This is a genomic window from Gammaproteobacteria bacterium (assembly GCA_021647245.1).
In the GTDB taxonomy this organism is placed as follows: Bacteria; Pseudomonadota; Gammaproteobacteria; order RBG-16-57-12; family RBG-16-57-12; genus JAFLJP01.
Map to the genome: position 1 here is coordinate 1 of JAKIVC010000027.1, position 41,993 is coordinate 41,993.

Sequence of the window (41,993 nt, forward strand, 5' to 3'; positions counted from 1 at the left end):
AGAGTGAATTAAATCCAAGTTTATCCAGAAATTTGATGACAGGAATCAATCCAGCTTTACTGGTCATGTTTTTCCCTGTTTTCTGAAAATGAATTTTTGCTGGCTTTGTGCGTGCCTTGCTGGGGGGTTTTCTGGTATGCTTACTCATGAAAATGGTGACTCATCGGTTGTGGTTAAATGCAATTAACTGATTGATGAGTTTACCATTTTCTTTCATTGCTGTTATCTACTTGCAGGATTTAGGTTTGAGTCTATTCCTCACGCTTGCGGAGTGACCCGCTTCTAGTTGTGGGTGCAAAGCTCTTACAGTAAAAAATATTAGTTGTTCCTAGTGGTTTGGCGGTTGTCTTTTGTTTTGTTGTAAAATCAACAGCTTGTGCGGTTGGTTCGTTTCTATTTCGGGATTTAGGTTTCAAGCACAGCTTGAGTTATTTCGCGCCCCCCCGTAAAATCGCCCCCTTTGACTCTTTTTGCGGAGATCGACATGTTTCACGGTAGTATGGTGGCACTGGTAACCCCGATGCATGCGGATGGCAGCATCGATTTTGAGGGGTTGGCTCGATTGGTTGAGTTCCACATAGAGAACAAAACCGATGCCATTGTTTCGGTTGGCACAACGGGCGAGTCGGCAACACTCAGTGAAGAGGAGCACACCCGTGTCGTTCGTCACACGGTGGAGCTGGTGAAGGGGCGCATTCCGGTGATTGCCGGTAGTGGCTCAAACTGTACCCGCGAAGCGACTGCCTTGACTCAGGCGGCTATGGAGGCGGGTGCCGATGCTTGTCTGCTGGTGACACCTTATTATATTAAACCCACGCAAGAGGGGCTCTACCAGCACTATAAGTCGATAGCTGAGGCGGTCGCTATTCCACAAATTCTTTATAATGTACCGGGGAGAACGGCGGTGGATCTGTTGCCAGAGACGGTTGCCCGGCTTGCTGAAATTCCAAATATTGTCGGTATTAAAGAAGCGACGGGTGATTTGCAGCGCGCTAAAGATATTTTAGCGTTGTGTGGTGAAAAGCTGGATCTCTACAGTGGCGATGATCTTACCAGTCGTGAGTTTATTTTGCTGGGCGGTAAGGGCGCGATATCGGTAACGGCAAATGTTGCGCCTGGGTTGATGCATGATATGTGTGCGGCGGCCCTGGCGGGTGATCTGCCTGCGGCGGAAGAGCTGGATGGTTCGCTGGTGGGGCTGCATGAAAATCTGTTTCTAGAGGCGAACCCGATTCCCGTAAAGTGGGCTGTAGCACGTATTGGTTTGATTGAGTCGGCTATTCGCCTGCCACTGACGACGCTTTCTGAACAGCACCATAACAGCGTGGCAGGTGCGATGTGCCAAGCCGGAGTATGTATATGAGTCATCGTTATTTCTTGCTTGGCTTGGCGCTGCTGATCTCTGTAACGCTAAGCGGTTGCTCAAATTACTCAGCAAGCCATGAGTATTACAAGGCACGCCCTGAGGCCAAGTTGGAGATTCCTCCTGGTTTAGACCGCCCGATAGAGCGGTTGGATATGACCCTGCCTACGGTGGCTGACAGCACCACAACCTATTCCAGCTATAGTGGTGATTGCAAGCAAGATCCGTCGACGCTGAATATGGTCGCTCAGCAAGATCTTTCTGTGGTGCGTGAAGGTGATTTCATCTGGCTTCACGCCAACACCAACCCAGAGCAGTTATGGGGCCCAACACGCTCCTTTTTAAAGAAAAAAGGCTTTGGCATCGCCCGTGAGGACGATGAGTTGGGTATATTGGAGAGTGATTGGTTTGAGTATCAGGAGGATGGCCACTCTTTGCGTGACAAGTATCGGCTACGCTTTGAATTTGGAAAAACGGCGGGCAGTAGTGAAATTTATTTGAGCCTTCGCAGTGAGCGCTTGTCGGGAGGTGAGTGGCAGCCCCGTGAAACAGATGTAGAGCTTGAAATTGAGATGCTGAAGCGCTTGGCGCTCTATCTGGGCGATAGTGAGGTTGAATTTTCAGAAGTGCCAACGGCAGAAACTGAGGTGGCCCTTCATGACCGGGGTAAAAAAGGCGGTTTGAGTCTGGTTGTCAATCATGGTTTTGATGAGGCGTGGCGGCGCACTATTCGGGCGATTGAAAAAGGTGGCCATGCTGTAGAGGAGCGATTAATCAACCAACGCTTCCTGATCGCTCGTTTTGACGATAAAAGTGAAGCCGCGAAAGCACGCCAGAGTTCATGGATGGGCAGTGTGCTGACACCGTCTGATAAACATGCTGTGGGGCGTTACCGTATCGAGTTTTTCATTCGAGGTGAAAACAGCACTGAGGTTCAAATTCAGAATCTGCAAGGCAAAGTGACCTCAAGTGAGCGTGCGAAAAAAGTTATCGCTGAGTTGGAGCAGGCACTCAGTGAATAGTGGCTATTAATGCGATTTGCTTATCTGGGTAGCGGCAGTGGTGGAAATGGTTTTTTAGTCGAGCAGGGTAACACTTGCCTGCTGGTTGACTGTGGATTTTCGGCAAAAGAGTGTGAGCGTCGCTTGGCTATACTGGGGAAAACAGCCAGCCAGCTAGCCGGCATTCTGGTAACACACGAGCATGGTGATCATATCAACGGTGTGGGGCGCTTGGCACGCAAGCACAACCTGCATGTGTGGTTGAGTGCCGGTACGCTTCGAGCCGAACGTACGGGTGAGCTGCCTACCTTCTGTTTGATGAATACCCACCAAGTATTATCCATCGGCGATCTGGAGATAAACCCATTCCCGGTTCCCCATGATGCGCACGAGCCGTGTCAGTTTACCTTCTCAAATGGTGCGGAAAAGCTGGGTTTAGCCACTGACTTTGGTTGTGAAACCCCTCATGTTATTGAGCAGCTGAGTGGCTGTGATGCGCTGGTGCTGGAGTGTAATCATGATCTGGCGATGCTGTTGAATGGTGAGTATCCAGCCTATTTAAAGCGTCGGGTGAGTGGTGATCATGGCCATTTGAGTAATCAACAAGCGGCAAACTTGTTAGCACAGTTGGATAACTCGAGGCTCCAGCACATTGTTGCTGCGCACCTGAGTGAAAAGCACAATACACCACAGTTGGCTCGCAACGCTTTGAGCGACGTTTTGAACTGCCAGCCAGAGTGGATATCTGTTGCGGAGCAACAGCAAGGCCTGGCTTGGCGAGAGGTCGCTTGACTTCATCTATCTCGAAAATTGCACCCATAGAGCGACGGTTACTGCGCTCTCTGAAACAAGTCAGCACAACTCCCGCTCAGCCTAAATCTAACCAGACTTATTCAGCGCTTCTTTGAGGAATACCATGCAAAAAACCACCGAACTCTACGCCGGAAAAGCTAAGTCAGTTTATAATACTGATCACCCTGATTATCTGATTATGTCGTTCCGTAACGATACGTCTGCCTTTGATGGTGAAAAAATTGAACAGCTTGAGCGAAAAGGTGAGGTTAACAATAAGTTTAACCACTTTATTATGCAGAAGTTGGAAGCCGCAGGAGTTCCGACACAAGTGGAATCACTGCTTTCAGATACCGAATCGGTGGTGAAGCGTTTAGAGATGATCCCGGTTGAGTGTGTGGTGCGTAATATTTCGGCGGGTAGCCTCTGTCGTCGTCTGGGTGTAGAGGAGGGGTTGGATTTGCAGCCGCCTACCTTTGAGCTATTTCTCAAAAATGATGCGTTGCACGATCCCATGTTGAACGAGTCGCTGGCGATAACGTTTGGTTGGGCAACACAAGCGCAGTTGACAAAAATGAGAGAGCTGACCCTCACGGTAAATAAAGTGTTGAGCACGCTTTTTGATGATGCCGGTATGTTGCTGGTGGATTACAAGCTGGAGTTTGGCCTGTTTAAAGGGGAGATTACGTTGGGGGATGAGTTCTCCCCTGATGGTTGTCGTTTGTGGGACAAAGAGAGCCGCGAAAAGTTGGATAAAGATCGCTTTCGTCAAGGCTTGGGCGGCGTTGTTGAAGCCTATCTTGAGGTTGCCAGTCGCCTGGGTATTGATATGGGGCCTGTTGAGCGCTCAAGCTGAGAGATGATTTAAAATGAGTTGTTAACCCAGATGATTTGCTGAGTCTGGGGGTTGCCAGTATCAGGCGCGGAAGAAGTGCAGAATATCTCTAATTTCGCTGGCAGCTTGTTTAAGGGTATTAACGCTCTCTTCGGGTGTTAATTTCAAAGTTTTGAACGCGGATATCTCTCCCCAGTTTACTTTGCTACGTGGGCCACAGACGGTGACGGTGCTGTGCAGGTTAGCCACCGTAACCACATCAATCAGTTCAGGCGTGTTGGCCGACTCTCGGCCAAGGTTTTCATGTTCTGCTGCAGTTAAAATGAAGGCTTCCGGGAATTTCCAGATTTCAAGAATACGTTTGCCGATAATCGTATGCGTCTCTTTGAGCGCTTCATCCAGTGCATCGGGGTCGTTGATTATTTCGGGGAATTGCAGTGCGTGCTCCAAAATTGGGAGTACCCCAATATCATGAATAAGTCCTGCTAACATTGCCTCATCAGGCTTTAGGAAAGTGTGGTTGCGAGCCAGTACATAGCTGAGTGCAGCCACTTGTGTGTTGTGTTTCCAAAGGCGTGAGGTGCGTTGGCGTAGCAAGGGTGATTTGGGGCGGTGAGACTGCTCAACCAACATTACGGTGACTAAACTTCTCACTAGGGATTGGCCCATACGGATGATAGCGGTGTTCAGGTCTTCGATAGGATCCTGACCACGAAATATCGGGCTGTTGGCTACTTGAATGATGCGCGCCGAAATGGCGGCATCCATGCCCAGTGCCTTGGCGATGTCGGTAACGCTGGCTTGTGGGTTGTTAAGCAGCTTATGTACTTTCAGCGCAACATCAGGAAGGACAGGGAGTACCAGTGAGTTGGTTTCTAAGTCTTTTAGCAGGCTGTCAATAAATTCAACGGTGGTGCTCACGGTATTTCCTTTTTTGTCCATGATGGGTGGCGAAGGTGATTGTTTCTGTTGCTAGGCAGATTCATCGGACTCTTGGTAAGGAAGTTTACCTATTTTGATCGATACGCCATCGGGTGAGCCGAGTACCAGCCCGTCCATTTTGGCATCAGTGATGCGTAATACTGCCAGCAGCTCGTACCCCTGGTCTGCTGAGAGTTGGCACTCAACGACTTTTCCTGCAACTTCGCCACTCTGGCTATTAAAAATTTCATCACCCGGCTGGGGTGCTGTATCGCTGTCAATGTGGGCCAGGTACATCTGGCGTTTTAACTTCCCCAGGTATTGCGAGCGAGCAACAATTTCTTGGCCGGGGTAGCAACCTTTGGTGAAACTGAGAGCACCTATTTTGTGCATGTTTATCATCTGTGGCACAAAAGCTTCGCTGACGGCTTGTCCAATATTGGGGAGACCATTGAGAATGTCATGCAGCTGCCACTGGTAGCTGCCCACCGGTGCCGCCTGAACATTGAGGCGCTGCCAGGCCATTTTAATTGCTTCGAATTCGCCGATTAACTCAAAGCGGGTGGGTGTGCCAGGCAGGCGAATGATGGTTACTTCCTGCTGCTGGACGACATCATTGGCTTGTGTGGGCAGTTGTGATGAGACCATGCCAAGCTCCTGCTCAATGGTGGGGCCACAACAACCGATGCGTACAAAGCTATTACTGGCATCAAGGATGTCGACGTTAGACATCATCTTGTACATCTGTAACCGTTTCGATACCCCTTCAATCTGGTCCATGGGAAGTTGAAGGTAGTAGCTGTCACCGCGCATGAAGATGCGAAAGTTGGCAATAACACGCCCTTTAGCACTACAGATGGCACTGAGTTGACTGGTGTTGCTATCGACCTCTCGAATGTCATTACAAAACAGATTTTGCATGAAAGTGGTGGCATCTTCGCCATGAATGGCAATCAGTCCGAATTGACTGAGATCCATTATTGTATTGCCAGCAGTGGATACTCGGGATTCACGTTCGGGGTTGCCAAAATGTTCAACGGCAATATCGTTAAAAACCGCACCAGCATCGCGCTCAAGGTACTCTTTCCAGTTATCTTTCATATATGTTGTGCCTGTTGAGATAATTTAATGTGGACAAAATTCAGTGGTGTGATACTACTATATTTACTTGTCTGGACGGGTGTGGCAAGGCAATTCTAATAACAAGTCATTAAATTATGAATAAAAAAAATCAGCGGCCAGTTTTTCTGAACTTAACTAAGATCAGCTTGCCCGTCACAGGTGTTGTCTCAATTTTCCATCGCCTCTCCGGCCTCTTTCTAGCGCTCTCTATTCCGCTGCTGATCTACCTGTTTGATCTATCGTTACGAAATGCTCAGGGCTTTGCCGAGGCGCAGCAGCTGCTGCAATCGCCACTGTTGAAACTGCTGCTCACAGTAGGGGCCTGGGCGTTGGCCCACCATCTTGTGGCGGGTGTACGATTTTTATTGATCGACCTTGATATCGGGGTGCTGAAAATAGCCGCCCACAGGAGTGCATGGATAACCCATGGGCTAACGACATTAATTCTATTACTGGCAATCGTGGTGATCTGGTTATGAGATGGGGCTTAGGTGGTTTTAGACCGTGGCTTTTTCAGCGTGTAAGTGCGGTTTACATGTTGGGGTTTTTGCTGTTTTTTATGCTGGCAATTTTCGGTTGCCCCCCTTCCGATTATCAAGCGTGGCGTGCGTGGTTTGCTCATCCAGTCATGTGGATGGCGACAGCGATGTTCTTTGTCGGCCTCTTTCTCCATGTCTGGATTGGCCTGCGAGATGTCATTCTCGATTATCTCCACAGCGTGCCTGTTCGCCTGCTTGTTTTAGTTGGCTTGGGTATTTTTTTGATCAGCCTGATCCTGTGGGTCTTTAAGGCTCTCTTTACAGTGGTTTTATTATGAGTGTGGCAAGAAGAAAGTTCGATACGCTGGTGATTGGTTCAGGTGGCGGTGGTCTGCGTGCGGCATTGCAACTGGCAAAGGCAGACGCTAACGTGGCGGTGGTCTCCAAGGTGTTTCCAACGCGCTCACACACGGTAGCTGCACAAGGTGGTATTAACGCTGCACTGGCCAATGTAGTGCCGGATAACTGGCATTGGCATATGTATGACACCATCAAGGGGAGTGATTACCTGGGTGATCAGGATGCGATTGAGTATATGTGTCGAGCGGCATCTCATTTAGTGGTCGAGCTGGAGCATGCCGGTGTTCCCTTTTCGCGGCTGGATAATGGAAAAATTTATCAACGCCCTTTCGGCGGGCAGAGCCAGAACTTTGGCGGCGCCCAGGCGGCACGCACCTGTGCAGCGGCGGATCGAACCGGGCATGCTATGTTGCACACCCTTTATCAGCAAAATATCCAAGCTAAAACCCACTTTTTTGATGAATATTTTGCGATTGATCTGATTCGTGATGAAAAGGGCGCGGTGCTGGGTGCCGTTGTTCTGGAGATCGAAACGGGAGAGCCACTGATTATCGAGGCTAAAACAACTCTACTGGCCACCGGTGGAGCCGGGCAGATTTTTCGTACCAATACTAATGCGCGCATTAATACCGGCGATGGCCTTGGAATGGCCTTGCGGGCGGGCATTCCTCTGCAAGATATGGAGTTTTTCCAGTTCCACCCTACCGGCATTGCGGGAAAGGGAATGCTGATCACCGAAGGTGCGCGGGGTGAGGGGGGCTATCTGCTGAATAAAGAGGGCGAGCGCTTTATGGAGCGGTATGCGCCGCATGCCAAAGATCTGGCTTCGCGGGATGTGGTGAGTCGTGCTATTTACACCGAAGTTAAAGAGGGGCGTGGTTGTGGCCCTAAGGGTGACCATGTTTTATTGAAACTGGATCACTTGGGAGAAGAGGTGGTTCAAAAACGTCTTCCAGGCATTCGCCAAACGGTGAAAACATTCCTCCACATCGACCCCGCCTATGAGGCGATTCCTATCTATCCGACCGCTCACTACACCATGGGTGGCATTCCGACCAATCGACATGGCCAAGTGGTGGTGCCGATGGCCAATACTTCGGAAGAGCAGGTGACAGGGCTTTATGCGGCGGGTGAGTGCGCCTGTGTTTCGGTGCATGGGGCAAACCGTTTGGGTGGTAATTCGCTGTTGGATATCGTGGTTTTCGGGCGGGCTGCAGGCAATCACATCATTAAATACCTTAAAGAGAACCGCCAGCACCGCCCGTTGGATATGGCGAGTGTTGATCGGGCACTGGCGCGCCTTGCGCGTTGGAATCTAGAGGGTGAAGGTGAGTCGGTGCAAACACTGAAAGCGGAACTGCAAAAGACCATGGAGGAGTATTGCGGAGTCTTCAGGAATCAGGAGATTCTTGATCAAGGTATTGAGCGCGTTAAAGATATTCGCCAACGGCTGCAAAATGTACGTTTACAGGATCATAGCCAAATCTTTAATACGGCACGTATTGAGGCCCTTGAACTAGAGAATCTTGTTGAAGTTGCGTTGGCGACGGTGGTTTCGGCGGCCAATCGCAAGGAGAGCCGTGGAGCACACTCGCGCACTGATTATCCTGAACGTGATGATGTGCACTGGTTAAAGCATAGTCTCTGTTTTACCACTGACCTGCGGCTGGAGTATAAACCTGTGCGTATGAAGCCGCTCACCGTCGACTCTTTTCCACCTAAGCCACGGGTCTATTGATCTTCTGAGAATATGATGAGGTAATAATGCGCTTTCTGATTCAACGATTTAACCCGGAAACAGACAAAAAGCCCTATATGCAGGAGTATGAGATCGCGGTCACTGCCGATATGATGCTGCTTGATGCGTTTAAGCTGATTAAAGAGCAGGATGAGAGTCTTGCGGTTCGCTACTCTTGTGGTGAAGGTGTCTGTGGCTCTGATGCGGTTAATATTAATGGCGTTAACGGCCTCTCTTGTATCACCCCGTTAGCTGAATTGAAGGAGCCGGTGACCGTAAATCCGGTGCCGGGTATGCCCATTATTCGTGATTTAATTGTCGATATGAGTCAGTTTTACCACCAATATCGCGCCGTTAAACCCTACCTTGTTCGTCACGATCCTGAGCCAGAGATGGAGGTGTTACAGTCACCCGAAGAGCGAGACAAGTTGGATGGCTTATATGAGTGTATCTTGTGTGGCTGCTGCTCTACCGCTTGCCCATCTTTTTGGTGGAACCCCGACAAATTCAGAGGCCCGGCTGCGCTGTTACAGGCGTGGCGTTTTCTTGCCGATAGCCGAGACCAGGCCACGGCGATGCGCCTGGATGAGCTGGAAGGCCCCTATCGATTGTTTCGTTGTCACACCATTATGAACTGCATGAATGTTTGTCCAAAACAGCTTAATCCGACTGAGGCGATTGGCAATATTAAAAAACTGATGTTGAAACACTCCTTATGAGTGAAATATCTCGCCTTCAATGGCAGTGTCGGCGCAGTATGTTGGAGCTGGAGTTGCTGCTGCGTGGCTTTCTGGATAGCTGCTATGAGCAGGAGGACACAGCAGTACAGAGTGCTTTTGTTGCGTTGCTAGCACTTTCAGATCAGACGCTCCAGGAGCTGCTCTTTAACGAAGTAATATCAGAAGAGGCAGGGATTGCCGATGTCGTCGAACGTATCAAAAAGCAACCACTTTCAGCTTAAGGTAGAGAGTTCACGTTACCTTGCTGCCCTTCTGCTCCTGTTCTACCTTGGGGCGCTGTTTCTATTATGGATAATGCCGATCCCCATCTGGATCAAACTACCGCTCTCTTTGTTGTTGATCCTGGATTGCCGACGGCACTGGCGGTGTTATGTTTCGCGAGTTGAAGTGAAAGCAGTGCAGTGGTTGATATGGCACGGTGAGGGGGAGTGGAGTTTATGGCAGCAGGGCGGGGGGCATGTTGCCCATTTGCAGCTGGTGCAAAGTGTTAACCACCCCCTGCTGATTGTGTTGAATTTTTCCCGTAGACACCCGCTGGTGTTGTTGCCCGATAGCGCTGATACCGATCAGCTGCGGAAATTGCGGGTGCTGCTCCGGCACACTTTGAAAATCTTGGATTGAGTGGTGGTTACTCTGCCTGGCTTGGGTCAAAATTTGGCGGAGTCAGAATCGTTGGCTGAGGCTGAGCGTCATTGTTTTGAGTGGGGTAATCCTGTGTATAGTGCAGGCCACGGCTCTCTTTGCGATTGAGGGCGCACTGCACAATAAGGTCAGCAATGACCACCAGGTTACGCAGCTCGATTAGATCATTGCTCACACAGTGAAGGTGGTAGTGCTCTTCAATTTCGTTACGCAGCAAATTAATCCGCCGTTTAGCGTACTGTAAGCGCTTGTTGTTGCGCACAATACCCACGTAGTCCCACATACATCGACGCAGCTCATCCCAGTTGTGCGAAATGAGCACCGCTTCATTGGCGTGGGTCACCTGGCTATCATCCCAGTGGGGAAGTGAAATTTCCGGGCCTTGTTGGTCGACGAGTTGCTGGCAAATATCTTTGGCCGCCGCTGCGGCAAATACCAGGCACTCCAGTAGTGAGTTGCTGGCCATGCGGTTGGCTCCGTGCAGCCCTGTATAGGCCGCTTCACCTATGGTATAGAGTCCATCAATATCCGTTTGGCCTTGTTGGTTGGTCATCACACCGCCACAGGTGTAATGGGCGGCGGGTACCACCGGGATTCGCTCCCGTGTGATATCAATGCCGAATGTGAGGCAGCGCCGGTGAATATTTGGGAAGTGTTTGATGATGAATTTTGCAGGCTTATGGGTGATGTCAAGATAGACACAGTCACTGCCTAATCGCTTCATCTCTGCATCAATCGCCCGAGCAACAATATCTCGCGGTGCTAACTCGGCCCGCTCGTCGTAGCGTGGCATAAAGCGTTCACCACTCTCAAGCTGCAAGGTTGCTCCTTCACCTCGTAGTGCCTCGGTTATTAAAAACGATTTTGCCTGCGGGTGGTAGAGGCAGGTAGGATGAAATTGAATGAACTCCATGTTGGCCACACGGCAGCCTGCTCGCCAAGCCATGGCGATGCCATCACCTGTGGCAACATCAGGGTTGCTGGTGTAGAGATAAACCTTACTAGCACCCCCTGTGGCTAAAACAACGGTTTTGGCATGGAATGTTTTTATCCGCTGGCTGTGACGATCCAGCACATAAACGCCATGTACTCGGTTTCCGGGGATACCTATTTTTTGGCTGGTGATCAGGTCGATAGCGATGTGGTGTTCAAATATATCAATATTTTGGTGCTTGTGTACCTGGCTCTCAAGCGTACTCTCCATGGCGCGACCAGTCGCATCCTCTGCATGGGCGACACGGCGATGGCTATGCCCACCTTCCTGGGTTAGATGGTAGTGTTTCCCGCCACTCTCCCCAAGTGTTGTAAAAGGCATGCCCTGTTGTGCAAGCCAGTTAATCTGCTCGGCACCGTGGCTGACCGTATATTTAACGATGGCTTCATCACATAATCCGGCACCCGCATTTTGAGTGTCATTGATGTGGGACTGAATCGAGTCATGCTCATCGAGTACCGCAGATATTCCCCCCTGAGCGTAATAGGTCGCCCCCTCCAAAAGGTTGCTTTTTGCGAGTACGCAAACCTTGATGTTTTGCGCAAGGTGTAGCGCAAGGCTAAGGCCAGAAGCGCCACTGCCAATAATCAGTGCATCGTATTGAATGGGTGAGGTCATAGGGGTGATATCAGCTTGATATTATGTGTGTGAGTTCAGAGGAAATTATAATTGCTCAGAACTCTGCGTGGGTCGATTTGGGATCCATTTTAGTATAGTGTGCCTCTGTTGGGTCAATAAAAAACGAACTATATTTAATAACCCTAGTCAGATTGCTCATGTAAGTTAGATAGTGGGCAATTTTTACAACAATAAAAAAGGAGTTATCCCCGAATGGGTGAGAATTTCACTGATCGGGAGCTGGTAAAAAGAGTACAAAATGGTGATAAAACTGCTTTTGACCTGTTGGTGCTCAAGTACCAGCATAAGATTATCAAATTAGTATCCCGTTTTGTTCGCGAGCCAAGTGATGCTCTGGATGTCACCCAGGACTCCTTCATTAAAGCGTACCGGGCGCTGCCCAATTTTCGCGGTGAGAGTGCTTTTTATACCTGGCTTTACCGTATTGCCAGCAATACCGCAAAAAACTTCTTGGTCTCGCAGCGTCGTCGCTTGGGTGATGTGGGCATAGACAGTGAAGAGATGATGTCGCGAGAAGAGGAGTTTGGCCTGAACGATGTGGCCACTCCCGAGAATATTTTGGCAAAAGATGAAGTGCAGCATACTGTTTTCGAGACAATTGAAAATTTACCTGATGATTTGCGTACCGCACTCACTTTGCGCGAGTTTGATGGTCTTAGCTATGACGAGATAGCTGAAGTGATGGAGTGCCCGGTGGGTACCGTTCGTTCACGCATATTTCGCGCCCGTGAAACGGTTAGCGAAAAACTACGTGCATTATCAGGTGAATAAGCAAGAGGGTTTGGGTATGGAAAAGGGCGATAAAATAAAAAGCCAGGTCTCATCTTTTATGGATGGCGAAATAGCAGAGGGTGAAGTTTCAATGCTCTGTAAGCGCATCGTAAAGGATCAAGCGTTGCGCGAGCGCTGGCGTGACTACCATCTGATTAGTGATGCACTCAAACAGCAACTGCCTGCACAGGCAAATATCGACCTCTCCCAACGCATTCATGATGCCCTGGTGGATGAGCCTGCACTTTCCAAAGGCAATAAACCGGTTTCTAGTGCCAACAGGATAGTCAAGCGTTTTTCAGGCCTGGCAGTTGCCGCGTCGGTTGCTATTTTGGGGGTGGTTGTGGTGTTGAATACAGCGGTGCAACCGAGCGGTGGTGAACCGATGATTTTGGCCAAAAGTACACCTGACACGGTAGTGACTCAAACACAAGTGGCTGGGTTATCGAATGCTCCAAACTCTACGGAACGTACAATCGACCCGCGCCTTAATAAATATCTGGTTGACCATAGTGAGTATGCAGTGAGTGCCAGTGTTCACGGCATGTTGCCGTATGCGCGCATTGTTGGGCAGCAGACAGTGCGGAAGTAGTTTTTATGTTGAGGGTTTGCTCATTTCTGGTTCTCCTTATATGCGGAACAACAGCACTCTCTGCCCAGCCAGTGGATGCGCTGGGGTGGTTGCAAAAAATTGGAGATGCGCAAAAAGGACTTAACTATCACGGAACATTTGTCTACGCACATGATGATCAACTTGAGTCGATGATGGTGGTTCACTCAAGCAGTGCCGAGGGTGAGCGCGAGCGACTGGTTCACCTGAATGGCGCTGCCCGTGAAATTATTCGTAATAATGATTTGGTGACCAGCATCTTTCCTGAAGAGAAGGTGGTGCTGGTAGCTCACCGCAACAACCTTGCAACGTCACCCTTTATTCAGCCTGAAAGCTTAAAGTTATTTGAGAAATACTACCATCTCTCTCTGGGCAGGAAAGAGCGTATCGCAGGTGTTGTTACCCAGCGTATCGACTTTAAACCGAAAGATGTTTACCGTTACGGTTACCGCTTCTGGGTTTCACCTGAAGGGCTTCTACTGCGCTCTGACCTGTTGGATGGCGACGGCAAAGCGATCGAGCGCATTATGTTTACAGATATTCATCTGGTCGACCAAATTCCCCACGAACTCATATCTCCCAAGATCGATCTGACCGACTATAAATGGTATCGCCAGCCCCCCCCTGTCACACTGGAAGATGCAGGGGAAAGTCGCTGGCATATTACTGAGCTACCGGATGGGTTTTCGCTGAAGTCGCGGAATTTGCGTGAGGAGAGCGCATCTCCGGTTGAGCACCTGTTGATTTCTGATGGTCTCGCCTCCATCTCTATTTTCATTGAAAAAGAAGACAGCAGTGCAGAGCCTCGTGTCGGCGAGTTCCGTGTGGGAGCGCTGAATGGTTTTGGGCGCTTGCTGGGTGATTATGTGGTGGTTGTGGTGGGCGATGTGCCTCTGGAAACGGTCACGCTAATTGCTGAGTCTGTGGCTGAAAATGATTGAAGAGAGTGCCACGGTGGTTGCTGTTGATGATAACTTTGCATGGGTCGAGAGTGAGCGTGCTTCAAGTTGTAACAGCTGTGCGGCGAACAAAGGGTGTGGAACCGCTACTTTACAAAAAGTAATGGGACAAAAGAGAACACAACTGAAGGCGATCAACCAGGCCAAAGCACGGGTAGGTGAGCGGGTTGTGATTGGTTTGCAAGAGCAAGCACTCTTGAAAGGCTCGCTCTACGCCTATATTTTACCTCTTCTGCTGTTATTTGTTTTTGCTTTTGTTTTTGAGCAGCTGTTCTCAAGTGAAGGCATCACTATTTTGGCGGGTCTGGGTGGATTATTGTTGGGTTTTGTTCTCTTAAAGTATCTGAGTAAGCAACTGGCGGAAGATGAACGCTTTCAAGCCGTGATTTTGCGGCGTGAAAATGAAGCGGTGAAAATAGTAAAGTTTAATCATGAGTCCTAATCTACACGTCATATCGAGTTTCGATGTGTGGAGTAGGAGGGTTTGAATGAGTGACTGGGAGTTGAAATGTTAAAGATACGCTGTGTTGTGTATGCTAAATTTACAGTTTTGCTATTAATAGCGCTGCTTTGTTTACAGAGTGCTGCTCTGGCCGACAGTGGCCTGCCAAACTTTACAAAGCTGGTGGATAAATACAGCCCGGCCATTGTAAATATAAGCACTACTCAAAAAATACAGCATCCAAAATTGCGCAATCCCCACGGTCTACCCAGTATGCCCAATATGCCGGAAGGGCCGTTTGGCGATCTTTTTAGGCACTTTTTTGATGATAAAAATGGCAATAAGCGTGAGTTTGAAGAGTTTAAAAATGAGTCGCTTGGCTCGGGTTTTATCATCTCGAGTGACGGTTATGTGCTCACAAATCATCATGTTATTAAAGATGCCGATGAGATCATCGTTCGGCTCTCTGACCGGCGTGAGCTACTGGCTAAAGTCGTTGGTTCGGATAAAAAGAGTGATATTGCGCTGTTGAAAGTCGATGCCGATGACCTTCCTGTGGTCAAGCTGCAACGTCACAGTGATGTGAAAGTGGGTGAATGGGTACTGGCTATTGGCTCACCTTTTGGTTTTGAGGCAACAGTGACCGCCGGTATTGTCAGCGCCACAGGCCGCAGCTTGCCACGTGATAACTATGTTCCCTTTATCCAAACCGATGTTGCAATCAACCCAGGTAACTCGGGTGGCCCGCTGTTTGATGTGGAGGGTAATGTGATCGGGGTTAACTCGCAGATATTCAGTCGTACCGGTGGCTTTATGGGGCTCTCATTTGCGATCCCTATTGAGGTGGCAATGGGCGTGGTCGAGCAGATAAAGGATCAGGGTTTCGTCTCTCGCGGCTGGTTAGGTGTGCTGATTCAGGATGTGACCCGGGAGCTGGCTGAGTCAATGAACATGGCGCGTCCGGAAGGGGCTTTGGTCTCTCAGGTGATGCCCGATAGCCCTGCGCAAAAAGCGGGCTTGCGAGTGGGCGATGTTATTGTGGAGTTTAACGGCAAAACACTTGCACGTTCATCTAGTCTGCCGCCACTTGTGGGCATGACGGCGGTGGGCAGCGCCACCAAGGTGAAGGTTGTGCGCAATGGCAAAACAATCACCTTAAAGGTGGTGTTGGGCGAGCTGCCTGGTGAAGAGGTGGTGGCTGCGGTGGATAGTACACCGGCAATAACAGCCGGTGGTCGTTTGAACTTGCAAGTAGCCGATTTAAACAGCGAGCAGCGTCGCCGCTCGGGTGTCGAGTCGGGTGGAGTTCTGGTGCTTTCGGTTGATACGGGTGCGGCTAAAAAAGCGGGGATTCGGCGAGGAGATGTTATCTTGATGCTCAATAACGAAGAGATTACCAACGTGGCCCAATTCTCTGAGCTGGAAGAAGGCTTGCCAAGCGGTAAGAGCATTCGAGTATTGGTACAGCGAGGTAAGGCCCCGCTGTTCCTGGCGTTGAAACTGGATTGATACCGTGGATAGGGTGCAGCTCACCGTTTACGGTCATGACTATTGCTCGCTTTGTGGCGTGATGCTTGAGGCACTGCTCCCCTATCAAGCATCGCTGGGCTTTGATGTTTCTTGGGTTGATATTGAAGGCGATACCACTCTGGAGCAGCGTTTTGGTGAGTGGGTCCCGGTATTGATGGCGGGAGAAGCTAAGATATGTCATTACCACTTAGATGAGTTAGCACTACGACAACACTTCAATCAGAGTCGAAAAAGTACTTCCCCGGAGGTTTCATAAATTTGCGTAAAGATTATGCATAATTTATGGCCTATTCGGGCTATAATCCGCGCTTGGTATTGACAGCCTAGCGCATCATTTTCAAAAAAGGCGTCCTAGACGCCTTTTTTGTTTTGGTTTGGCCCCATTCTGAGTGAGAAAACCTTGTGTCCGAGATGAAGTACATCCGAAATTTTTCAATCATCGCCCATATTGATCATGGCAAGTCGACATTGGCAGATCGTTTTATTCAAGTGTGTGGCGGGCTCGCTGAGCGAGAAATGGAGGCACAGGTTTTGGACTCCATGGATATTGAGCGTGAGCGCGGTATCACTATCAAGGCGCAAAGCGTCACGCTAAATTATAAAGCGGCCGATGGTCACACATATCGGCTCAATTTTATTGATACACCGGGGCATGTTGATTTTTCGTATGAGGTCTCCCGCTCACTGGCCGCCTGTGAGGGCGCGCTGCTGGTGGTGGATGCGGCACAGGGGGTCGAGGCACAAAGCGTTGCCAACTGCTATACCGCCATCGAGCAGGGTCTCGAAGTGGTGCCGGTGCTTAATAAAATTGACCTGCCCTCCGCAGATCCCGACAAAGTAACCGCTGAAATTGAAGATATTATTGGCATTGATGCCATGGATGCGGTGCGCTGCAGTGCCAAAACCGGCGTGGGTGTCGAGGAGGTGTTGGAACGGCTGGTGAAAGAGATTCCACCACCTGAGGGTGACCCTGATGCCCCCTTGCAGGCACTGATTATCGACTCCTGGTTTGATAATTACCTTGGCGTGGTGTCACTGGTGCGGGTGAAGCACGGGGTGTTGCGCAAGGGGCAGAAGTTTAAAATTATGTCGAATGGTAATGTCCATATTGCAGACAAAGTGGGGATCTTTACACCCAAGCGTACCGAAACCACTGAGTTACGTCCCGGTGAGGTGGGTTTCCTGAATGGTAGTATTAAAGAGATTGATGGTGCGCCGGTAGGGGATACGATTACCGGTGCCAACAACCCGGCGCAAGATATTTTGCCCGGATTTCAAGAGATAAAGCCACGGGTATTTGCTGGGCTGTTTCCGGTGAATGCTGAAGATTATGAAGGGTTACGCGATGCGTTGAGCAAGCTGCGCATTAACGACTCGGCACTTTTTTATGAGCCAGAAAACTCAACCGCGTTGGGCTTTGGTTTTCGCTGTGGTTTTCTGGGTATGCTGCATATGGAGATCATCCAGGAGCGGCTGGAGCGAGAGCATGATATTGACTTGATCACCACCGCTCCCACCGTGGTGTACGAGGTTCTGGATACAAAAGGGAATATATTATCCATCGACAATCCAGCCAAGCTACCTGAAGTCAACCATATTGAAGAGATGCGTGAGCCAATTATTGATGCCAGTATCATGGTGCCACAGGAGTTTTTGGGCAATGTCATTACCCTCTGCGTTGAAAAACGCGGTGTACAAAAAAATATGCACTATAGCGGTAGCCAGGTCACACTGACATATGAGTTGCCAATGGCTGAAGTGGTGCTCAACTTTTTTGATCGCCTGAAATCGGTGTCCAAAGGTTACGCCTCCATGGAATATAGCTTTAATCGCTTTCAAGAGGCTAATATGGTGCGGCTGGATATTATGATCAATGGTGATAAAGTGGATGCGCTAGCGGTGATTGTTCATCGTGACCAGGCACAACACCGTGGACGTGACTTGGTGGATAAAATGAAAGAGATTATCTCCCGGCAAATGTTCGATGTGGCTATTCAGGCGGCGATTGGCACGCAAATTATCGCTCGCTCAACGGTGAAAGCACTCCGCAAAAATGTCACCGCGAAATGTTACGGCGGTGATATTTCTCGCAAGCGCAAGCTGCTTGAAAAGCAGAAGGCGGGTAAAAAACGTATGAAACAGATCGGCTCAGTAGAGATTCCTCAAGAAGCCTTCCTGGCGGTACTGGATGTAGGGAAAAAATAATAAAATGAATGTCGATTTTGAGCTGATAATGGTATGGGCACTGCTGGTGTGTGGCTTAATATGGCTGCTTGATGTGGTGTGGTGGAAGCCCGCTCGTACTGCGAAGGCGGAAGCTCTGAGGCCCGAATTAGGCGAGAGTGAGGTTAACCTGCAAGCACAGCTAAAGCGTGAGCCGGTGCTGATTGAGTATGCCCGTTCATTCTTCCCCGTTATATTAATTGTGCTGATCTTACGCTCATTCCTGATGGAGCCTTTTCGCATTCCATCGGGTTCAATGATGCCGACACTGTTGGTGGGCGATTTTATCATGGTGAATAAGTTCAGCTACGGTCTTCGCCTGCCGGTGACTCACCATAAAATATTAGAGCTGGGCGAACCGGAGCGCGCCGATGTGGTGGTTTTTCGCTTCCCCGAAGATCCTGATATTGATTATATAAAACGTGTTGTTGGCTTGCCGGGTGACACCGTTGGTTATATCAATAAGCAGATATATATTAATGGTGAAGCGGTTAAACAGGAGTTTCTCCACCCTTATGAAGGGGTGGGTGCCGGCTTCAATATGACCGGAAATCACTTGTTAAGTGAGCAGCTGGGTAGCGTTAAACACCAGATTTTGATTAACCCTGACCGAGCCTCGATGAGTGGCGAGTTGACGGTTCCTGAAGGGCACTATTTTGTCATGGGCGATAACCGTGACAATAGTAATGATAGTCGCGTCTGGGGCTTTGTACCTGAAGAGAATCTAGTGGGCAAAGCGGTATTGATCTGGATGAGCCTGGATGGTGGCGTTGGCTGGGGCCGTATCGGAACATTGATTGACTAAGGGGGCAGTATGCGCAACATGAGAAGAGAGGGCGGCATGTCAATGATGTCGCTGATGCTGGTTTTGGCTGTAGTGGTTATTTTTGCGTTGGTCGCCATTAAAGTAACACCTATTTATCTGGAAAATAGTCAGATTGTCTCTGCCATGAAACGCCTTGTTCAGCAATCCGAGCAGCAAGAGATGAACTTGAAGGAGGTTAGAAAAGGTCTGAGTAGTCGTTTCAGTATTGAAAATATTCGAGTAATTGATGACCGTGATGTAGATATTGAGATTGGGCCAGATGGTAGTGTCTCGCTCTATCTGTTTTATGAAGACCGAACTCGGCTGTTTGGGAATATTGATTTAATCATCTCATTCGAAGAGGAGATAGGTGCGAGTGACTATTAATGGCTGATATAGCAAAGCTATCGCGCACCCTTCAATACTCGTTTCAAAACAGTGCGCTGTTGCTTCAGGCGCTCACTCACCGCAGTGTGGGGTCAAATAACAATGAACGGCTGGAGTTTCTGGGGGACTCGATTCTCAACTTCGTTATTGCGGCGCAGCTGTTCCAGCAGTTTCCCCGCGAAAGTGAGGGGGTTCTCAGTCGCTTGCGATCCAGCTTGGTGAAAGGTGAAACATTAGCCCTGTTAGCCAAAGATCTCGAGCTGGGTGAGTATCTCTCCCTTGGTCAGGGGGAGATGAAAAGCGGTGGCTTTCGTCGGCAATCGATATTGGCAGATGCCTTTGAGGCTATTATCGGCGCGGTCTATCTGGATGGCGGGTTTGAAGAGGCGAAGGCGTTACTGCTGCGCTTGTTTGCTGAACGGCTAAAAACAATCTCACCCAATGTGACCATAAAAGACCCTAAAACCCGTCTTCAGGAGTATCTGCAGGGGCGAAAAAAACCGCTGCCTGTCTATGCATTAGTCTCACTTGAGGGTGAGGCGCATGAACAACAATTTATTATCTCCTGCCAGATCGAAGGGTTAGAGCAGGTGACCGAGGGGCGGGGTTCTAGCCGTCGTAAAGCGGAGCAAACAGCCGCACAAGTATTTTTGGAGATATTGGGACAATGAATGATTTAGCCAAAGGTTTTCGTTGTGGTTATGTGGCGATTATTGGGCGACCCAATGTCGGAAAATCAACGCTGTTGAACTATATTCTCGAACAAAAAATCAGTATCACTGCCCACAAGCCACAAACCACCCGTCATCGTATTCTTGGCATCAAAACAACCGCGCAAGCGCAAGTGATCTATATCGATACGCCCGGCATGCACATGCAGGGCAAGCGTGCGATGAATCGCTACCTCAACCGAGCAGCCAGTGCCTCGATTGATGATGTTAATGTGGTGGTCTTCATGGTCGAAGGTGATCGCTGGAATGGTGATGACCAGATGGTGCTGGAGCGCCTGCAAAAAGTAGATGTCCCGGTTATTCTCGCCGTCAATAAAACGGATAAAATTAAACAAAAAAGTGAGCTGTTACCGCTCATCGAAAGGTTATCGGCTAAGCGTGATTTTGTAGCCGTGGTGCCGGTCTCTGCACGTAATAGCGACAACCTGGATCGTCTGCAATCTGAAATCGAACAGCTATTGCCAGAATCAGACACCCTGGTGTTCCCTGAAGATCAGGTCACCGACCGCAGCATGCGCTTTCTGGCGGCGGAACTTATTCGGGAAAAATTGATACGGGCATTGGGCGAAGAGCTACCCTACGCTCTAACGGTCGAGATCGAAAAGTTTAAAGAGGAGAAAGGGCGTATTCATATCTGTGCGCGGATCTGGGTTGAGCGCTCAGGCCAAAAGGCTATCGTAATCGGCAAAGGTGGTCAGGTGCTGAAAAAAGTGGGTCAGGATGCGCGCAAGGATATGAACAAACTATTTGATGGTAGAGTGCATCTCGAGTTGTGGGTGAAGGTGAAAGAGGGGTGGTCAGATGATGAGCGCGCCCTGAGAAGCCTAGGCTACGATGACCAGTAACAGCCAGCGTATTTGCTTGCAGCCTGCTTACCTATTGCACCGTCGTCCATACCGAGAAACCAGCGCCATCCTCGAATTATTTACCCCGGAACATGGGCGCATCGCCCTGGTAGCCAAAGGGGTGCGACGAAAAAAGTCGCCCCTGACACCTCTTTTTCAGCTCTATCGACCGTTATTACTCTCCTGGCGTGGACGTGGCCCCTTATATTCGCTTGACCAGGTCGAAGAGAATGGCAGCATGCACTTGTTGAGTGGCCTCTCGATGATGAGTGGCTTTTATATCAACGAACTACTGGTGCGACTACTACAGCACGAAGAAGCTTATCCGGCGCTCTATGCTCTGTACGAGCTGCTGCTTAAACAGTTATCACAAGATGAAAAAGGTGCTGAATTAGAGTGGCTGTTACGGCAATTTGAATTAAGATTACTGAATGATTTAGGGTATGCTCTTAACCTTGAAACTGAGGTGGCGAGCGGTGAGGCACTGCAACCGGAGCAGCGTTACCACTATCAGCCGATGCGCGGTGCCTATCACTGGCGAGATGGCGAACAGAGTGGCCTGCCACTACACGGTGGCACACTGCTTGACCTTGCCAGCGGTGACTTAAGCCAACAGCGCAGCCGCCGCGAAGCAAAAAAGTTAATGCGTACAATGCTGGCTGTACTGCTGGGTGACAAACCCCTGAACAGTCGAGAATTGATTCAAAAAATGAAAGTAACTGATTGAGGAGTCCGCGTGATAGAGCAAGGTAACCTTCTACTGGGTGTCAATATTGACCATGTGGCGACACTGCGCCAGGCGCGTGGTACACGCTACCCTGACCCTATTCAGGCAGCGATCGAAGTCGAGCAGGCGGGAGCGGATGCGATCACACTGCACCTGCGCGAAGATCGCCGTCACATACAAGATCGGGATGTCGAAATGCTCAAGGATATCCTGCTGACTCGAATGAATCTTGAGATGGCAGTCACCGACGAGATGCTGAGCATTGCCGAAAAAATACAACCGGAAGAGTGCTGCCTGGTTCCCGAGCGTCGGGAAGAGTTGACCACCGAAGGTGGGCTGGAAATTGTAGCCCAGAAAACACGCATTAAAGAGGCGTGCGAACGACTCGCAGAGGCGGATGTTCGGGTTTCACTTTTTATCGATGCCGATTGTGCACAAATTGAAGCCGCCAAAGAGGTGGGCGCGCCGGTTATCGAAATTCATACCGGCCACTATGCCGATGCAAAAACAGCAAAAGCGCGGGAAATCGAATTTGTCCGCATTCAAAAGGCGGTAAGCTTTGGTGCCTCAATAGGCTTGCGAGTGAATGCCGGTCACGGACTTAACTATCAAAATGTAAAACCAATCGCCACACTGGCTGAGATAAAAGAGCTGAATATTGGTCATGCGATCATTGCGCGGGCACTCTTTACTGGCCTGCAAGCGGCGGTGATTGAGATGCGTAACCTAATGGCATCCGCTCGCGCATGATCGTGGGCATCGGCACCGATATCGTCGCCGTTGCAAGAATGGCGGCGGGAATAGAGCGTCACGGAGAGCGCTTTGCCCAGCGGATACTCTCAGACGATGAAATGACGACGTATCGCAAACAGATCCATCAAGCCAACCACCTGGCCAAGCGGTTTGCCGCAAAAGAGGCCGTGGTAAAATCCCTGGGCTGTGGTTTTCGTGATGGTATCAGTATGCGGCAGGTGGTGATCAGTAATGACTCTTTGGGTAAGCCAGAAGTGACCCTGAGTGATAAAGCGGCAGAGCGGGCAGAGCAGATGCAGGTAGGCGAGATATTTCTCTCACTATCGGATGAGCGCGACTTTGCCATTGCCTATGTCATTGCACAAAAAACAGGGTAACGACTCAACGCACTCATTTTTTGCCCCCCCCAATGTTTGGTTGTTTTCGTACTTAATCGGTCACATAAGCCCTAAATGTTTCCTCTGCGTGTGCGAAAACACCTCGATTTGAGGCGAAATATAAACACGTGGAATAGCTACAAAGTATTTTTAATTCAATAAGAAAGCAACGATTGATGAATAGCGCTTGCGTTCTAAATTTTTTTTGTTAGAATACGCCACAAGTTGATGCGGGGTGGAGCAGTCTGGTAGCTCGTCGGGCTCATAACCCGAAGGTCATAGGTTCAAATCCTGTCCCCGCTACCAAATTATAAGCGGCTTAGACAAAGTGTTGTCATCGACAGCAATTTTTCTAAGCCGTTTTTTTATGCCTGTATTATTCATAGGGTTCTCCTGTGAAGCTATCTCTAAAGTTACCGCCAAAGTGTAATGGAAAGGCTCTTATTCGAAAGGGTTTTGCAGAGAGATAGGAGGTGCGTAACACCTTCCTTTGTGACCCATTTGCACGGGGCGGACACCATATGCCTGATTAATTTCGTTGATCGTTTTCACACCTTTGAGCGCTTCAAATTCCACTTTTTACTTGAATTCAGCAGTGTATAGTTTGCGTTTTTTCTGCTCACTCATTTCCTGACCTTCAGGGTACAGCTTAAACTACTGTCTGGAATCTGGGGTCCACTTTAAGGGGGCTATGTGGTCTTTGTCCCGCGTGTTATTTGAGCGATGGCTTTGGCGGTGGTGTGGTGAAGTATGGCTACGAATTGAGTCTGTTTTTCGTTTGAGTGGGCCTGAATGGTGCCACCGTGTGCTTCGATAATTGATTTTACGATGGCCAGCCCTAGCCCCGTGCCCTCTCCATTGCGTTGGCGAGAGGGGTCAACACGATAGAAGCGGTCGAAGAGTTTGGAGAGGTGCTCTTCAGGTATGGGGGTGCCGGGGTTTTTTACCCGGACGATCGTTTGATTATCGTTATGCTCCAGTTGTACGGTTACTGTCTGTTCAGCCGGGGTGTGGCGTATGGCATTGGAGAGCAGGTTGCTTAATGCTCGCCGCAACATTAGCCGGTCACCTTGAATCTGGCAGCTCCCTTCTAGTCGTAGTGAAACGTGACACTCTTCTGCCCAGGCTTCGTAGTAGTCGAATAGGTTGAGCAGTTCGGCTTTTAAATTGATATTTTCTGTATTAAGCGGGCTTAGGTTGTTGTCAGCTTTGGCTAAAAAGAGCATGTCGCCGATCATTTGCGCCATGCGCTCATACTCTTCAATGTTGGAGTAGAGTATCTCTTGGTACTCTTCAGTGTTGCGCGCTTGTGAGAGGGCAACCTGGGTTTGGGTCATTAGGTTGGTCACCGGGGTGCGCAGCTCGTGAGCGATGTCGGCGGAAAAGTTGGAGAGGCGGTTGAAGGCCTCTTCCATGCGCTGGAGTAGTTCATTGAACGAGTGGGCTAGCTCGGTGAGTTCTGCGGGAACTACCTCAGGGTTGAGACGGGCGTTGAGTTGACTGGCACGGGTTTGGCTTATTTGTTGCACAATGTTGTGCAGTGGGCGGTGGCCTTGTCGTACCGCTACCCAGCTCAATACGCCCATGACGATGATGCCCAGTATCACCATGAGCCACAGGGTGTAGCGGAACTCTTTGATAAAGTGCAGGTGGAAGTCGATGGCGACGGCGATGGTGACGCTATACTGGCCGCCATTTTCAGCGGGGATCTGTTGGATGAGTACGCGGTAGCTGTGGTGTTCATCACGCCATAGCTGGATATTATTTTGGCTCTCTGTGATCGATAAGAGGTCGGGGCCGGGGCTGCGATAGAGTGTTTCGCCTGCTGGGGTTTTGATGTGGAGTAGTGGCCCGTGGTGGCCGATGAGAATGTCATCCAGGCGCTGTTTGATGCCGCTTGGGTTGGTATGCCGTGTGGTGAGTGCGCGCTCTACCGCTTGGGCGATCACTTTAAGCTCTTTGATATCTTCTTGGGCAAAGTGTTCGTTGATTGAGCGTTCGATGAGCCAGCCAAAGGTCAGAAAAACCACGGTGGCTGCGATGCTGAAGAAGAGTGTTAATCGGTAGGTGAGTGAGATGGGGCGTTTCATCTAACGGCCATCATCCGGGGTATCGATCATATAGCCCATGCCGCGTACGGTCTGAATCAGCTTGAGTGTAAAGTCATCATCGATTTTTCCACGCAGACGACGAATGGCAACATCGATGACATTGGTGTCACTGTCGAAATTCATATCCCAAACCTGTGAGGCAATCAGTGAGCGGGGTAGCACTTCACCTTGGCGGCGAACTAACAGTTCCAGCAGGGAGAACTCTTTGGCGGTAAGATGGATGCGTTTGCCGTTACGACTGGCGCGATGGCGGGCTAAATCCAGCTCCAGATCGGCGATTCTTAGGCTCATCTCGGTGGCGGGTGCGCTGCTGCGGCGTAGCAGGGTGCGCACTCGAGCAAGCAGTTCGGCGAAGGCGAAGGGTTTGACCAGGTAGTCATCAGCACCCAGCTCCAGCCCTTTTACTCTGTCATCGACACTATCCCGAGCGGTGAGAAACAGCACGGGAACCTCTTTGCCTGCTTCCCGCAGTGATTTCAAAATCCGCCAGCCGTCGACATCGGGCAGCATGATATCCAGCACCATTAAGTCATACTCGCCGGTCATTGCCAGGTGGTGGCCATCCAGTCCGTTATGTGCCAGATCGACAATAAAGCCTGCTTCACCTAGCCCCTGCTTGAGGTATTCGCCGGTTTTAATTTCATCTTCAACAATCAATATTTTCATTCTAACAGCTTAGTCCACAGCGTCTGTCATGAGTATGACAGCAACATTACAAAATTGTAATGCTATCGTCACCCAAGTGACAGCCGATATTCACTACTCTTAATCCAAAATATCCATGGGGTAGCTGATTTGTATTTTCGTTCTCAAAATTGTTGTTACTCGCTCACACGGCTGCTGTTGGCATTGGCGCTGATGTTGGGGTTACACACTGCGCAGGCGGCGGAATGGCTCTCTTTGGAGAGTGCGGTGGCCGAGAGTTTGAGCGCTAATCCTGGTTTGGCGGCGATTGATGCTAGAGCCCAGGCATTGGCGGAAATTCCTGATCAATCTGAAGCGTTACCCGACCCGGTGCTCTCTATTAATCTGGCCAATTTGCCACTGGATAGTTTCTCTTTTACTCAGGAGGGGATGACACAACTTCAGGTGGGTATTACCCAGGCACTGCCTTATCCCGGAAAACTGGCATTGCGTTCTGAGGCGGCTCTGCATGAGGCGGGCGCGGCAGTGGCTGACGTAGCAGAGAAGCGGCTGCAACTGGTACGTGATGTTAAAACGGTGTGGTGGAATATATTTTACCTGGATCGGGCGCTGGTGGTGATTGCACAAAATCAAATCTTATTGGCTCAGTTTGTGAATGTCGCTGAGGTGCGCTATACGGTTGGCCGAGGGTTGCAGCAGGATATTTTGTTGGCACATTTGGAGTTGTCCACATTGAGTGATCGTGCGCTGCGTGCCGAAAACATGCGCAAAAATGAGGTGATACGCCTGAATGTGTTGATGAATCGCCCGGCACAGCAAACGATTCAGCTACCCGCGCTGGTTGAAGAGGGACTGCCGATGTTGAGCAGTTCAGAGACGTTGCAGCAACAGGCTGAAGCTATTCGCCCGAAACTGAAAGCGCAAAATGAGCGGTTGAGTGCGGCGCGCAGCCGGGTTGATTTGGCGAAAAAAGAGTATGCGCCCAACTTTAAGGTGGGTGCGGTCTATGGGCTGCGCAGTGGCCGTGATCCGGATGGTGGCCGCCGTGCCGACCTCGGTTCTATTATGTTCAGCATGAATCTTCCCCTTTACACCGGCAGCAAACAGGATCGGAGCGTTGACCAGCGCAACGCTGAGCGCTTGCAACAGCAGTATCAGCTTCATGATCAACGTAATCAGGTGCTCTCACAAGTAGAGCAGGCAGCGGCGGATTACCACTACGCCCGTGAGCGAACCGTGCTTTTTCAGCGGGAGATTATTCCGCAAGCGCGTCAGACGGTTGATGCGATGTTGGCGGGCTATCAGGTAGGCAAGGTCGACTTTCTTGACCTGGTGCGCAGTCAAACCACACTTTATAACTATGAAACCCAATATTGGAAGGCATTAAGTGCCGCGAACCAGGCCAAGGCGCGCTTAGTTGCCGCCGTTGGTGAGGAGAATGTTTATGAGTAAGGCGCTTATTAGCGTAGCCGTGATTACCGCACTGGGTATCGGTTTTGGTGCGGGTTATCTTACATCAGGCTCACCTGTGACAGGGGGTGGTGTGGCGACAGGGGATTCATCCTCCGAGCGAAAGGTGCTGTTTTATCGCAACCCGATGAATCCGGCGATTACTTCACCCGTCTTTACGCAAGATGAGATGGGAATGGACTATATCGCGGTCTATGCAGATGAAGAGAAACCGAAGGAGAAGGCGGTACTTTTCTATCGTAACCCAATGAATCCAGCCATCACCTCGCCGGTCTTTATGCAGGATGATATGGGCATGGATTATATCGCTGTTTATGCCAATGATGGCGGTGCAGATGAACCCGTGGGTACGGTAACCATCGATCCGGTTACCGTGCAAAATATCGGGGTGCGGACGTTCTTAGCTGAAACACGCGAGCTATCACGGGTGTTGAATGGTTTGGGGCGCGTTGATTTTAACGAGGAGCGTCTCTCTCGTCTGCACCCAAAAACTTCCGGTTGGATTGAGAGGTTGAAGGTGGATCAGACCGGTAAAAAGGTGAGTAAAGATACCATTTTACTCGGTATTTACTCCCCCGAGTTGGTTGCCGCGCAACAAGAGTATCTGGTGGCGTTGAGTAACTGGGAGGCGCTGCAAAATAGCGGTGCTGAGCAGATGAAAAAGAGTGCTCGAACCCTTCTCACCAGTGCCCGTGATCGCTTGCAGCTATTTGATGTACCTGAACACCAAATTCGCGAGTTGGAGCAGAGCCGAAAAATCAAAAAAGAGCTCCACATTCACTCACCCTTTGAGGGGCGAGTGATGCACATTGGGGTGCGGGAGGGGCAATATGTGACCCCTAAAGATGAGCTTTACCTGATTGCTGATCTGAGTCGTATCTGGGTCAATGTGGATATTTTTGAGGATGAGCTGAGCTGGCTGGCCTTGGGTGATCGTGCTGAAATGCGCGTTCGAGCAGCACCGGGCCGAACTTACAACGGAAAAATAACCTTCATTCACCCCATACTGAATCGTAAGAGTCGCACCGTGCAGGTGCGCCTGGAATTTGATAATGCCGATCAGTCACTCAAGCCGGGCATGTTTGCCAATGTGGCGCTCTATGTTGATCCACAGCCCGATGCGATTGTGGTGCCCTCAGAGGCGATTGTCCGCTCGGGGAGTCGTGAGCAGCTGTTTGTGGTGCGTGAGCCGGGCAAGTTTGAACCCCGCGAAGTGACCTTGGGGGTGAGTGCTGAAGGGTTTACTCAGATTCTCTCCGGGATCGAGGAGGGTGAAGAGGTGGTCACCTCCAGCCAGTTCCTGATTGATTCCGAATCCAAGCTGCGCGAAGCCACTGCCAAAATGATGGCCGCGATGGAAGGTAGGGCAGAGCCCGATATGAGTGACATGGAGATGGATGAGATGGAGATGTCGGATATGGATATGGATGGTATGAGCATGGGGGAGTCTAAGTAATGGTCATTAGTATCATTGATGCCTCTCTGCGTAACCGCTTCCTGATTATTATCGCGGCGATTATTATTGTTGCGGCGGGTTGGTGGTCAATGAAAAACACCCCGCTGGATGCGATTCCTGACCTCTCCGATGTGCAGGTCATTGTTTTCACCGAATATCCTGGCCAAGCGCCGCAAGTGGTTGAAGATCAGGTGACCTATCCGCTCACCACGGCGATGCTGGCGGTGCCGAATGCCAAAGTGGTGCGTGGCTACTCCTTTTTTGGCTTCTCGTTTGTCTACATTATTTTTGATGATGGTACCGACATGTACTGGGCACGCTCGCGGGTGCTGGAGTATCTCAACTACGTTAGTGGTCGTCTGCCCAGTGGTTTAACCCCTTCGCTAGGGCCTGATGCGACGGGTGTGGGTTGGATTTATGAGTATGCGCTGGTGGATAGAACCGGTAATACCGACCTGGCTGAGCTGCGCTCAATCCAGGATTGGTATCTGCGTTATCCGTTGCAGACTGTTGAAGGGATTTCGGAAGTGGCCTCGGTGGGTGGTTACGTTAAGCAGTACCAGGTGGAGGTTGATCCCAATGCACTTCTAGCCTACAACATTCCTCTCTCAAAAATAAAACATGCCATTCAACGCTCCAATAATGATGTGGGCGGCAAGTTGATCGAGATGGCGGAAACCGAATATATGGTACGTAGTTCAGGCTATATCCAGTCGATTGATGACCTTAATGTTATTCCCGTGGGTGTGGATGAAAAGGGTACGCCGATTCGTTTGCAAGATGTCGCCCATATTCAGATCGGGCCAGAGTTGCGCCGTGGTGTTGCTGAGTTGAATGGTGAAGGCGAAGTGGCGGGTGGCGTGGTGATTATGCGTTACGGTGAAAATGCCATGGCGGTGATCGAGCGGGTGCGTGCCAAGCTGGAAGAGCTTAAACCCGGCCTGCCGGACGGGGTGGAGATCGTGCCGGTTTATGACCGTGGTGATCTGATTACCCGGGCGGTGGATAACCTGAAAACAAAATTGATCGAAGAGATCTTTGTGGTCAGCCTTATTTGTATCATCTTTTTGATGCACGCTCGCTCGGCGCTGGTGGCTATTCTCTCGCTACCTATTGGTATTTTGCTCGCTTTTGTTTTCATGAAATGGCAGGGGATTAATGCCAATATTATGTCGCTAGGGGGTATCGCTATTGCGATAGGAGCCATGGTGGATGGGGCGATTGTGATGATTGAAAACTGTCATAAACATCTGGAACAGATGGTGAAAGAGAAGGGGCGCGAGTTGCAGTCATCGGAGCGATGGCAGGCGGTGACTGAAGCTTCGCGGGAGGTCGGGCCGGCGCTGTTTTTTTCGCTGCTGATTATTACGGTTTCCTTTCTGCCAGTATTCACCCTGCAAGCACAAGAGGGGCGGCTGTTTGCGCCGCTGGCCTTTACTAAAACCTACGCTATGGCGGCGGCAGCTATTTTGGCAATCACCTTGGTGCCCGTTTTGATGGGCTATTTTATTCGGGGGAAAATCCCGGCGGAGTCAAAAAACCCGGTTAATCGATTCCTCCATTTTATTCATGTTCCCACCTTGAATCTGGCGATTCGCTGGCGTTGGCTGACGATGTTTCTGGCACTGATTCTATTGGCCGTTACTTTTTATCCACTCAGTAAATTGGGCAGCGAATTTATGCCGCCATTGAATGAAGGGGATATTCTCTATATGCCGACGACTTATCCCGGCATCTCCATCACCAAGGCGAAAGAGCTGCTGCAACAGACGGATAAGATTATTAAATCTTTCCCTGAAGTGCATCATGTCTTCGGCAAAGTAGGGCGTGCCGAGACCGCAACCGATCCGGCACCGCTGGCGATGCTGGAAACAACCATTCGACTTAAGCCCAAAGATGAGTGGCCTGACCCCAGTAAAACAGTCAAAGAGCTGATGGATGAGATGGATGCGGCGATCAAATTCCCCGGTCTCTCTAACGCCTGGACCATGCCGATCAAGACACGAATTGACATGCTCTCTACCGGCATAAAAACGCCGATTGGTATCAAAGTCAGTGGCCCTGATTTGAACGTATTGGAGGCGGTCGGTAATGAGATTGAACAGGCACTGAAACAACTGCCTGATACCCTGTCGGCTTTTGCGGATAAAGCGGCGGGTGGTTACTATCTTGATTTTGATATTGATCGGCAAGAGGCCTCACGCTACGGGCTGACTACCGGCGATGTGCAGGATGTGATACAGAGCGCCATTGGCGGTATGAATGTCACCTACACGGTTGAGGGGCTGGAGCGCTATCCGGTTAATGTACGCTACCCCCGTGAGTTGCGTGACAACCTGGAGAGCCTCAAACGGGTATTGATTCCAACCCCCACTGGGGCGCAGATTCCGTTATCACTGGTGGCCGACTTGCAACTGCGCCGTGGCCCCCCGAGTATCAAGAGTGAAAACTCCCGTCCCAACGCCTGGGTCTACGTGGATATTAAAACATCTGACATCGGTGGCTATGTGGCAAAAGCAAAAAAAGTAGTGGCTGAACAGGTCAGCATACCGCCGGGGTATGACCTGGTCTGGTCGGGGCAGTTTGAGTATATGGAGCGGGCGGCTGAAAGGTTGCGCATTGTGGTACCCGCGACGCTGTTGTTGATTTTTCTGTTGCTCTACTTCAACTTCCGCAATATTACCGCACCACTGGTGGTGATGCTCTCCATCCCCTTTGGTTTGATCGGCGGATTTTGGTTGATCTACCTGCTGGGCTTCAATATCTCGGTTGCCGTGGTGGTCGGTTTTATCGCCCTGGCGGGAGTAGCGGCAGAGATAGGCGTATTAGTGCTCACCTTTATTGATCAGGAGCTTGCCCGGCGGCGCAAAGCGAAGGGTGGGCGTTTAACAGGGGCTGAAATTATGGCGGCGGTACACCATGGCACCTCAGAGCGTGTACGCCCCATCGCTATGACCGCTACCGCCATCACCGCCGGACTGTTGCCTATTATGTGGGGCAGCGGCACCGGGTCTGAAGTGATGCAACGTATTGCCGCACCGATGGTGGGTGGCATGGTCACTGTCACACTGCTTTGTCTGTTGGTATTGCCGGTTATTTACGGGGTGATATTGCAGATGCAGGAAAAATATAAACAGCAAGCACCATAAAATAATGGGTATTTTTTAACACAGGAGTCAACAATGAAAAACTCAATAAAATCTTTGTCAATTATCACATTGACCGCTTTACTGGTCGCTGGTCCTTTGCAGGCGGCGGGTGAGCATGACGGGGGGCATGGCCATGATCATGGCTCTATGGATCACGGTGACCACAGTGGACAGGACGATCACGCAGACCATGGCGATCATGGCTCCGCAATGGGCGGCGGCATGTTTTTGGTTGAAAGAGAGATCGATGGTTACGATGTGACCTTCCACGTTATGAAGGCCAAACCAGGTAAAGAGATGGGCGGTAGCCATGACTTTATGATTAAAGTCGAAAAAGATGGCAAGGCACTCAGCGGCCTCACTATGAATACTAAAGTGGTGCACCCCAGTGGCGAATCAGAAACCAAAAAAGCGATGAAAATGGGCGACTGGATGATGGCTGGTTATGACCTGGGCCATGGCGGCAAGCATCAACTGATGATTCTATTTAAAACGGCCGATGGCGAAAAACATAAAGGTGGTGTTTACTATCCACAAAAATAGACAACATGGGTGAGCTAATCGGTGTCAGCAAATTTTCCAGTAGTAAAGGGAGTGCCCAGTACGCGTTATATTGCAATCGACGCAGCGCGTGGTGTGGCGATCGTCATGATGGTTGTTTTTCATTTTACCTATGACTTAAACCACTTCAATTACCTTGAAGTGGACTTTTACCGTGACCCATTTTGGCTCAACTTCCGCACCCTGATTGTGACTTTTTTTCTCTGTCTAGTGGGCATTAGCCTTCAATTGGCGGCAGGGAAGGGGCTTAACCTACGCCGCTATGGCACTCGATTGATGTTATTGGTGGGTGCAGCGGGGCTGGTTAGCTTTGGCAGCTACCTGGTGTTTCCAGACAAAGTGATTCTATTTGGTATTTTACACTTTATCGCTCTTGCAAGCGTTATTGGCTTGCTGTTTCGACGCTTTTACTGGATGAACCTACTGCTGGGGGTATTGTTGATAGCGACAGCAAACCTATTCCAGCATGAGTGGTTCAATGCCCCCGCCCTACACTGGTTTGGCTTGGTGACCCAAGGGCCGCGTACCGTGGATTATGTGCCGTTTCTTCCCTGGTTTGGTGTTGTTCTACTGGGCATGTTCCTAGGGCGTTTGATTGAAAAATACCCGTTGTTGAGTACCACCTCACAGCCGCGTAACGGCTTGGTTCGCTCTCTTGCGTTAGGTGGTCGTCACAGTCTGTTGATCTATCTTATCCACCAGCCTCTGCTATTCGCGGGATTCTATCTGGTGATGCTCCTTCATTCATTGTAACTACTCAACTCTTCATTGTTTATGTACGGCAGATTCAACCTCGAAGTGCATAACCACCTAAGCTGCAATCGCAGCCCTATGTACAGACCGACCCCTTCACCTTCACATACAGTGACTGTATGGGGTTAGGTTGACACATAGGGTCGCTGTCAGTGAAGTGTGGTTGAATCCAGAAAGTTAGGGTAAAAAAGGGCCTGGAATTAGAGGAGAATCAGCAGAGCGCTGGACAACTATCTTGACAAACATCGCAAGGAAGCAACCGCAGTTTGAGTCAAACCCTAGGAGGCTGTCGGACTCAGGGTGAATCTACTGCGGAAAAGCCATTCAGGCCCATTTCTCCGATCATTTTCGTTGAATATGCTCAATATTCGCCTCAAACGATCAAAAAAATGGACTCAAAATGGCTTTCCCTCGCTACGATCACCTAAGCCCGACAGCCTCCTAGCGAGTCTCCCCCAGCATAGCTGAGGGGATAGCCAGTTGAATTAAGAGTGCTATCCTTGAGTCTATAGCTCAAACTCGCCGACCATGTTGCGCCAATACTGGTCATCACTGTCGAATAGGCGGTTGACTTCGGCCGGGCCCCAGCTTCCGGCTGCGTAGGTGTGAATGAAGTCACGTTCCATTGACCAGACTTTGAGGATTGGGTCGACGATTTTCCAGGCCCAGTTCACTTCGTCGTAGCGAAGGAATAGGGTGCTGTCACCCTCGATTATATCGAGCAGCAGCGCTTCATAGGCATCCAGTTTGACATCACTGGCCCGGCAGTAGCTGGCATCCATCTGGGTGGTGCGAATTTTCATCTCAAGGCCAGGTTCTTTAACTTGAACCACAAAGCGCAGGCACTCATTAGGTTGTATGCCGAGTACTAACCAGTTGGGTTCAAAACGCTGAATTTGGGTCTCTTGAAAAAGCTGTTGGGGTGGTCGCTTAAAGCGAATGCTGATGACAGAGCTGTTTTGTGCCATCCGTTTGCCGGTGCGCAGGTAGAAGGGGACTCCTTTCCAGCGCCAGTTGTCCACATAGAGTTTTAGGGCAGCATAGGTTTCGGTGGAGCTGTTTTTGGGTACATTAGACTCCTCTAGGTAGCTGCTTACCTTTTCGCCATCCACTGTTCCGTGTGTGTATTGGGCGCGGAATGAGTGGGCGTGGGCGGCGTGTTGTGGTATTTGGCGTACTGATTTCAGTACTTTTACTTTTTCGTCGCGTACTGATTCTGCATCCAGTGTGGCGGGGGGTTCCATGGCTACCAGTGTCATTAACTGCATAAGGTGGCTCTGGATCATGTCACGCATGGCACCCGCGCCGTCGTAGTAGTCAGCACGGTTTTCGATGCCTTTCGATTCTGAGTGGGTAATCTGTACATGGTCGATGTAGTTGCGGTTCCACAGTGGCTCTAGCAGGATGTTGGCAAAGCGGAATGCTAATACATTTTGTACAGTGCCTTTTCCGAGGTAGTGATCGATTCGGTAAATCTGGCTTTCGCTAAAATCTTTATGCATGCGCTGGTCGAGCATCTGTGCGCTTTCTAGATCATAGCCAAACGGTTTTTCGACAACAATGCGCCGCCAGCCACTCTCTTCGCTATTGAGCCCCGCATCTGCCAGGTATTGGCTGACGGTGCCGAATTCAGAGGGGCGTATTGCCATGTAGAAGGCGATATTGTCGGGCAGGTCGCTATCCTCAGCGATGAGTTTTTTTAGCTTGTGGTAGGCATCCGGATTGGTCAGATCTCCTTGAAAATAGCACAGGCGTTGGCAAAAATTTGCGAATACCTTTTCGTTAATGCCGCCTCGTGCTTTGTTTTCGAGATAGCCTTTTACCTGTTTACGCCAGATAGTGTTATCCCACTCACGACGACCAATGGCGAGAATTTTCAGGCCATCGGGTAGTTTTCCGGCCTCTTCCAAGTGGTAGAGGGCGGGTAGTAATTTAATCTGCGAAAGGTTGCCGGTGGCACCAAAAATCACAAAAGTGCATGGTTCGATCATGATGATCTCCTGTTAATTGGCACTCTTCATGGCGTGGCCACCAAAGGCATTTCGCATCATGGATAACATCTTGTTGCCGTAGTCACCATTACCTTGGCTGGCAAAGCGTGCATGGATGGCGAGTGAGAGTACGGGTGCGTAGATACCTTGGTCGATCGCTTCAATGCAGGTCCAGCGTCCTTCGCCCGAGTCAGAAACGTAGGGGTCGATTGCGGTGAGTTTTTGATCCGCTTTGAGGAAGTCGGCAGTTAAGTCTAACAACCAACTGCGCACTACAGAGCCGTGACGCCATGACTCTGCAAGGGCTGCGAGATCGAGGTTGAACTCTTTCTTGCTCTCCATGATGGCAAAACCCTCTGCCATCGCCTGCATCATGCCGTATTCGATACCGTTGTGGATCATTTTGGTGTAGTGGCCTGAACCGCAAGGTCCGGCGTGAATCCAGCCATCTTTTTCGCTGGGCGCAAGTACTTTGATGATGGGCTCAATGGTGGCAAAATTTTCCTTAGAGCCTCCCACCATCATGCAGTAGCCATTATCCAGCCCCCATACGCCCCCTGAGGTGCCCGCATCCATGAAGCTAATGCCGTGCTCGGCCAGCATCTGGTGGCGGCGCTGGGTATCGTGAAAGTTAGAGTTACCCCCGTCAATAACAATGTCACCTTTATTGAGTTGCGGAATCAGCTGTTGAATCATCTGCTCAGTCGGTTCGCCACAAGGGAGCATGAGCCAGATAATACGTTGTCCCTCCAGTTTGCTGATTGCGTCGTTGACTGAGGTTGCGGGAATCATTCCCTCTTCGGATGCTAAGGTGTTCACAATTTCTGGTGAACGATTAAAACCGATCACATCGATGCCGCCGCGACGGAGACGGCGGGCCATATTGCCGCCCATTTTACCAAGGCCGATGAGTGCCATTTTCATGGGTATAAATCCTTATGGTGAGTGGTTAGGGTTGGATTGCCATTATATTCGTCATAGCGTCTTAATAGTTTAGTGATCTAGTCTCTTTTATAGCCTATTATTGTGGCGGGTAGGCATCTGAATTTTAAATGTTATATAACTAATGATAGGGGGAACAGCATGAAAATGCCGCAAGTACGTAAAATCGCCAAACAACGTGGTTTAACGGTGGGTAAGCTGAAAAAGTTTGAGCTGATCCGCATGATTCAGTCTCATGAGGGTAATCATCCCTGCTATGCCACCGATGCGGATGGTGTGTGTAGAGAGCGCTCCTGTCTGTGGATTGACGACTGTTCCGGCATGGCGAAAAAGAGGGTTGGTTGAGGAGCCTCTGAACAGGTCATGAATATTTTATGCTGGCTGAAATCATCTTCATTTATTTATCCTGGATAAGGGTATCAGCAAGGCTTAACGGTTACTGCGCACTGAGTGCCTGGTTTTCTAACGTAAAGCGGGCCGCACGATAGCTAATCGAGCGACTTCACCGCCTCAAACGGGGTGGTGAAGTGTTTTAGGTATCAGTGGGCCAGTGGGTTTTTAGGTAGAGGTTCTCTACTTTTTCTCTTGCCCAAGCTGTTTTGCGTAAAAACTTTAGGCTGGAGTTGATGCTGGGGTCTTTGCTGAAACATTTGATGTTAATGCGGTGTGCTAGTGCGTCCCAGCCGTACTTTTCAACCAGCTGGGTGACGACTTTTTTTAGCGTGATACCGTGCAGAGGATCTTGTTTGGGTGAGTCACCCATTGGATGTGCCTTCATCGGTCGGTTTTGGTTCTGCTTTTTTAACGCGGATTTTTTGGCCCTCAATATCTTTGTAGTTAAGCGCTTTCATGGCGGCTTTCCCTTCTCCTGGTTTTGGCATCTCAACAAAGCCGAAGCCTTTTGAGCGACCGCTCACTGTGTCCATTACCAAGGTGCAGGATTGAACGGTGCCGTGCACTTCGAATAGCGTGCGAAGGGTCTCTTCTGTGGTGGTGCGCGAGAGGTTGCGAATCAGTAGTTTCATGGGTTTTCCGTCTGTTTATTGAGAAAGGATTATAACTGAGCAGGCCACACTAACAACTATTCTGTTCTTAGTGCTTCCACCGGGTCGAGTCTGGCGGCGTGTCGTGCGGGCAGCACCCCGGCAATCAGGCCGATGAAGGCAGAGAGCAGTATTGAAGCGATCACATAGCTCCAGGCGATATTGACCGGCAGTGCCGGTAGTAGCCAACTAAGCAGGAGTGCCGAGCCAAGGCCAATGCCGAGCCCGAGGATGCCGCCAACAAGTGCTAATAGAATCGCTTCGCCCAAAAATAGAGTAAGAATTTGCCGTCGTCGTGCACCGAGGGCGCGTAACAGGCCAACCTCTGAGGTGCGTTCGTTGACCGCAATGGTCATGATGGTGAGCACGCCGATAGCGCCTACCAGTAGTGAAATTGAGCCGATCACCGCCACTGCAAAGGTGAGGGTGTTGAGTATTGAGCCAAGCACCTCCAGCATCTCTTGTTGGGTGATGATGGTGAAGTCTTCCCGGCGATGGCGCTGTTTCAGGGTTTTGCTGATTTCTGCAGTGAGCTCATCAATGTCGGCAGCTGGGTGGTAGAGGAGGTCGATCTCCATCAAGCTTTCACGGTTAAACATTGCCAGCGCTTTAGCGGCGGGAATGTAGACAGCATCATCCATGTCGAAACCCAATATCTGCCCTTTTGATGCCATTACGCCAATAACACGATAGCGTTCATTGGCTATTTTTACGCGCTCACCTACGGGGTTCTGGTTGGGGAATATTTCATTGGCGACCTTATGCCCGAGCACCACAAATGATCGTGCACTGCGTGAATCATCGGGGGGAAGGAACTGCCCAAGGCTGATCTCAAGGCTCCACACCTCCCGGGTGGCAGCACCCACACCCAAGATGGTGGTATCACGTGCCAGGGGGGCGGCCTCCACTTTTGCCGCACCTTGCACGACCGGTACTGAGGCGATGATATGGGGGATTCGCAGGAGTGCTTCGGCATCTTCGATGGTCAGGGGGCGGGTATTGGCAAATGTGCTGGTTGATCCGCCGTGGGTTTCACTCTTGCCGGGGGTAATGCCGATGATGTGTGTGCCAAACTGGGTGAATTCAGAGAGTACGAAGCGGTGAATGCCCTCGCCGATGGCTGTCAATAGCACCACCGAGGCGATACCGATGGCGATACCCAGTGTGGTCAGTATTGAACGGGTTCGGTAACTGAATACGGAACTGAGCGAGAGGCGGAGTAGGTCGGAGAGTTTCATGTTAACGCCTCGCCAATGCGGTGACCGGGTCCAGTTGTGCCGCATGTTTGGCGGGTAGTACACCAAATAGAATGCCACTGCCTAGGCAGATACCCAGGGCGGCGCCAATTACCCAGCCTGGCGGGGCGATGGGCAAGGTGGGGTAGAGCTGCGCCAATAGCTCCGAAACCCCGATGCCAAGTGCAATGCCAATTAAGCCACCCAGTAGTGACAGCAGCGCTGCTTCACTGATAAACAGCCACAGGATCTGCCTTGACGAGGCTCCCACTGCTTTGAGTAGACCAATTTCGGCACGACGCTGGCTAACGGAGATCAGCATCACGTTCATGATCAAGACCCCGGCCACCAGCAGGCTGACGCTGGCGATTCCGGCGACGCTCATGGTGAGTGCGCCCAAAATACGGTCGAAGGCATTCAATACGGCATCCTGTGTGATCACCGTAACATCCTCTTCGCCATCATGACGCTTGGTGATCAATGCCACTGTGTCGTCGCGTACCTGTTCAATGTTTTCACGATTACGTGTGTGAATTAGAATGCGAAATAGTGAAGGGGTGTTAAACAACTGCTGCGCCGATGCAACCGGAATAATGACGATTTCATCCCGATTGATACCCATTGCAGTGCCTGCTGAACGGGTCACGCCAATCACACGAAAGCGGTAATTTTCGATACGGATCCACTCGCCTAGCGCCGGTTGAGTGCCGAACAGCTCTTCACGTATTTTGGCACCGATAACCGCCACCGGGCTGGTTTTTCGCGGGTCGATATCGGGAAGGAATTCGCCCTCTGCCAGCTCGATGTCCTGGATGGCAGCCAGTGCATGGTTGCTACCAAAAATGGTGGTTTCCCGTTCACGCCGTCGCCAGTCGATGGGAGCACTACCCACATTGATAGGTGCAATATGGGTGATGCCGGGAATGCGTTTCAGCGCCATGGCATCTTCGATGGTAAGGTCGTTAGGTGCTTCGCCTACTACGGGTGGTAAGGCTCCTGTGGTCTCGGCTTTGCCCGGGAATACAATGATTAGATTGGTGCCCATGGAGCTGAATTCGTTGATAACATAGTTGCGGGCACCTTCACCCAGCGAGGTGAGGATAACGACAGAGGCGACACCAATGGCAGTGGCCAGCAGCATCAGGCTGAGGCGCAGCCGATGGGCACGAAAGGTGGTGAGAGTGTAGTTGAGGGTATCAGTAAGTGTCATGGCATCACCGGCGTAGATGTTCGGTGATCTGTCCATCGACAATACGAATCTGCTCGTGGGCGCGTGCGCCTAATTCAGGGTCGTGGGTGACCATGATCAGGGTGATGCCACCACTATTGAGCCGTTCAATGATTTCCATCACTTCGTGGCCATTTGCACGGTCCAGGTTACCGGTGGGTTCATCGGCAAGGATGATTTTGGGTTGCATGATGGTGGCGCGGGCAATGGCGACACGTTGGCGCTGCCCCCCTGAGAGTTGGTCGGGGCGATGCTCTGCACGGTCAGTAATACGGTAATCAGAGAGTAATTTGTTGGCACGTTGGTGGCGCTCGGTGGGCTCGATACCGGCTAGCAGCATCGGTAGCTCAATATTTTCCCGTGCAGTCAGGCGAGGTACCAGGTGGAAAAATTGAAACACAAAGCCGATCTGCTCTCGGCGTACCGTAGCTTGCTCATCATCACTGAGTGCGGTGGTTTCGCGGCCATTGAGTAGGTACTCTCCTGCGGTTGGTCGGTCGAGTAAGCCAATCATATTGAGCAGGGTAGATTTGCCAGATCCGGAAGGCCCCATTATCGCCATATACCCCCCTTGCTCAATGGTGAGGTCGATATGGTCAAGTGCTTTGACGCGTTGTTCACCCACCTGGAAGTGGCGCGCAATTCCGTTGAGTTGGATGATTGGCGACACGGTCAGTCTGCCTTGGCCATAGGTTGTACCGGCATCTCTTCTTTCAGTTCGATGTTGCCACTGGGTAGAATAATCTGCTCGCCTTCGCTAAGCCCGCTGATGACCTCGCTGGTTTGCCAGTTGCTGAGTCCGATCTCCAGTGGCCGCTTCTCCAGCTTACCCTCAACATAGAGCCATACATTGTCATCACGCAGCAGTGCCGTGTTAGGAATCCAAAGCGTGTCAGTGTGGCGCTTGAGAATAACTTCTACATCGGTTGAGTAGCCCGGCAGCATCTGCTGTTCAATTTTTGGATCACTAAATTCAACTTCGACCTCAACGGTGCGAGCCTGCTTTTCCAGGTCGAGAACATACGGGGCAATCCGGCGCACGGTGCCGCTAAAAGTCTCCCCCGGAAAGGCATCTAGAGTGATTTTGGCTTGCATACCTGCCTGTACCGCAGGGGCATCAATTTCATCAATGGGTGCTGAGATGTAGAGGCAGCCCTTCTCGATAATATCGATACTGCCACCCCTAACACCCTCTGTGGAGAGTGGCGCGAGCACCTCACCTAATTCGGCATGCACTTCGGCTATGACTCCATCAAAAGGTGCGTTGAGCGAGGTGCGTTGCAGCGCGGCCTCAGCTACCTGGCGCTGAGCCTTGGCCACCTCCACAGAGGCATTGGCGGCACGACAGGAGGCATCACGGGCGATGGCATTATTTTGTGCTTGGTCATAACTCTCCTCAGATGAAAGTCCTTTGCGCTGTAACGTTTTGATGCGCTCCGCATCACGCTGTGACAGCTCAGCGATAACACACACCTCATCAGCTTGCGCTTTGGCCGCATTAGCTTGGCTGTGGGTGAGCCTTAGCTGTGCCGCCAGATCATCACTCCACAGAGATAACAACGGTTGACCCGCTTTAACGTTATCACCCTTTTTGACCCGCAGCTGATCGACGCGGCCACTGATAATAGGGGCGATATGGCTGCGTCGACAAGCCATAATCGTACCGGTACGGGTGTTGGCAATAGTGGATTCAACGCTGCCAGAGGTGACGGTGTGGAGGTTAACCTCCACCGGGGGAGTGCGGTTTATCCACCAGAGTGCGACCGCGATTAAACCGATGATGCCAATGTATATTAAACGACGAGATAAACGCACACTACTCCCTCTTGATTATCCGAATAATTCATAATCGCTGACACGGAACCCTCTCGAAAATTTTCCTGAAAAATCTAAACACGCTGAATAGTGACAATAAATTAAGATACTCGAGCTCAGTTCTGAGGGTAAATTAATTGTATGCCTAAATCAGCTTTTCTGCTGACATAAAGCAGATGTATGTGTGCTGATATGTGTAGGCGATTATTTTGATGAAGTATGAGGCTTTTGATGCCGATACTGTTGTTGAATGTTCGACTAATTGGGGGTAGGTAAATGGCTACACAGGAGTTTGATTTTGCCACGGGTAAGGTGGTGGATGTGGCTTGTCGGCAGCTGATGGTTCTGAGTGGCTGTGAAGAGACCAGCGAGCGGGTTGAGACGTATGCAAGGGGGAACCGCTATAAGTTTTTGGGGAAATCAGCTGATTTACGCCAAGCGCTTGAGTTGGTGAGAAAATTTAAGCGAGGCCTGTTTTTTCTGGATGCGGATACCCAGGGGGTGGATGCACTCTCCTTAATCAAGGTTTTAACTGATAAAGCACCGTTGTTTAAGGTGATTTTGATGAGCCAATCACCGACGAAAGCGCTGTTAAGTGAGGGGCGTGAAGCGGGCGCGGCGGGTTTTTTGGCAAAGCCACTGAAGATTGATGTCATGGAGAAGACCATAAAGCAGATCACCTAGACTTTATGTATTAACTCGCCACCAGCTTAATTATCCATAATATGGATTGTTGGCGAGTAAATACATAAAGTCCGATGGTATTAGACAATCATTATTCCAGAAAAAAAGACTTCTGGAATAATGA

At 50.4% G+C, this 41,993-nt stretch carries 44 protein-coding genes and 1 tRNA gene; 32 read left to right on the plus strand and 13 right to left on the minus strand.

Annotation, left to right across the window (positions count from 1 at the left end):
* The first annotated feature begins 484 nt into the window (after nt 1–484).
* The 4 genes from dapA to L3J94_08940 all read left to right on the plus strand — a co-directional run bounded on the left by dapA (nt 485) and on the right by L3J94_08940 (nt 4,012).
* On the plus strand, nt 485–1,363 hold the full coding sequence (dapA, locus tag L3J94_08925; protein MCF6218860.1) for a 4-hydroxy-tetrahydrodipicolinate synthase: 879 nt from the start codon (nt 485–487) through the stop codon (nt 1,361–1,363).
* A complete protein-coding gene (bamC, locus tag L3J94_08930; protein ID MCF6218861.1) occupies nt 1,360–2,385 on the plus strand; it encodes an outer membrane protein assembly factor BamC in 1,026 nt (341 codons plus the stop codon). Before dapA ends, bamC begins: the two co-directional genes overlap by 4 nt.
* A 9-nt stretch (nt 2,386–2,394) precedes the next feature.
* Complete coding sequence (locus L3J94_08935) at nt 2,395–3,156, plus strand: MBL fold metallo-hydrolase (protein MCF6218862.1); 762 nt, start codon at nt 2,395–2,397, stop codon at nt 3,154–3,156.
* A 124-nt stretch (nt 3,157–3,280) separates the two neighbouring features.
* The gene (locus L3J94_08940) at nt 3,281–4,012 is read left to right on the plus strand and encodes a phosphoribosylaminoimidazolesuccinocarboxamide synthase (protein ID MCF6218863.1); all 732 of its coding nucleotides are present in this window, start codon (nt 3,281–3,283) and stop codon (nt 4,010–4,012) included.
* 60 nt (nt 4,013–4,072) lie between these two features.
* Here L3J94_08940 and L3J94_08945 read toward each other — a convergent pair whose 3' ends face one another.
* Entirely contained in the window at nt 4,073–4,912 is an 840-nt protein-coding gene (locus L3J94_08945; protein MCF6218864.1) for an HDOD domain-containing protein, read from the minus strand.
* Between the two features lie 51 nt (nt 4,913–4,963).
* On the minus strand, nt 4,964–6,013 hold the full coding sequence (locus L3J94_08950) for a folate-binding protein (GenBank protein MCF6218865.1): 1,050 nt from the start codon (nt 6,011–6,013) through the stop codon (nt 4,964–4,966).
* 116 nt (nt 6,014–6,129) lie between these two features.
* On the opposite strand from L3J94_08950, the gene sdhC reads away from it, so the two are divergent.
* From sdhC to L3J94_08980, 6 genes are read left to right on the plus strand one after another with little or no spacing between them, the layout of a single operon-like run.
* Entirely contained in the window at nt 6,130–6,513 is a 384-nt protein-coding gene (sdhC, locus tag L3J94_08955; protein MCF6218866.1) for a succinate dehydrogenase, cytochrome b556 subunit, read from the plus strand.
* Nucleotides 6,510–6,851: a succinate dehydrogenase, hydrophobic membrane anchor protein gene (gene sdhD, locus L3J94_08960; protein MCF6218867.1), complete on the plus strand. Its 342-nt coding sequence runs from the start codon at nt 6,510–6,512 to the stop codon at nt 6,849–6,851. Before sdhC ends, sdhD begins: the two co-directional genes overlap by 4 nt.
* Nucleotides 6,848–8,611, plus strand: a complete 1,764-nt coding sequence (sdhA, locus tag L3J94_08965) for a succinate dehydrogenase flavoprotein subunit (GenBank protein MCF6218868.1) — start codon at nt 6,848–6,850, stop codon at nt 8,609–8,611. Before sdhD ends, sdhA begins: the two co-directional genes overlap by 4 nt.
* A 26-nt stretch (nt 8,612–8,637) precedes the next feature.
* The gene (locus L3J94_08970; GenBank protein MCF6218869.1) at nt 8,638–9,330 is read left to right on the plus strand and encodes a succinate dehydrogenase iron-sulfur subunit; all 693 of its coding nucleotides are present in this window, start codon (nt 8,638–8,640) and stop codon (nt 9,328–9,330) included.
* Nucleotides 9,327–9,572, plus strand: coding sequence for a succinate dehydrogenase assembly factor 2 (locus tag L3J94_08975; protein MCF6218870.1), 246 nt, complete (start codon nt 9,327–9,329; stop codon nt 9,570–9,572). The genes L3J94_08970 and L3J94_08975 overlap by 4 nt, the downstream gene beginning before the upstream one ends.
* On the plus strand, nt 9,532–9,972 hold the full coding sequence (locus L3J94_08980; protein MCF6218871.1) for a hypothetical protein: 441 nt from the start codon (nt 9,532–9,534) through the stop codon (nt 9,970–9,972). Before L3J94_08975 ends, L3J94_08980 begins: the two co-directional genes overlap by 41 nt.
* Nucleotides 9,973–9,979: 7 nt before the next feature.
* Here the strand turns inward: L3J94_08980 and nadB are convergent, their stop codons facing one another.
* Nucleotides 9,980–11,605, minus strand: coding sequence for an L-aspartate oxidase (gene nadB, locus L3J94_08985; GenBank protein ID MCF6218872.1), 1,626 nt, complete (start codon nt 11,603–11,605; stop codon nt 9,980–9,982).
* 213 nt (nt 11,606–11,818) lie between these two features.
* Between nadB and rpoE the strand changes: the two genes are divergently transcribed.
* From rpoE to L3J94_09060, 15 genes are all read left to right on the plus strand, one after another.
* Nucleotides 11,819–12,397, plus strand: a complete 579-nt coding sequence (rpoE, locus tag L3J94_08990; protein MCF6218873.1) for an RNA polymerase sigma factor RpoE — start codon at nt 11,819–11,821, stop codon at nt 12,395–12,397.
* A complete protein-coding gene (locus L3J94_08995; protein ID MCF6218874.1) occupies nt 12,390–12,989 on the plus strand; it encodes a sigma-E factor negative regulatory protein in 600 nt (199 codons plus the stop codon). Before rpoE ends, L3J94_08995 begins: the two co-directional genes overlap by 8 nt.
* A gap of 5 nt (nt 12,990–12,994) precedes the next feature.
* Nucleotides 12,995–13,948, plus strand: a complete 954-nt coding sequence (locus L3J94_09000; GenBank protein MCF6218875.1) for a MucB/RseB C-terminal domain-containing protein — start codon at nt 12,995–12,997, stop codon at nt 13,946–13,948.
* Entirely contained in the window at nt 13,941–14,408 is a 468-nt protein-coding gene (locus tag L3J94_09005; GenBank protein ID MCF6218876.1) for a SoxR reducing system RseC family protein, read from the plus strand. The genes L3J94_09000 and L3J94_09005 overlap by 8 nt, the downstream gene beginning before the upstream one ends.
* A 66-nt stretch (nt 14,409–14,474) precedes the next feature.
* On the plus strand, nt 14,475–15,917 hold the full coding sequence (locus tag L3J94_09010) for a DegQ family serine endoprotease (GenBank protein ID MCF6218877.1): 1,443 nt from the start codon (nt 14,475–14,477) through the stop codon (nt 15,915–15,917).
* Between the two features lie 4 nt (nt 15,918–15,921).
* A complete protein-coding gene (locus L3J94_09015; protein MCF6218878.1) occupies nt 15,922–16,194 on the plus strand; it encodes a glutaredoxin family protein in 273 nt (90 codons plus the stop codon).
* A 155-nt stretch (nt 16,195–16,349) separates the two neighbouring features.
* Entirely contained in the window at nt 16,350–18,143 is a 1,794-nt protein-coding gene (lepA, locus tag L3J94_09020) for a translation elongation factor 4 (protein MCF6218879.1), read from the plus strand.
* 4 nt (nt 18,144–18,147) lie between these two features.
* Nucleotides 18,148–18,966 (plus strand): signal peptidase I, encoded by an 819-nt coding sequence (gene lepB, locus L3J94_09025; protein ID MCF6218880.1) that lies wholly within the window; start codon nt 18,148–18,150, stop codon nt 18,964–18,966.
* A gap of 9 nt (nt 18,967–18,975) precedes the next feature.
* Nucleotides 18,976–19,353 carry a DUF4845 domain-containing protein gene (locus L3J94_09030; protein ID MCF6218881.1) on the plus strand — a complete coding sequence of 126 codons (378 nt, stop codon included), beginning with the start codon at nt 18,976–18,978 and terminating at the stop codon, nt 19,351–19,353.
* Nucleotides 19,353–20,024: a ribonuclease III gene (gene rnc / locus L3J94_09035; GenBank protein MCF6218882.1), complete on the plus strand. Its 672-nt coding sequence runs from the start codon at nt 19,353–19,355 to the stop codon at nt 20,022–20,024. Before L3J94_09030 ends, rnc begins: the two co-directional genes overlap by 1 nt.
* A complete protein-coding gene (gene era, locus L3J94_09040) occupies nt 20,021–20,929 on the plus strand; it encodes a GTPase Era (GenBank protein MCF6218883.1) in 909 nt (302 codons plus the stop codon). The genes rnc and era overlap by 4 nt, the downstream gene beginning before the upstream one ends.
* Nucleotides 20,919–21,656, plus strand: a complete 738-nt coding sequence (recO, locus tag L3J94_09045) for a DNA repair protein RecO (GenBank protein MCF6218884.1) — start codon at nt 20,919–20,921, stop codon at nt 21,654–21,656. The genes era and recO overlap by 11 nt, the downstream gene beginning before the upstream one ends.
* Nucleotides 21,657–21,665: 9 nt before the next feature.
* The gene (gene pdxJ / locus L3J94_09050) at nt 21,666–22,406 is read left to right on the plus strand and encodes a pyridoxine 5'-phosphate synthase (protein MCF6218885.1); all 741 of its coding nucleotides are present in this window, start codon (nt 21,666–21,668) and stop codon (nt 22,404–22,406) included.
* Complete coding sequence (gene acpS, locus L3J94_09055; GenBank protein MCF6218886.1) at nt 22,403–22,786, plus strand: holo-ACP synthase; 384 nt, start codon at nt 22,403–22,405, stop codon at nt 22,784–22,786. The genes pdxJ and acpS overlap by 4 nt, the downstream gene beginning before the upstream one ends.
* A gap of 229 nt (nt 22,787–23,015) precedes the next feature.
* Nucleotides 23,016–23,092, plus strand: a tRNA-Met gene (locus L3J94_09060).
* A gap of 383 nt (nt 23,093–23,475) precedes the next feature.
* On the opposite strand, the gene L3J94_09065 is transcribed toward L3J94_09060, so the two are convergent.
* On the minus strand, nt 23,476–24,876 hold the full coding sequence (locus tag L3J94_09065) for a heavy metal sensor histidine kinase (protein MCF6218887.1): 1,401 nt from the start codon (nt 24,874–24,876) through the stop codon (nt 23,476–23,478).
* A complete protein-coding gene (locus L3J94_09070; protein ID MCF6218888.1) occupies nt 24,877–25,563 on the minus strand; it encodes a heavy metal response regulator transcription factor in 687 nt (228 codons plus the stop codon).
* 192 nt (nt 25,564–25,755) lie between these two features.
* Between L3J94_09070 and L3J94_09075 the strand changes: the two genes are divergently transcribed.
* The 5 genes from L3J94_09075 to L3J94_09095 are packed head-to-tail and all read left to right on the plus strand — an operon-like array spanning nt 25,756 to nt 32,931.
* Nucleotides 25,756–26,994, plus strand: coding sequence for a TolC family protein (locus L3J94_09075; GenBank protein ID MCF6218889.1), 1,239 nt, complete (start codon nt 25,756–25,758; stop codon nt 26,992–26,994).
* On the plus strand, nt 26,987–28,468 hold the full coding sequence (locus tag L3J94_09080; GenBank protein MCF6218890.1) for an efflux RND transporter periplasmic adaptor subunit: 1,482 nt from the start codon (nt 26,987–26,989) through the stop codon (nt 28,466–28,468). Before L3J94_09075 ends, L3J94_09080 begins: the two co-directional genes overlap by 8 nt.
* Nucleotides 28,468–31,617, plus strand: coding sequence for an efflux RND transporter permease subunit (locus tag L3J94_09085; GenBank protein ID MCF6218891.1), 3,150 nt, complete (start codon nt 28,468–28,470; stop codon nt 31,615–31,617). The genes L3J94_09080 and L3J94_09085 overlap by 1 nt, the downstream gene beginning before the upstream one ends.
* A 33-nt stretch (nt 31,618–31,650) precedes the next feature.
* Nucleotides 31,651–32,160 (plus strand): hypothetical protein, encoded by a 510-nt coding sequence (locus L3J94_09090; GenBank protein ID MCF6218892.1) that lies wholly within the window; start codon nt 31,651–31,653, stop codon nt 32,158–32,160.
* 21 nt (nt 32,161–32,181) lie between these two features.
* Nucleotides 32,182–32,931 carry a DUF1624 domain-containing protein gene (locus L3J94_09095; GenBank protein ID MCF6218893.1) on the plus strand — a complete coding sequence of 250 codons (750 nt, stop codon included), beginning with the start codon at nt 32,182–32,184 and terminating at the stop codon, nt 32,929–32,931.
* Nucleotides 32,932–33,437: 506 nt separating this feature from the next.
* Here the strand turns inward: L3J94_09095 and zwf are convergent.
* Together zwf and gnd are read right to left on the minus strand one after the other, a co-directional pair.
* Nucleotides 33,438–34,922, minus strand: coding sequence for a glucose-6-phosphate dehydrogenase (gene zwf / locus L3J94_09100; protein MCF6218894.1), 1,485 nt, complete (start codon nt 34,920–34,922; stop codon nt 33,438–33,440).
* A 12-nt stretch (nt 34,923–34,934) separates the two neighbouring features.
* Nucleotides 34,935–35,846: a decarboxylating 6-phosphogluconate dehydrogenase gene (gnd, locus tag L3J94_09105; protein ID MCF6218895.1), complete on the minus strand. Its 912-nt coding sequence runs from the start codon at nt 35,844–35,846 to the stop codon at nt 34,935–34,937.
* A 159-nt stretch (nt 35,847–36,005) separates the two neighbouring features.
* Here gnd and L3J94_09110 point away from each other — a divergent pair, with 159 nt between their 5' ends.
* A complete protein-coding gene (locus tag L3J94_09110) occupies nt 36,006–36,209 on the plus strand; it encodes an SAP domain-containing protein (protein ID MCF6218896.1) in 204 nt (67 codons plus the stop codon).
* 187 nt (nt 36,210–36,396) lie between these two features.
* Here the strand turns inward: L3J94_09110 and L3J94_09115 are convergent, their stop codons facing one another.
* The 6 genes from L3J94_09115 to L3J94_09140 are packed head-to-tail and all read right to left on the minus strand — an operon-like array spanning nt 36,397 to nt 41,185.
* Entirely contained in the window at nt 36,397–36,627 is a 231-nt protein-coding gene (locus L3J94_09115; GenBank protein MCF6218897.1) for a VF530 family protein, read from the minus strand.
* Nucleotides 36,620–36,889 carry an RNA-binding protein gene (locus L3J94_09120; protein ID MCF6218898.1) on the minus strand — a complete coding sequence of 90 codons (270 nt, stop codon included), beginning with the start codon at nt 36,887–36,889 and terminating at the stop codon, nt 36,620–36,622. Before L3J94_09120 ends, L3J94_09115 begins: the two co-directional genes overlap by 8 nt.
* A gap of 56 nt (nt 36,890–36,945) precedes the next feature.
* Entirely contained in the window at nt 36,946–38,145 is a 1,200-nt protein-coding gene (locus L3J94_09125; protein ID MCF6218899.1) for an ABC transporter permease, read from the minus strand.
* 1 nt (nt 38,146) lies between these two features.
* The gene (locus tag L3J94_09130; protein ID MCF6218900.1) at nt 38,147–39,388 is read right to left on the minus strand and encodes an ABC transporter permease; all 1,242 of its coding nucleotides are present in this window, start codon (nt 39,386–39,388) and stop codon (nt 38,147–38,149) included.
* Nucleotides 39,357–40,031, minus strand: coding sequence for an ABC transporter ATP-binding protein (locus L3J94_09135; protein MCF6218901.1), 675 nt, complete (start codon nt 40,029–40,031; stop codon nt 39,357–39,359). The genes L3J94_09130 and L3J94_09135 overlap by 32 nt, the downstream gene beginning before the upstream one ends.
* An 11-nt stretch (nt 40,032–40,042) precedes the next feature.
* Nucleotides 40,043–41,185: an efflux RND transporter periplasmic adaptor subunit gene (locus L3J94_09140; protein ID MCF6218902.1), complete on the minus strand. Its 1,143-nt coding sequence runs from the start codon at nt 41,183–41,185 to the stop codon at nt 40,043–40,045.
* Between the two features lie 276 nt (nt 41,186–41,461).
* Between L3J94_09140 and L3J94_09145 the strand changes: the two genes are divergently transcribed.
* Complete coding sequence (locus L3J94_09145; GenBank protein ID MCF6218903.1) at nt 41,462–41,869, plus strand: response regulator; 408 nt, start codon at nt 41,462–41,464, stop codon at nt 41,867–41,869.
* Nucleotides 41,870–41,993 lie beyond the last annotated feature (124 nt).

Excerpts from the sequence above, each read along its gene's own strand:
- dapA (MCF6218860.1), top strand. The coding sequence starts at position 485 with ATGTTTCACGGTAGTATGGTGGCACTGGTAACCCCGATGCATGCGGAT.
- bamC (MCF6218861.1), top strand. The coding sequence starts at position 1,360 with ATGAGTCATCGTTATTTCTTGCTTGGCTTGGCGCTGCTGATCTCTGTA.
- L3J94_08935 (MCF6218862.1), top strand. The coding sequence starts at position 2,395 with ATGCGATTTGCTTATCTGGGTAGCGGCAGTGGTGGAAATGGTTTTTTA.
- L3J94_08940 (MCF6218863.1), top strand. The coding sequence starts at position 3,281 with ATGCAAAAAACCACCGAACTCTACGCCGGAAAAGCTAAGTCAGTTTAT.
- L3J94_08950 (MCF6218865.1), bottom strand. The coding sequence starts at position 6,013 with ATGAAAGATAACTGGAAAGAGTACCTTGAGCGCGATGCTGGTGCGGTT.
- sdhC (MCF6218866.1), top strand. The coding sequence starts at position 6,130 with ATGAATAAAAAAAATCAGCGGCCAGTTTTTCTGAACTTAACTAAGATC.
- sdhD (MCF6218867.1), top strand. The coding sequence starts at position 6,510 with ATGAGATGGGGCTTAGGTGGTTTTAGACCGTGGCTTTTTCAGCGTGTA.
- sdhA (MCF6218868.1), top strand. The coding sequence starts at position 6,848 with ATGAGTGTGGCAAGAAGAAAGTTCGATACGCTGGTGATTGGTTCAGGT.
- L3J94_08970 (MCF6218869.1), top strand. The coding sequence starts at position 8,638 with ATGCGCTTTCTGATTCAACGATTTAACCCGGAAACAGACAAAAAGCCC.
- L3J94_08975 (MCF6218870.1), top strand. The coding sequence starts at position 9,327 with ATGAGTGAAATATCTCGCCTTCAATGGCAGTGTCGGCGCAGTATGTTG.
- L3J94_08980 (MCF6218871.1), top strand. The coding sequence starts at position 9,532 with ATGTCGTCGAACGTATCAAAAAGCAACCACTTTCAGCTTAAGGTAGAG.
- nadB (MCF6218872.1), bottom strand. The coding sequence starts at position 11,605 with ATGACCTCACCCATTCAATACGATGCACTGATTATTGGCAGTGGCGCT.
- rpoE (MCF6218873.1), top strand. The coding sequence starts at position 11,819 with ATGGGTGAGAATTTCACTGATCGGGAGCTGGTAAAAAGAGTACAAAAT.
- L3J94_09000 (MCF6218875.1), top strand. The coding sequence starts at position 12,995 with ATGTTGAGGGTTTGCTCATTTCTGGTTCTCCTTATATGCGGAACAACA.
- L3J94_09005 (MCF6218876.1), top strand. The coding sequence starts at position 13,941 with ATGATTGAAGAGAGTGCCACGGTGGTTGCTGTTGATGATAACTTTGCA.
- L3J94_09010 (MCF6218877.1), top strand. The coding sequence starts at position 14,475 with ATGTTAAAGATACGCTGTGTTGTGTATGCTAAATTTACAGTTTTGCTA.
- lepA (MCF6218879.1), top strand. The coding sequence starts at position 16,350 with ATGAAGTACATCCGAAATTTTTCAATCATCGCCCATATTGATCATGGC.
- lepB (MCF6218880.1), top strand. The coding sequence starts at position 18,148 with ATGAATGTCGATTTTGAGCTGATAATGGTATGGGCACTGCTGGTGTGT.
- L3J94_09030 (MCF6218881.1), top strand. The coding sequence starts at position 18,976 with ATGCGCAACATGAGAAGAGAGGGCGGCATGTCAATGATGTCGCTGATG.
- rnc (MCF6218882.1), top strand. The coding sequence starts at position 19,353 with ATGGCTGATATAGCAAAGCTATCGCGCACCCTTCAATACTCGTTTCAA.
- era (MCF6218883.1), top strand. The coding sequence starts at position 20,021 with ATGAATGATTTAGCCAAAGGTTTTCGTTGTGGTTATGTGGCGATTATT.
- recO (MCF6218884.1), top strand. The coding sequence starts at position 20,919 with ATGACCAGTAACAGCCAGCGTATTTGCTTGCAGCCTGCTTACCTATTG.
- acpS (MCF6218886.1), top strand. The coding sequence starts at position 22,403 with ATGATCGTGGGCATCGGCACCGATATCGTCGCCGTTGCAAGAATGGCG.
- L3J94_09065 (MCF6218887.1), bottom strand. The coding sequence starts at position 24,876 with ATGAAACGCCCCATCTCACTCACCTACCGATTAACACTCTTCTTCAGC.
- L3J94_09070 (MCF6218888.1), bottom strand. The coding sequence starts at position 25,563 with ATGAAAATATTGATTGTTGAAGATGAAATTAAAACCGGCGAATACCTC.
- L3J94_09075 (MCF6218889.1), top strand. The coding sequence starts at position 25,756 with ATGTTGGGGTTACACACTGCGCAGGCGGCGGAATGGCTCTCTTTGGAG.
- L3J94_09080 (MCF6218890.1), top strand. The coding sequence starts at position 26,987 with ATGAGTAAGGCGCTTATTAGCGTAGCCGTGATTACCGCACTGGGTATC.
- L3J94_09085 (MCF6218891.1), top strand. The coding sequence starts at position 28,468 with ATGGTCATTAGTATCATTGATGCCTCTCTGCGTAACCGCTTCCTGATT.
- L3J94_09090 (MCF6218892.1), top strand. The coding sequence starts at position 31,651 with ATGAAAAACTCAATAAAATCTTTGTCAATTATCACATTGACCGCTTTA.
- zwf (MCF6218894.1), bottom strand. The coding sequence starts at position 34,922 with ATGATCGAACCATGCACTTTTGTGATTTTTGGTGCCACCGGCAACCTT.
- gnd (MCF6218895.1), bottom strand. The coding sequence starts at position 35,846 with ATGAAAATGGCACTCATCGGCCTTGGTAAAATGGGCGGCAATATGGCC.
- L3J94_09110 (MCF6218896.1), top strand. The coding sequence starts at position 36,006 with ATGAAAATGCCGCAAGTACGTAAAATCGCCAAACAACGTGGTTTAACG.
- L3J94_09115 (MCF6218897.1), bottom strand. The coding sequence starts at position 36,627 with ATGGGTGACTCACCCAAACAAGATCCTCTGCACGGTATCACGCTAAAA.
- L3J94_09120 (MCF6218898.1), bottom strand. The coding sequence starts at position 36,889 with ATGAAACTACTGATTCGCAACCTCTCGCGCACCACCACAGAAGAGACC.
- L3J94_09125 (MCF6218899.1), bottom strand. The coding sequence starts at position 38,145 with ATGAAACTCTCCGACCTACTCCGCCTCTCGCTCAGTTCCGTATTCAGT.
- L3J94_09130 (MCF6218900.1), bottom strand. The coding sequence starts at position 39,388 with ATGGACAGATCACCGAACATCTACGCCGGTGATGCCATGACACTTACT.
- L3J94_09145 (MCF6218903.1), top strand. The coding sequence starts at position 41,462 with ATGGCTACACAGGAGTTTGATTTTGCCACGGGTAAGGTGGTGGATGTG.